The following is a 53,528-nucleotide window of genomic DNA, read 5'->3' as shown; positions in this document are numbered from 1 at the left end:
CCAGAGATTGCCGAGGATGGGTTCGGCGGCACCGAGCCGGCCGATCAGGATCTGCGCGGCAAGGGCTGCCAGCAGGCCGGAGATCATGTAGGCGGCGATCTTGGTGCGGGCGATCGGCACGCCGGCGATGTAAGCGGCCTCCTCATTGCCGCCGACGGCGAGCAGATATTCGCCGAAGGGCGTCTTCTTCAAAACCACCCAGGCGACGATCGCCATACCGGCCACGATGACGACAGCCAGCGGCAGCCCGAATAGCGAGCCGTTGAAGACAGCGCGAAAGCCTGCCGGCAGGCCGAGCACCGGATTGCCGCCGGTATAGATCAGCGCCAGTGCCCGGTACGTGCTAAGCGTTCCCAGTGTGACGATGAAGGGCTGCAGCCCGACAAAAGCGACGAGAAGGCCGTTGACGAGGCCGCAGGCAAGGCCAATGGCGAAGCCGGCGGCGATGGCGAGCGGAAACGGTACGCCGGCGACCATCATCGAGGCCGAGATGACGGCCGAAAGGGCTGCCGTCGGCCCGACAGACAGGTCGATGCCGCCGGAGATGATGACCAGCGTCATGCCCAGCGCCAGGCAGGCATTGATGCTCGACTGTTGCAGGATGTTGATCAGGTTGCGCTCGGCGAAGAAGCCTGGCACCAGTGCCCCGAACACGGCCAAGATCACGACAAGGCCGATCAATGTGCCGGCGTCGCGCATGGAGACCCCGCGCATGAATTCGGCCCGTGGCTGCACCAGAATGGTATCCGACATATCCGTCACCTACTGTCTTGAGTCTGCGGGATGGCGTGCGCCGCGATCGCCTGTTCGCTGATGTCGTCCCTGTGGAGTTCGGCCGCGATCGAGCCGTCGCGCATCACCAGCACGCGGTCGGCGAGCCGGATCACCTCGGGCAGTTCGGAGGAGACGACGATGACACCGTGGCCTTCCCGGGCGAGCTCCTCGATCAGATGATAGATCTCCGCCTTGGCGCCGACATCGATGCCGCGCGTCGGTTCGTCGAACAAAAGGATCCGTGTTCCGGCCGCAAGCCAGCGGCCGATGATCGCCTTCTGCTGGTTGCCACCGCTGAACAGGCGGATCGGCCGATCGAGCAGGAATGGGCGCAGGTTGACGCGGCCCATCTTGTCGATTGCCACCCGTTTCAACCTGGCGTGATCGATGACGCCGCGCGGCGCGAATACGCCCATCGAGGCCAACGCCATGTTGCTGGTGATCGAGCGCAGCGGCACGATGCCCTCGCGCTTGCGCTCCTCCGGCACCAGGCCGATGCCGGCGGCAATCGCATCGCGCGGGCTGGAGAATCGCGTCGCCTTGCCATCAATTGCGATCGTACCGGCGGTGGCGCGGTCGGCGCCGGCCAGCAACCGCAGTAATTCGGTGCGGCCTGAGCCGACAAGGCCGGCAATGCCGAGCACCTCGCCACGATGCAGTTCGAACGACACATCGCGCACCTTCGTTGTCGAGGAGAGCCCGCGCGCGCTCAGCATCACCTCATTCGAGGCGTGAGAGGTATGCCGTTCCTGCGCCAGTTCGCGGCCGACCATCATCGCCACGACCGCCTTTTCCGACAGGCCTTTCAGGTCGACGGAATCGATGACCACGCCGTCACGCATGATGGTGGCGCGCCGGCAGATGCCGAACACCTCGTCCAGCTTGTGCGAGACATAGACGACGGCGACGCCGTCGCGAGCGAGACCGGTGATGACTTGTGCCAGCCGTTCGAACTCGCTCGGCGTCAGGCTCGATGTCGGCTCGTCCATGGCGACGATGCGGGCACGGTCAAGCAGCGCGCGGGCGATCTCGACGATCTGCCGTTGCGCCACCTTCAGGGTTCCGAGGGGAGCGGCCGGGTCGATGGACGGGTCAATGGCTGCAAGAGCCTCGGCAGCGCGGCGCTCCTGTTCCCGCCGGGCGACGAAGATACCGCCGCGCGTCAGCGGTTGGCCGAGGAACATGTTCTGGGCGACGCTGAGGCGCGGCACCTGCTGCAATTCCTGGTGGATCATGGCGACGCCCGCGGCACGCGCGGCGACCGGATTGGCAAGCGTCACCGGCTTTCCGTCGATGAGGACGCTTCCCGCCGTCGGTCTGTAGACGCCCGACAATATGCGGAGCAGCGTCGACTTGCCGGCACCGTTTTCGCCGAGCAGACCGTGGATTTCACCGGCACTGATCGAGAACGACACGTCGTTGAGCGCCCGCACGGCCGGAAACAGCTTGGAAATGCCTTGGAATTGCAGCCGGGGTGACATTGGGTTCAATCTCCGGGCAACGGTGCCGGCCGGGAGCGAACTGCTCTGGCCGGCACCCGCCGATCGGCCTTACTGGCCCGCAGCGGCATCTTCGAGCAGGGCCTTGCGCGCGCCGGGTCCGGAATAGCGGTCGGCATTGTCCTTGGTGATCAGTGCCTGCGGCGTGGCGACGACGCGCGGCAGCTTTTGTCCGGCCACCAGCCGCAGCGCCGTTTCCAGTGCAACCTCACCGGTCAGCACCGGGAAGCTGTCGACCGTGCCGGTCAGTTCGCCGGCGCGGATCGAGGCATAGGCGTCGGAGATGCCGTCAGTGCCGAACACGGCAACCTTGTCCTGCAGGCCGGCAGCCTTGACCGCCTCGACAATGCCCAGCGCCATACCGTCATTGTTGGCATAGAAGCCGATCAGGTCGGGGTGCTGCTGCAGGATGTTGGTGGCCGCATCATAGGAGGTCTGGCGGTCCCAGTTGCCGGGAACACTGGCGACGACCTCGAACTTGCCCCCTTCGGTGATGGTGGACTTGAAGCCATCGGTGCGCTGCACGGCTGCGTAGACGCCGGCCTGGCCTTCGATGATGGCGACCTTGCCGCCATTCGGACGGTTCTTGATGAACCATTTGGCGACACGCACGCCATTGTCGCGCTGGACATTGCCGACATAGTGCTCGGCCTGCGGGATGACCGCATCGTTGACGTTGACCACCGGCACATTGGCGGCCTTGGCCTGCTCCATGATCGGCTGCAGATTGGCGTCGGTCTGCGGCGAGACGAGCAGAACGTTGTAGCCCTGCGTGACCAGGCCTTCGGCAATGGTCAGCTGGCCGAGCTGGTCGCCTTCGCTCTGCGCCGCCTGATAGACGACGGGAATGCCGACCTTGTCGCCGAACGCCTTGTAGCCCTCGCCCAGCGAGCGCCAGTATTCATTGGTCAGCGTCTTGGAGACCGCGCCCGCCTTGGTGCCTTCTGGCAGCTTGGGGAACGCGCCGAACTTGGCCTCGACCTGCGACCAATCGATACGGTCCTTTTCCGTATCGGAATTGAGCGGCGCGAGATCTGTGGAAAACGCCGAGCCGATGGACAGCGCCATCAGCGCGGCGGTAGCGGTGGCAAGCAGAAGTTTCATTGTATTCCTCCCTTGTTGAAAACGGTGGTGGCTCGGATGCCTCAGCGGTCCGGCCCGAGCATGATTTCCTGGATGATGGCCTGCGACGTCACCGCGTCCTGGCTGTCCATGGCGGCGGACAGGCGATTGTCCTGCTCCAGCCGGTCGATGACGCGCAGCATGCGCTTGACGGTGGCGATGTTGACTTCGCATTCGCGCACCGGATCGAGCCCCGTCATGTCGGGGAACGTGTCGAAATAGATGGCACCGGCGTAACCGTCGCGGCGGATCTGCCTGAGCAACTCGATGGTCTGCAGTGTATGCACGGCGCCGACCATCAGGCCGTCATCGCGCTTGGCGTAGCCGTCGTTGAGGTGCACGCCGAGCAGCTTGCTGTGGCGCGCCACCAGAGCTGCGGCAAAGGCCGGCTGCTCGTCGGCATAGAGCACATGGGCGAAATCGAGGGTGACGCCGAGATTGGGCAGGCCGACATCGCGGATTGCCAGCAAGGTCGTCGCAGCGTCCGGCATCAGGCTGTAGGAGCGCGGTTCGTTGGGCTTGTACTCAAGGCTGATCTGGCAGTCGGGGTCATGCGCGGCCACTTCACGAATCCCATCGATTTCGTGTTGCCAGAGCGAGGCATAGTCAGCCTGGAAGGCGTAATCGAAGCCATCCTGGCCGAGCCACAGCGTCATCAGCTTGGCGCCCGCCTCGCGCACGGCGTCGATGCCGGCCTTGGTCAGGTCGATGGCCTCGCGGCGTACCGCCGGGTCCGGATTGGTGAAGGCGCCGAGCTTGAAGGCCGGGTTGGAGTAGTAACGCATGGCGAAGCCATTAATGGAAAGGCCGAGATCGCCGAGTTTTCGGGCGATTTCGGCAGGCTTTGCGCCTACATGGTCGGGGTAATTCAAATCGAGGTCGGTCAGTCCGGCAACCCTGGCGGCGCGCGCCGCCATCTGAAGCAGCGAGGGTCTGCCGACGAGGTCAGGCCATTCGGCCTGCGGTCGCGAGGCAAAGGAATTCAGGCGCGTGGCGAAGCGATTGGCTGTCATGATCGACCCTTCAATAGCTATAACTTCACATAAACTCGAATAGTTGTAAAGTTATTGTTTGCAGGGCGATGAACAAGCCGCAAGGCCGCCGTTGCGGCCGGCTGGGTCACGTAGGCGCAGGGCGTTTCCTGGTCGGCGTCTCAGGCTGGGGAATCGGTCGGGCAGGGGAGTCTTCAACCGGGCAGGGCCGTCCTCACACCGCCGCCTTGCGGAAGCGGGCGACGAAGTCATCGAGTTCGGGCCGTTCCATGTCCGAGATCGCCCAGTAGGAGAAGGCGCCGTCTCTCCAATGCACCAGCGAAAAGCCCCCCCGACGAAAGATCGGTGGGCTTGGCGATGCCGCCACCCTGCTGCGGTTCGGCGACCAGCGTGATCAGATGCTCGCGGTGGCGGTAGACGAGGGCCGGCACCGTGCGGCCTGCTATCACTTCGACCCGGCCGCCGATGAGTGCGTAGCCATCCTGCGCGAGGTCTGGCGCAGGCGGCGATACGCCGATCCGGGCGTCGAGCCATGGCTTGACCGTATGGCGGTCGGACGAAACGATGTCGATCGGACTGGCCGCGAGCAGGCTGCGGCGATGGCCGCTGGCGACCGCCGCGGCGAAACCGTCGGACGCATTGTTGACCATCACCCATTGCGTCGCCCCGCTGGCCAGCACCGCGCTGATCATGATCGACGCGGCTAGTGCGCGCCAGTCGAACGGGCCGAAGGTCCGCGATGGACCTGTCCTGGCGTCCCGTCTCCGGCCGCCCCCGACTGACGCCGCGATCAATCCTGGTTGCGCCGGCAGCGTGTCCCGCTGCGGTTCGGCTTCGTCTTGCACCGGTCGTGCCATGCCTGTCGCACCAAGTGCGGCAATGCGCGCGCGAAAGGCATCGCTGACATCGGGGCGCGGCAAGCGGCCGAGCGCGCCCTGCAAGGCAATGATGCGGGCGTGTTCGGCGGCCAGCGCCGGATCGGCGGCGATGCGCCGCTCCACCGCCAGTGCGGCCGCTGCGTCGAGTTCGCCATCAATGAGGGCGTGGATCATCAGCCGCATGCCCTCGGGATCGTTGGGCAGCCCGTCGTCATGATTGGTCATGGCGCTCTCCCCAGTTCGGACACAAGCAGGCCGCGGGCGCGGGCCAGTCGCGACATCACGGTGCCCATCGGTACCTCCAGCATGGCCGCCACCTCGCGGTAGCTGAGACCGTTGATATCGCGCAGCACCAGCGTCTCGCGAAATGGCTGCGGCAGTGCTGCGATCGCCGCCTCAAGTGCCGCCGTATCGGCCCTGGCGATCAGGCTCGCTTCGGGGCCGTCCTGGTTGGGCAGGCTGGTGCCGTGTGCCGCCGCCATCTCGTCGAGGTCGCCGAGGTCGCCGACGGCCAGCATGCCGCGCGGCCGGTTGCGCGACATCCAGGTGTAGGCGGTGTTGCGCACGATTGTCAGCAGCCATGCGCGGGCATTGCCGCCGGCTGGCGAGGATCCTGCCGTTCACGGTCGCGTGATGGCGTGCACTGACCGCGACCGGCGCATTTTCAGGTGGTGGTCTACCTTGCGTTTCAATCCGGCCAGCGCAAGACACCAGACGAATCCTTGCGGGCAGGCTTCATGGCATTGGCGGGCCGCTCGGCCGCGGTCAAGATGGCGCGCAGCCGTTCGGCGACGATCTCCGCCTCGCCGGGATGAAGATTGCAAGGGTCGAGGAAGAAGTGGCCGCGCTCCACCTCATGGTTGCGCACGATGATCGGCGGCGAGCCCATAGCCAATGCGGAGGCCAGACCGGTCGCCGTGAACCGGCTTTCGGGCAATACAAAGATCTGCAACCGATCCAGCGGGTTGGCGGTGGGGTCGGGGATGATCTGCGCGACGATGCCCGGCAGCCCCTGCAACGCATCCTTCCACAGGTTCAGTGCCGCTTCTTCGCGCCGTCGGATGCCGGCATGGTCGCGCTTTTCCCAGGCTTCCAGTGCGGCCATGGTGCCGGCGATGCTTTCCTTGCCGACCTTCATGGCGCGCGCGACGCCGCGGTTCTGCAGAAAGGCGGCTCGAACCAGATCCTTGCGCCCGGTGACGATGCCACTGGTCGGTCCGCTCAGGAATTTATGTCCGCTGTAGATGACGATGTCGGCGCCGCGCGCAAGAAAGCCGCGCAGATCATATTCGGAGGCCGCATCGACGATCACCGGGACGCCTCTGGCGTGGCAGATCTCGCAGAATTCCTCTAGGGATAACATGCCGTACTGCACGGTGTGGTGGGCGACGACATAGAGTCCTGCCGCCGTGCGATCGTTGATCGCCTCACGCACATGGTAATCCTGCGTAACGCTGACGGTGCCAGCCGGCACGACCTTTGCGCCGGCCAGCCGGACCGACTGATCGATTGGCGCGCCGTAGTTGACGATGTGGCCGAGCTGGACGATGACCTCCGACTTCAGCCCTTCGGTGTCGTCCGGCAGCCGCTCGATGGCGAGCAGGTTGGTTCCCGTCATCGCGCCGGCAATCGCCATGGTGATGCCGCTGGCGCAGCAGGCGGTGATGAAACCGGCCTCGCCGCCGGTGAGGCGCGCAACGATCGTGCCTGCGGCACGCTGCAGATCGTCCATCTCCACCCATTGCGAGGCCATCTCCGCCATGGCGCTGATCGCTTCAGGCACGATGATCGATGCGCCAAGCGCTGTCATCGTGCCGGAGACGTTGATGATCGGGCGAAGGCCGAGCCGTTCGCGGATGGTGGTGTTGGAGCCGTCGGTGGAAGTGGTTTTCATCTCTAAGATTCCATTTCTAACGGGTCAGGCGGCGATCTCGACGACCGCCTCGATCTCGACGGTGATGTTCCCAGGCAAGGAGCCGACGCCGATCGCCGAGCGGGCATGGCCGCCGATGGTGTCGAACACATCGGCGAACAGATCGGAACAGCCATTGACCACCTTCGGGTGGTCGCTGAAGGTTGGTATCGCGTTGACGAAGCCGAGCAGCTTGACGATGCGCACGATCCGGCCAAGATCGCCAGTGGCTGCGTGCATGACGGCCAGCAGGTTAAGGCCGGTGAGACGGGCATGGCCATAGGCCTCTTCGACGGTGACATCATCGCCCACCTTGCCGGTGAACAGCGTGCCGTCGGTCCGCAGCGGCCCCTGGCCGGACAGGAAGATCAGCCGGCCGCTTTCGGCATGGGTGACGAAATTGGCGATCGGGGTCGGCGGCTCCGGCAGCGTCAGGCCCAGCGCGGCGAGCCGGATATAAGGCGTCATGAAAGAAGGCTCCTTGCGACAGCGCTCGCTGTCCCGTTTAGAAATGCGAGGCGCGGAAACGTGCCAGGAAGGTGCGCAGGCGCTCATTGTCAGTGTCCGCCGCCAGGATTTCGGCGGGCGGACCCGCCGCGCTAACGCCGCCGTCAGCCATGAAGACGATGCGGCTCGAGGCATCGCGGGCAAAGGCCATTTCGTGCGTGACCATCACCATTGTCATGCCGTCCTCGGCCAGGCTGCGCACGACCTCGAGCACTTCGCCGACCAGCTCCGGGTCGAGCGCGGAGGTTATCTCGTCGAGAAGCAGGATCTTCGGCCCCATGGCTACGGCGCGAGCGATGCCGACACGCTGCTGCTGGCCGCCGGACAGTTCGGCGGGCAGACTGTCGGCCTTGTGGGCGAGGCCGACCCGGCCGAGCCAGTGTTCGGCGATCGTGCGGGCCTCCGCACTGCTCTTGCCGCGCACCTTGGTTAGACCAAGCATGATGTTGCCGGCGGCTGTCAGATGCGGAAAGAGGTTGAAGCTCTGGAACACCATGCCGGTCTCGGCCCGCATGGCGGCCAGATCGCGTTCGCTGCGGCGCTGGCGGGCTCCGGCTTCGCGAAAGCCGACCTCTTTGCCATCGATGCGAATCGAGCCGCTGTCGTAGCTTTCGAGGAAGTTGACGCAGCGCAGCAGTGTGGTCTTGCCGCTGCCCGAGGGGCCGATGACCGTCACCACTTCGCCGCGCGCCACCTGCAGGCTGACCGAACGCAGAACCTGGACGGTTCCAAAGGCTTTGGAAACGTCGCGGATGTCGAGAAGCGCCGGGGTGTCGTTCGAGCCTGTGGACATTGCTAATCCCGAATGAAGGAGAAACGCCGCTCGAGCCGGCGGCTGGCCAGCGAGAGGGCATAATTGACCGCGAAATAGATGAGCGCGCCGAGGAGGTAGAGCGGCATCGCCTCATAGGTGCGGCCGATGACCTGGTTTATGGCCTGCATCAGATCGGTGATGCCGAGCAGCGACACCAGCGCGCTGCCCTTGACCGCGTCGGTGACGCCATTGATCCAGGGCGGCAGGAAACGCCTGAACGCCTGCGGGAAGATGACGTAGGTGAGGCGCTGGCGAAAGGTCAGTCCAATCGCCATTGCCGCCTCGGACTGTCCCTTCGGAATGGATCCGACCGCACCCCTGAGATATTCGACGACCTGCGCGGTCTTGAACAAGGTCAGCGCGAGCACGGCGGCCCAGAAGGACGGCAGATGAAGCCCGACGGCCGGCAGGCCATAATAGACAAAGAAGATGAGCACCAGGATTGGTATGCCGCGAATGGTATCGCTGAAGATGCGCACCGCCCATTGCAGTGGCATGGGGCCATAGACGAGACCGACGCCCATGATCACGCCAGCGATCAGGGAGAACACCACGACAAGCAAGGATACCCATACTGTCAGGGCAAAGCCCTGGGCGAGGAAAGGCAAGGCATAGGCGATCTGGGTCAGCATGTCAGCGCGCCGCCCTGAACCGGCGTTCGACAAGCCGAAGCGCAAAAAGCAGTATGTAGCCGGTAAGCAGGTACATCGCAGTCACGACGAGATAGACCTCGACGATCCGGAACGTGTTGAAGTTGATCCACTGGGCGCCGTAGGTCAGTTCCGGCACCGAAATGACCGAGGCGACTGAGGTGTCCTTAAACAGCGATATGAAGGTGTTGGACAATGCCGGCAGCGTGATGCGCAGCATCGTCGGAAGGCGGACGTTGAGCAGCCTTTGCCAGGGCGTCAGGCCGATCGCCTTGCCGGCGTCGAGCTGTCCGCGCGGAACCGCCTCGAGCCCGGAACGGAACACCTCGACCAGATATGCGCCGCTGTAGAGCGAGAGCGTGACGACAAATGAGGTCGGCGCGCTGTAGGCGATATCGACCACTGTCGGCAAGCCGTAGAAGACGAGATAGACGAGCAGGATCAGCGGCACGTTGCGGATGAATTCGACATAGGCGGCGATGATGGTGCGCACCACCCGCCCGGCCGAAACGTACCAGACCGCCAGGACTAGGCCGATGACGATGCCGATGGCGATCGAGATGACGGCGAGTTCGAGACTGAGCAGCAGGCCGCTCCACAGCTTGTCGAAATGCCGCCAGATCAGATTGAAGTTGAGGGCGTAGCCCATGCGTCCGCCTCGGTTGCCGCAGGCCTTAGAGCAGTTCACCGTTTCACGGAAACGGCAAACCGCTCTAACTCTTTGTTTTGACGCAATTCCGGACGGAAAACCGTTTCACACTTTTCCTGGAATTGCTCTAGGGAGGCGGAAGGGCGCTGGATACGCCCTTCCGCCCGATGCAGGTCAAATGGCCGGGAAGCCCGGATGGCGCGCAGGCGGCTCCTGTCCGAAATAGTCCTTGAACGCAGCGTCGTAGAGGGCGTTTTCGTGGCCGAACATGGCGATGGTGAAGGTTGAGTTGACGAAGGTCAGCCAGTCAAGGTCGCCTTGCCGCAGTGCGGCGCCATAAAGCATGCTCAGCCAGCTCTTGCCCGCGTCGAAGTATTTGTCCGGATTGCGCGAAGCGAGCCAGCGCACCGTGGACAGATCGACAGCTGCGGCGTCGACGCGTTTCGATTCCAGCGCCTGCAGCACGTTGGCCTGGGTGTCGATCTGCATGACCTGACACTGGGGCAGCACCGAATGCACCTGCGCCTCGGCATCGACATTCTGCAGGATGGAGATGCGCGTTGCGGCGCCGCCGGCAAGCAGCTTGTCGAAAGTCCTGTTCTCGGCGGTCGGCAGGCTCAGCAGGGCAACGCCCTCGACATAGTAAGGCCGGGAAAAATTGACCAGCTGCGAGCGTTGGGCGCTCATCGTCATGAACTGGATGGTGATGTCGACCTTGTTGGTGGTCACGTTGGGGATGCGCTGTGCCGGATCCTGCATGACGAACTCGACCTTGGTCGGATCGTCGAAAAGGCCCTTGGCGAGAATGCGCCCCATGGTGATGTCCATGCCGACCAGTTCGCCGGCATCGTTCTCGAAGTGCCACGGTGCGTTGGTGCTGCCAGTGCCGACGATCAGCTTGCCGCGATCGAGCACGGTGCGCAGCAGGCTGTCGGATGCTGCCTGGGCCGCGGCCTTCTGGGCATCGACGGTTGCCAGCACGCCAGCCGTGGCCAGCCCAGCCATTCCAAGTTTCAGAAAATCACGTCTTCCGGATGTGTCGTTCACGGCGACCTCCTTTCGTGTTGTGTTCCCCTTGTGCACAGGCAAGACACGCGTCCGGTGATTTTGTCTCTTACAAGAGACGAGTGTATCCTGTACAAGACAGATATTAACACCGGGAAGCGACAATGCAAGACGGCAATGCCACCGCGATTTCAGCCGACGAGAAAATTTCGGGCTCCCGTGAAAAGGGACTTAACCGGGTGCTCGAGATTCTGGAGTTTCTTCACACGACCCAGCGGGCGATCGGCATTGGCGACCTTGCCAAAGGGGTGAATGCACCCCGTTCGACGACCTACACGCTGGTGCGGTCGCTGGTCGATGCGGGCCTGCTGGAATTGGAAAGCGACGGCAATCGCGTCTATTTCGGCAAGAAGCTCTATCTCTATGGAATGGACTATGTGCGGGGCAACGACCTCCTCAGACGAGGGCGTCAGGAGGTCGACAATCTATCGCGCGAGACCGGCGAGACGTCCGAACTGTGCATGCTGCAGAGCGGTCGCTACACGATCGTCCACGCGAGCCCAGGCACCAGGCCTTTTCGCATCAGCTCTGCCACCGGCCTGCAGATACCACTGCCCTGGACGGCCTCGGGGCGACTGCTTCTGGCGGGGTTGGACAGGGCTGAAATCGAAGCCATGGTGTCGGACGACGATCTCGTGCTGCCCGACGGTCGCAAACTGCGGCTTGATGATTTTGTCACCGACATCGCAAAGGCGCGAGTCGCCGGCTATTGCGTCACCTCGGGCCTGGTCGATGCCTATACGAAATGCCTTGCCGCGCCGGTCTTTTTGGCGCCGGGCAAGGTCGAGGCGACGATGTGCCTGGTGGTCCCCATCGATACGTCCGAGGAGCGGACCGGCGAGCTCATCGGCCTGCTGCGTGATCGTGCTGCGAGACTTTCGACCGCCGCATAGGCGCTCGAAAGCGTACGCGCCCTTCAGGCAATGATGTCGGGAATGATCTTGTCTTCCAGCGCCATCAGCCGGTCCTTGAGGAACAGCTTCTTCTTCTTCATGCGCTGGATCTGCAGTGGATCGCAGGCCATGGCGATCATCGCGTTGATGGCCGCATCGAAATCGGCATGCTCCTGCTTCAGCCGGGAATATTCGAGCCGGATATCAGCCTGTTCCTGATCGGACATTATCTACCGTCTGCACGTCTGCGGCGCCCAAAAATGGGCCTGATTGGGCGGGGCCGGTGGGATTTTGCAACCGGCGCGCAGCCCATATCACATTTCACATTGTCGTGGAATGCTACCACGGATCATTCGACATCGCTGCCGGAAGGTGACACACTGTCATCATGCCGTCACAGAAGCGAACCTGCGGTGGACGCGCCATGACGGCTGCAATCGAGGAAACCATGAAAGGGAGAACCAATCATGTCTCTTGCATCCCATCTTGATGAGTTGCAGCGGAAACACGGCGACATCGAACGTGAAATCGATGACGCGATGAACCATCCATCGGTCGATGACCTCGAAATCGTGAATCTCAAGCGACGCAAGTTGGCACTCAAGGACGAGATTGAAAAACTCAGAGGGAAACCGACCACGCATTGATGCCCTCCTGACATAGCCGCTCACCGTCCGCGGCTTCTTTTCCCGGCGGGTGCCATCCGCCGGCCTGGGAGGTTTTGATTTCCGGCACTGGGCCATCAGCCTGAGCCGGATTCCCACCCGGCTTAATTTCCGCTTCGGCCGTCGCCGGATTTCGCCAGATCATCGATTGTTTCTGGTCCTTGGCGGCGGGTCGATTCCGGCCAGTGGCGACCTGTCGCCATTGACAAGCCATCTTTGCTCATCCACCTCATGCCCGGACTTTAGCGCATCGCCCGGGGCGCCCTCTGTCGTCCAAGGGGACGTTCGGCGCTCCAGAGACAAAAGGCTGGCCGGCATGACCGGATATTTTTCCTCTCCTTTCCCTCGCCGCACCTCGGTCGGCGTCGATGTCGGCGGCGTGGTCGTCGGCGGCGGAGCGCCCATTGTCGTGCAGTCGATGACCAATACCGATACGGCCGATATCGACCGGACAGTTGCGCAAGTTGCAGCACTTCACCGGGCGGGCTCCGAGATCGTGCGCATCACCGTCGATCGCGACGAGAGCGCCGCCGCGGTGCCGCGCATTCATGAGCGGCTTCAGCGGCTTGGCATCGACGTGCCGATGGTCGGCGATTTCCACTATATCGGCCACAAGCTTTTGGCAGACCATCCGGCCTGCGCCGAAGCGCTGGCCAAATATCGCATCAACCCGGGCAATGTCGGATTCAAGGACAAGAAGGACCGGCAATTCGGGGCGATCGTCGAGATGGCGATCAGACACGACAAGCCGGTGCGCATCGGCGTCAACTGGGGGTCGCTCGATCAGGAACTGCTGACCCGGCTGATGGATGACAACCAGGCCAAGGGGTTTCCGCTGACGGCGCAGGAAGTGACGCGCGAGGCGATCGTGCAATCGGCGATCCTGTCGGCCGAGTTGGCGGAAGAGATCGGGCTTGGCCGCGAGAAAATCATCCTGTCGGCCAAGGTCAGCGGCGTGCAGGACCTGATCGCCGTCTATACCGAGCTAGCCACCCGCTCCAACCATGCGCTGCACCTCGGCCTCACCGAGGCAGGCATGGGCTCGAAAGGCATCGTGGCTTCGTCGGCTGCCATGGGCATCCTGCTCCAGCAAGGCATCGGGGATACCATCCGCATCTCGCTGACGCCGGAGCCGAACGGCGACCGCACACGCGAGGTGCAAGTGTCGCAGGAATTGCTGCAGACCATGGGGTTCAGGCAGTTCGTGCCGATCGTCGCCGCTTGCCCCGGCTGCGGCCGCACGACCTCCACCGTGTTCCAGGAACTCGCCCAGAACATACAGGCGGATCTGCGGAAAAACATGCCGGTGTGGCGCGAAAAATATCCCGGCGTCGAGAACCTCAAGGTCGCCGTGATGGGTTGTATCGTCAACGGCCCGGGCGAATCCAAGCATGCCGACATTGGCATTTCGCTGCCCGGCACCGGCGAGACGCCGACAGCGCCTGTCTTCGTCGACGGCAAGAAGGCGGCGACGTTGCGCGGGCCTTCGATCGCGGCGGATTTCGAGAAAATGGTCGCCGACTATATCGAGCAACGGTTTGGCCGCGGCAAGGCCGCAGCCGAGTGAGCCCATGCCGAAACTCTACTCCGGCGGCCACCTGAAGGCGTCTTCTGCGCTTCCGGTGCTCACGGACCAAATGTCCGCTGCGCGCGTCGCCGGGGCGACCACGAAGCCACCATCACCTGGCTCGCCGGAGCGACTTTCGGCACGGGCTCAGCGCTCGATGCAGCGTTTTCTCGGGGCTACGCTGGTTCTGCTTTGCGCCTTGGGTTGGGCGACGCTGGTTCAGGCGGATCCGCCGCAATCCGCCAAGCAACGGCTGATAGGCAAGGTCTGTAACCTGATCCAGGCGCATGCCGACCAGAATGGTCTGCCCAGGGATTTCTTCGCCCGGCTGATCTGGAAGGAAAGCCGTTTCGATCCCAACGCCGTCAGCCCGGTCGGCGCCGAAGGCATCGCCCAGTTCATGCCGGGCACCGCCAAGATGCGCGGGCTGGCCAATTCCTTCGACATCAACCAGGCGATCCCGGCATCGGCGAAATATCTCGCCGAAATGAAAACCGGCTACGGCAATCTCGGGCTGGCGGCGGCCGCCTACAATGCCGGCGAAAGTCGGGTGTCGCGCTGGCTCAGTTCCGGCGGCTTCCTGCCAATGGAGACCGAGAGCTATGTCTTCGACATCATGGGCGAGCCGGCCGACAAGTTCACCGACCGGGCCTATGCCGGAACGATCGAGCCGCTCGACGCAAAGGCGGACTTTGCCTACGCCTGCCGCAGGCTACCGGTGATCATGTCGCAGACGGTGGCGATGGCGTCGATCAACATAAAACCGTGGGGCATCCAGGTGGCCGGCAACTTCCGCCGCAGTGCAGCGATCAACCAGTGGCTGCGGGTAAGAAGCCGGTTCCCGGCCCTGCTCAGCGGGCATGATCCGGTGGTCAGCCGGGTGCGCACGCCGATCGGCCGGCGCGGCATCTACGCGGTCAGGATCGGTGTCGATGACCGTGCGGCCGCCAATGTCATCTGCCAGAAATTGCAAAGCATCGGCGGGGCGTGCGTGGTGGTGCGCAACAGGTAGCGACAAATGCGACGAATTTATTTCGAGCTCTCGTCGCGCGCCCATTCGACTGAGCAACGGCTCGGCAGTTGGCAGGGAGATCCTTATGTTGCGACATCGCCGGAAATCATCCCAGTCGGCCGGCTGCGTTGATCCTGCAAGCCAGCACCAAGGCCTGCCTCAAGCAATCTTTGCTGCCACCGTCTCGCTGAGCCAGGTGCCGATCTTGGTGCCGAGGCGGTCGGGTGAAACCGGCTTCGGCAGATAGTCGTCCATTCCGGCTTCGATGCACTTGTCGCGATCGCCCTTCAGCGCATGCGCGGTGACGCCGATGATCGGTATGTGGGTGCCCGTCGACATCTCTATCGTCCGGATGGCGCGGGTTGCTTCGTAGCCGTTCATTTCCGGCATCGAGACGTCCATCAGGATCAGCTTGGGGCGCAGCGCCCTGTACATCTCGACCGCCGTGCGGCCGTTGCCGGCGATGCGGTAGCTGAGCCCAAGGCCGTTGAGGATCTGGCCGAATACCAACTGGTTCACGTCGTTGTCCTCGGCAATGAGGATGTCGATCGGTCCATTCGGCGTGGCCGATTCCGGCACCACCGCGACCGGCATCGCCGGGCCGCGGATGACAGTGAAGGCAGGTGGTGCCGCCGAGGGAGCCGGCACGATCGGTTCGCGGACGAACTGCGCCTTGCCGACCTGCGAGCGGGCCCTCTGGACGACCGAGATAACGGTGCCGAGCAGGACCGCGGAGCGGGCCGGCTTGGTCAGGTGCGCGGCGATGCCGAAGTCGATGATCATCTTGCCGAAATCGACTTGGTCGACCGAGGTCAGCAACACCACCGGGATGGAGGACAGCCTGCTGTCCAAGGCGATGGCTCTGGCGACGTCGGCGCCGTTCATGCCCGGCATCTGGTAGTCGAGGATGATGCAGTCGACGGCGGCGCCCAACTGAAAGGCGCGATCGAGGAAGGCCAGGCCTACGGCGCCGCTTTCGGCGGCGGCACAATCGAAGCTCCAGCTTCTGAGCTGCTCGAGCAAGATTTCGCGGTTGACCGGATTGTCGTCGATGACCAGCACGCGCGCGCCGGTGACGTCGACCGGCACGATCTCGTCGCGAGCCCCGGCCTGATGCGCCGGCAGTGGCACCGCGAACCAGAACACCGAGCCGCGGCCGATCTCGCTCTCGACGCCGATCTTGCCTGCCATCAGGTCGACGAGGCGGGCGGCGATGGCGAGGCCAAGGCCGGTCCCCTCGTGGCGGCGGGTCGACGAACCGTCGACCTGGGCGAATTTTTCGAACACGTTCTGCAGTTTCTCGGCTGGTATGCCGATGCCGGTGTCCTCGACACGAACCTTGAGCTGGACCACGTCGTTGACGATCTCGCCGCCGACATCGATCAGCACGTGACCCTTTTCGGTGAACTTCACCGCGTTGCCGAGCAGGTTTGTGACGATCTGCCGAAACCGGCCGGCGTCGCCGACGACATGGGCCGGCAGCCGCGGGTCGACACGCACGATCAATTCGAGGTTCTTTTCGGCGACGCGCGCCGATACCAGCGTCGCCACATCCTCGACCGCCTCGGAGAGACGGAAGGGAGCGGGGTCGAGGGTGAGTTGCCCGGCATTGATCTTCGAGAAATCGAGGATATCGTTGATGATGGTGAGCAGTGCATTGCCGGATTTGACGATGACGTCGGTGAAGGTCTTTTGGCGCGCCGTCAGATCGGTCTTGGCCAGCAGTTCAGCCATACCGAGCACACCGTTCATCGGCGTACGGATTTCATGGCTCATATTGGCCAGGAATTCCGACTTGGCGCGGTCGGCGGCCTCGGCCTTGAACAGGGATTCTGCGGATTCGGCGAAGGCGCGGCGGATTGCCACTTCCATCGGGCGGAAAATCCAGAAGGCGACGATGGCAAGGGCCGCGAACAGGATGGCGCTTGCCCACAGCAGCAGCCTGTCGCTGGAGGCGTCTGCCAGATGGCGTTCATCATCCATTGCGGTGCGGACGCGGACCAGCATGGGCTGGGCGAACAGGTCGTTCTGGTTGCGGATTTCGCGATAGCTCCACTCATCGACTTTCTGCGCCACCGACATCAGGTTGAAGTTGCGCACCATGTCGCGCGGCGACCAGAACAGATCGCCATTGACGGAAGCCGATTGGAGCTCGTTGGCAGTCTTGGTCGACAGCCGCGGCTTGATCGCCGCAAGCTGCGCGGTCAGCGACTCGATCTCGCCGGTCAGGCGTTCCGAATGGCCGCGCGCCGATGAGGTCAGCGCATCGCGTGTCTCCGCCCGCCAGGCGGTGCCGGTCGTCTCGGCAAAGCTGGTCGCGTTGCGCAGGTCGCGGGTGAAGACGACGAGGTTGCTGCTCAGCGCATCGATGTCACGGCGAAAGGAATTGACACGATCAAGCGCAACCACGATTGCCACGGAAGCCAGCGCGAAGATCAGCAACCCTGAAATATAGCGAATCCGGACTGACCGGATGAAGGACGAATATTCCGGCATGCGCAACCCCAACACATACGCACCATTTTAATGGTCGGGATTACGCTTCATTTACATTAAAATTTCGTGTGGATAGCCGAGCCACGCGAACAGCCGGATGGATGACAGCTTTTGACCTGACAATCCTTGCGCAACGAAAGCCTGTTGCGTCTGGACGGATTCAGACGATCCGCTTCAGGTCTTCGTTTTGATGCATGTCGTTCTCGCAAAACCGAGCAGACTTTTGAGCGACATGCATCAGGCTGCCGTCACGACGAGGGCGTGGATGCGGCCACTCACCGGACCTTCCCCGAACCGTTTCCCCATGGCATTTGCAACGTGTCGCGTCGCCTCCTCCAGCGAGCCGCCGCGCGCCTCGATCTCGGCACGCAGAAGTGTGCCCTGGCAATAGGCCGCGGCCGCGTCATGCGGCGACGGAGCGGCACTCACGGCACCCAGAGCCTCGATGCTGACATCGTGGAAGCCTGCCGCATGCACGTCGGCACGGATGGCGTCCGCATTGTGATAGCCGTGCGGCGTCCTGGCCAAGAAGCGAGGCGGATCGGCGGGGAAGAGTGTGCCGAGCGCTCGCGTCACTTCTTCGGCGAACTCGTTCTCTTCGATGGCGCTCCAGACGTTGAACACGAAATGCCCGCCCGGCCGCATCACCCGCCGGGCTTGTCCATAGGCGGCCACCCGATCGGGGAAGAACATCGCGCCAAATTGGCAGACCACGGCGTCGAACCATGCGTTCTCGAAGGGCAGCTCCTGGGCGTCGGCCTGTTGCCAGGTGATACGAGGATCGTCCGCCATGCGTGTGCGCGCGTGGTCGAGCATGGGCTGGTTAAGGTCGGTGGCCACGATGCGTGTCGGCGCCGGCAGCTTTGCTGCGAGCGCGCGTGTCACCACACCGGTGCCCGCCGCCACTTCGAGCACCGATTGAGGTCCGAGCTTCGCCACCCGCTCCGCCAGATCCCGCGCATAGGGCTCGAAGATCAGCGGCACCATTGCCCGGTCGTAGACCTCGGGAATGGAACCTGCGAACAGCGTGTCGGTGGTCGACATGGCATCCCTCCAACTGTATCCGCACCGCGTCGTTGCCGTGTGGATGGCAAAGCCGTACCGATCCTCTGCTTCCGCAGGCTTCCGCTCAAGTTCTATTTCTGGATGGGGGGCGGAGGACGAGCGGCTTTAATCGGCCCGATGTCCTGGTTTGCCCCAAACCTCAGCTGTTCCGAGCCGCCACGAACGTCGCCGCTTCCCTTAGAAGTTGGGCACCGTCGCCATAGGGCTCAAGCAGTGCATGGGCCTGTTCGACGAGGCCGTGAAGCTGGCTGCGTGCCCAATTCGCACCGTGCAGCGCCACCAGCGTCGCCTTGCCGGCGGCGGCGTCCTTGCCGGTCGCCTTGCCCATCTGGCTGGCATCGGCGGTCAGGTCGAGCAAGTCGTCGGCGAGCTGGAAGGCAAGTCCGATCGCGGAGCCGAATTCGGCCAGCCGCTCACAGTCCTCGGCGGGAGCGCCGGCAATGAGTGCGCCGGCCTCGCAGGCAAAGCGGATCAGCGCGCCGGTCTTCATCGCCTGCAGCCGGATGATGCCGGCCTCGTCCGGCGGCGTCTGTTCAGCTTCGAGGTCGAGCTTCTGGCCACCGACCATGCCGCCAGCCCCGGCCCCGCGGGCCAGCGCGAGCACCAGTGCTATCCGCCGCTCCGCCGGCAGAGCGGTCGCCTCGCCGGCGATGATGTCGAAGGCAAGCGTCAGCAAGGCGTCGCCAGCCAGGATAGCGGTGGCCTCGTCGAAGGCCTTGTGCACCGTCGGCTGGCCACGCCGCAGATCATCGTCGTCCATGGCCGGCAGATCGTCGTGGATCAGCGAATAGCAATGCACGCATTCAAGCGCTGCAGCGACGCGCAGTGCCGCCTCGCCGTCAGCGGAAAAAAGTGCCGCACTTTCCATCACCAGGAAAGGGCGCAAGCGCTTGCCACCATTCAGCACGCCGTGGCGCATCGCCGCCATCAAGCGCTCAGGCCGGGCGATCTCGCCCGAAAGCGCGCGGTCGTCGAGCAACCGCCGCAGCAGCACCTCGACGGCGGCTGCCCGTCTGATGAGCGCCATTTCGAACGCCATTTCGTCGTCACTCGTCATGATCGGGACCGGTAGCCGACACTCAGACGTTGCGCAAGAAGCCAAGCGCCATTATGCCGGGGGCAGGGAGAGCACGGGTTGGGCGGCTTGGCGGAACCGATCGTCGATCATGAAACCGAAAAGCTGGACATGGCGACGAGATCGCGAGGCGTGAACCGCCGCAGTCTCAAACGCTGGGTCCGGCGCGGTATCACCGTGGCCGCGGTGCTGGCGCTTATTCCAACGCTGCTGACGGTCCTGTACCTGCCGTCGTTCGTGCATCCGGTCTCGATGCTGATGTTTAAGGACCTGGCGACATTCTCGGGCTATGAGCGCCGCTGGGCGTCGATCGACGACGTGGCGCCGGTGCTGGCCAATTCCGTCATCATGTCGGAGGATGGGCAGTTCTGCTTCCATCGCGGTGTCGATCTCGGCGAATTGCGGGGCGTCGTCGACGACGCGCTGGCTGGCGAAGCAACGCGCGGCGCTTCGACCATCACCATGCAGACGGTGAAGAACCTCTTCCTCTGGTCGCGGCCGCTGGGTTCGGTGCGCAAAGTGTTCGAGCTGCCGCTGGCCGTCTATTTCGACGCAGTGATGTCGAAACGGCGCATCATGGAAATCTATCTCAACATCGCCGAATGGGGGCCGGGCATCTACGGGATCGAGGCCGCGGCACAGCATCATTTTGGCGTTTCGGCAAAACAGCTGTCGCGGCGGCAGGCCGCACTGCTCGCCGTCTCCTTGCCCAATCCGATTGCCCGCAACCCGGCCAAACCCGGACCGGGCCTGAGAAGGCTTGCCAATTTGATCGAGCGGCGCGCCGGCCGCTCCGGCGCCTATGTCGGTTGCCTCCGCTAGCCAACTCAAAAAAATTCGCTCCAGTGCTGGCCAAAACGGCACAGGGCGTGTATAGGCACCCGACTTTCTCAGATTCCGGCCCCGACATGGCCCTTTCACGAGGGCAGGCGGGGCTTTTTGACCATGTAGTGGAGCATATCCATGGCCGTTCCGAAACGAAAAACCTCTCCGTCCAAGCGCGGCATGCGCCGCTCGGCTGACGCACTCAAGGCCCCGACCTATGTCGAGGACAAGAATTCCGGCGAAATGCGCCGTCCGCACCACATCGACCTGAAGACCGGCATGTATCGCGGTCGCCAGGTGTTGACGCCCAAGGAAAGCTGAGACCAGCTTTTTCGAAGTTTTGAATTAAAAAAGGACCGGCCAGTGGCCGGTCCTTTTTTGCGTTTGGCGGCCGGGGAGCGCGCATTGCGAAGCGTGGACGGCAATCGCCGAGATATTCCAGCCGGGGAACCGGCTGACATGCTAATTGCGTGCCGTCTTCGACCGTGTTCGGCGCTGCCACCGAAACATCTTGACGGCGTGCCTGTGGCGCATTCTACAAGGGATTGCCCCCACATGGAGACGCCAGATGTTCGGTGCCATTCCGCTGCTGATCGTGCCTTTCGTGCTCTACAACCTCGGACTTCTGGGAATATTCGGCAGCGGCGACGATCCGTGGGCGAGCGAGGTCTTTTCCTTCAGCATGATGTCGGGCGGAGTGTTCTCGATGACGCTAGGCGACCTGATGGTGCTGCTCGGGCTGATCTTCCTTTTCCTAGAAATGGCGAAGTCGGCGCGCACGACCAATGCCTCGATCATGGACCACCTTCTGTCGACGCTGGTCTTCGTGGCCTTCCTGGTCGAATTCCTGCTGGTGAAGGGCGCCGCCCATTCCGTCTTCTTCACGCTGATGGTCATCGCGCTGTTCGATGTGCTGGCCGGATTCGCGGTGTCGATGCGGTCGGCGAGCCGGGATATCAATTTGAATTAGGCCGCATTGACATTCGGGTAATGCCGGCCTGACCTGAATCTCAACGCAGCCTCGCTTCAATGTCGAAGGATGCTCAGCCCGGATCGGCGGTGAAACCGGCTGTCTCGATGCCGGCGATCGCCGCGGCCTCGTCATTGTCCGACGTGTCGCCGGAAATGCCGACGGCGCCTATGATGGCACCGGCCTCGTCGCGGATCAGTACGCCGCCCACCACCGGCAGCACGCGCCCGCCCGAGACGTCCGAGATGCCGGCGACGAGATGCGGGCGCTCCTTGGCGAAGGCCTCGACTTTGCGCGAGCCCATGCCGATGGCGATCGCGCCATAGGCCTTGCCGGCCGACATTTGCGGGCGCAGAAACGAGGCGCCGTCCTGGCGTTGGAAGGCGACCAGATGTCCGCCGGCATCAAGCACCGAGACGCCGAGCGGCTTGAGCTTGAGATCGGCGCCTTTGGCAAAGGCGGCGTCGATGATTTGCCTGGCTTTTTCGAGCGGCAGTGCGGTCATGGCAGTCTCCAGTTTGAAACGCGTCGATCATTGAACGTCAGCGGGCGAGATAACATCCCCTTTTCGGTTGAAATTGCTTCGCGCAAAAAAGGCGGGAGGGAAGCGGCTTTCACCGACACCATCCGGACAGGCGTAGCGTTTGGGGTTCCGGGTGCGGCTGCTATTTTTTCTTGGCGCGGGCCGGTTTCTTGACGGGCGCCGCAGGCGCATTGGCAAGATCTTCCGCCTCCTTGGCAAGGCGGAGCGCCCGCAGCTTATTGGTCTTGGCCTGGCGGGCGTCGCTCTCGGCGACGTATTCGGCCATCGCCTTCTGGCGCACGGTTACCGCCTCTTCCTGCTTCTTGAAACGCAGGTCGGCGCGCGCGCGGGCAGCATCCCGAGGGTTCTCAACCAAGAGCTTTATCCAATCCCGTGACTGTTAATTTTCCGCCTATTGTAGCAGAGCCGGCTCGAAAACGGGAAAATAAGTTGGTCAAGCGGCCGGGCTGGTGGCGAGCGCCTTGCTTGTAACCGCCGCCTCATAGGCGGCCTGCAAGGTCGCGCGGACAGAAGGACCAGAAGCTGTATCGAGCGGCATGCCGAGATGTTCGTGGCGCAACTCGTCCATGAACTTGTCCCACATCGCCGGTCCGCCCTTTTCCAGCAGTTCGGCACGGATCGAGAGTTCTTCACTGACCGGCAGCCAGACGCGGCCCCAGGCACCGAGATGGGCAAGGATCGGCACCAGCGTGATCGCCATCTCGGTCAGGCTGTAGATCGCCTTCTGCTTGTGCGAGGGGTCGTCGGCCTTGGTCAGCATGCCCAATTCCATCAGGCGCTTCAGCCGGTCGGCGAGTATGTTGGAAGCGATGCCTTCCATCGATCCGTTGAGCAGTTCGCGAAAGTGGCGTCTGCCGCCGAAGATCATGTCGCGAAGGATGATCAAGCTCCAGCGGTCGCCGAACACTTCCAGCGACAGGTTGATCGGGCATCCGGACCGGCGATCCATGCTCATGAGATTTCTTCTCCAAAACCGGTTGCATTATCGTATCAGTTTTATTATCGTGCAACCGATTGCAAAATGCAATCAGTATTGCGAAGAGGGAGACTGCGCCATGACGACGATCGAACGTCCCATAATCATGTCCGAGTCTTTTGGCGATCCGGCAAACCCACCGCTGCTGCTGATCATGGGAGCGATGGCCTCCATGCTCTGGTGGCCGGAAGCATTGTGCCGGAAACTGGCCGATGCCAGCCTGTTCGTGATCCGCTATGACAATCGCGATACCGGCCGTTCGACCAAATACAAGCCGGGCGAGCCGCCCTACACATTCGACGACATGGCGGACGATGCGATGCATGTCCTCGACCAGCACGGCATTGGCAAGGCGCATGTCGCCGGCATGTCGATGGGCGGCATGATCGCACAGCTTGTGGCGCTCAAGCACCCATCCCTCGTCGCGTCGCTGACCGTGATCAGCAGTTCGCCGGTGGGGACAGACACTTCGCATCTGCCGCAGACGAGCGATGCCTATATCAAACATTCGACCGAGGGCGCCAAGGTCGATTGGTCGGATCGTGGCCAGGTCATCGATTTCATCGTCAGGGATGCGAGGGCGATCGCCAGCATCGCGCACCCATTCGATGAGGCCCGGATGCGTGCCTTCGTTGAGCGGGACTACGATCATTCCGGCGGCTTCCTGAGCGCGACCAACCATTTCATGCTTCGGGGCGGTGACGCATGGAAGGGCCGGCTGCACGAGATGACGGCGCCGCTGCTGGTCATCCATGGCACGGCGGATCCGATCTTTCCGATCGAGCATGGCGAGGCGCTGGCCAAGGCTGTGCCCGGCGCGAAAATCATTCGAATCGAAGGCGGCGGCCATGAGCTGCATCCGGACGACTGGACGGAGATATCCGCAGCCATCGTCGCTCACATCCAGGCCAATTAATCGGCGAGTCTTGACGGATGAGTAAATGCTTCATTGTTTACCCTTGGCAAACAGAACAGCGCCAGCCATCGACAAACCACGAGACAGACGAGCAAAAGATGTCCCTCACGCTTCATTTCCATCCGCTGGCCTCCTTCTGCTGGAAACCGTTGATCGCGCTCTATGAGAACGCCACGCCGTTTACGCCTGATATCGTCGATCTTGGCGATGCCGAGTCGCGCGCGGCCTTCCTGAGGATTTCGCCGACCGGCAAGATGCCGGCGCTGCGCGACGATGCGCGCGACCGCACGGTGCTGGAATCGACCATCGTCATCGAATATCTGGCCGCGCACTATCCGGGGCCGGTTGCCCTCGTTCCAGCCGACGTCGACCTGGCGCTGGCAGTCCGCCAGGCCGACCGCTTTTATGATTTTTATGTGCAGGAGCCTATGCAGAAGATCGTCGGCGACCGGTTGCGGCCGCAGGACAAGACCGATCCGTTCGGCGTCGAGCAGGCCCGCGCTCAGCTGCGCAACTCCTACGCCATCATCGAAGAGGACATGCGCTCGAAGAGCTGGGCGATGGGCGACGCCTTCACCATGGCCGATTGCGCGGCCTCCCCCGCGCTGTTCTATGCAAACAAGGTCGAGCCGTTCGGCGACAACTACCCGGCCGTGAAGCGCTATCACGACCGGCTGCTGCAGCGGCCATCGTTCGCCCGGGTGATCGAGGAGGCCCAGCCCTACTTCAAGTTCTTCCCCTATAACAACGGCTGATCGCGATGCTGCACGATCCCGCCCAGCTCGGCTGGATGGTCCAGGCACTCGCCGACCCGGCGCGGCGGAAGATGGTCGATCGGCTGTCGCGCGGGCCTGCTTCGGTCAGCCACCTGCCGCGAGCTGGTCAGTTTTCCCAGAATTGATCGAGCCAGATGTTGAGTTTGAGGAAGCCGGTATTGCTCACGGCATAGACGCGTCTTGTCCCTTCCGGCTTGGCATTGACCAGGCCGGCATCGAGCAGCACTTTCAGATGTTGCGACACGGCTGGACGTGAGACCGGCAAGCCGGCAGCCAGTTCGGTGACGGTTTTGGGGCCGCGGCGAAGTTCTTCCAGAAGATGGCGCCGGTTGGGATCGGCAATCGCCATGAAGGCGTCGGAAAACATCATGCCTTATTTGTGGGGCAAAGCCTTTCGAATCTCAACCGTCTGCTTCTGCTTTTCTTCTGGGATCAAGCCGCAATGCTTCCGGCGTCACCGAACGGTCGGCCGGCTGCGTCTTGAAGGCATCACGATCGCCGATCGGCACCGGGGCGCGGCGGCTGATGCGCAGCAGCGTATAGCCAGCCAGGCAGAGATGCGCGAAGGCGGTCGCCAGGAACAGGCCTTCCGGGCGCATCCAGCCCATCAGGGCCGCTGCCAGCAAGGGCCCGATCATCGTGCCGAAGCCGTAGAGCAGCAACAGGCCGCCCGACACCTTGACGAAATCCTCCGAGCGCGCGTGATCGTTGGCATGCGCCACGGCGATCGAATAGAGCGTATAGGCGAAGGCACCGTAGGCTGCGGTGAAGACGATGACGAAGACGCCGGAGCGTGGCTCGAACAGGAAGATCATGAGCGCGAACAAGGCCGCGCCGAAAGCCGCCCCCGCCAGCACGAAACGCCTGTCGGTCTGGTCGGACAGGCGCCCGGCCGGAAGCTGCATGGCGGCACCGGCAACGACCACAAGGCTCATCATCAGGGCGATCTCGGCGGTGGAAATGCCGATGCGGGCGCCATAGACCGCGCCTAGCGTGCCCCAGGCACCGTTGGCGATGCCGATCAACACGCATGCGACCGCCGAAACCGGCGAGTTGACATAAAGGCCTTTGACGTCGAGCGAGACATCCTGCAGCGGCTTGGGGTGGGAGGCGCTCGAAACCGCGGTCGGAATGAGCGACAGGCAAAACAGGATGCCCGTGATCATGAACAGCGACGCCGATTTCACGTCGCCGCCGGCGACGATCATCTGCCCGCCCATGATCGAGGCATAGGTGACCATCATGTAAAGGCCGAAGACGGTGCCGCGATTCTCGTTGCTGGCCTTCTCGTTCAGCCAGCTTTCGATGACCATGAAGGCGCCGGCCATGGTGAAGCCGGTGAAGGCGCGCAGCAGGATCCAGACATATTCGTCGATGATCAGACCGGTGAGCAGCGCCACGATGGCGCCCGACGCGGCAAAGGCGCCGAAGGCGCGCACGTGGCCCGCGCGGCGCACGATGCGCGGCGCAAAGAAGCAACCGGTGACGAAGCCGCCGGCCCAGGCCGTGCCCATCAGACCGAGCGATGCTGTCGAGAAGCCTTCCAGCTGACCGCGCAGGGGCAGCAACAGCCCATGCAATCCGGACGCCGCCAGCAGGAAGGCGGTGCCGCGAAGCAGTGAGAGGATCGGGCGGTAGGTTGCGAACATTGTTTGATCCGGCTCGTGTTTGACAGGGCGCAGGGTCTGGAGACAGCCGCTTTCGGGCTTTTCGGCGGCGGACTTTCGCCGGCGCTTCTATCCGCGGCGGAACAGCGCCTCGGCAGCCGATTTGGTGGTGTCCTTGGCCTTGAGCTCAGCTTCCAGCCTGGCGATCTCGTCTCGCAGGATGCCGATGCGCTCCGACAATTCACCGACGGAAAGCAGTGACAGGTCCTGCCCGATCTCGTGCGGGCGCGCCTTCTTGGGTTCGTCGTCGAAGATCGCCATCGTCGCTCCTCCCTGATTTGGCCATTTGCCTGATTTGGCAATCAGCATACATAGGGCAGGGGCGTCGATGCAAACAGCCGATCGGATAACGGCGAGGAAAGACGGGAGATCTCATGGCGAGCGGACAGAAAATTCCCGCAAGAATGACGGCCATTGCGATCTCGGAGCCGGGTGGCCCAAGGGTGCTGAAGCCGGAAACGCGCGACGTGCCGCAGCCCGGTCCCGGCGAGATACTGATCAAGGTGCATGCCGCCGGCGTCAACCGGCCCGATATCCAGCAGCGCAAGGGCGCCTATCCGCCGCCGCCCGGCGCGTCGGACCTGCCGGGCCTCGAGGCGTCGGGCGAAGTGGCGGCCGTTGGCGACGACACATCGCGCTGGCGCATTGGTGACCGCGTCTGCGCGCTCACACCTGGTGGCGCCTATGCCGAATATGTCAAGGTTCATGCCGGCAGCGTGCTGCCGCTGCCGGCCGGCTTCACCCACACCGAAGCGGCGGCAGTGCCAGAAAATTATTTTACCGTCTGGCACAATGTGTTCGAGCGTGGCGGTCTGAAGCGCGGCGAGACGCTGCTCGTCCATGGCGGCTCCTCCGGCATAGGCACCACGGCAATCCAGCTTGCCTCGGCCTTCGGCGCCTATGTCATCACCACCGCCGGCAGCAAGGAGAAATGCGATGCCTGCATGAAGCTCGGCGCCGATCGCGCGATCAACTATCGCGAGGAGGACTTCGTCGCCGCGGTGAAAGAGGCGACGGACGGCAAGGGCGCCAATGTCATCCTCGACATGGTCGGCGGCGACTATGTGGCGCGCAACTACGAAGCCGCGGCGGTCGAAGGTCGTATCGTCCAGATTGCCGTGCAGGCCGGCGCGGTGGCGAGCGCCGATTTCTCGAAGATCATGGTCAAACGGCTCGTCCACACCGGCTCGACGCTGAGGCCTCGCACCGTCGAGTTCAAGGCGGCGATCGCGGCGGCACTGGAAGCGCAGGTGTGGCCACTGCTCGGTACGCGCAAGATCGCTCCCGTGATGGACATGATCTTCCCGCTCAGCGAAGCCTGGCGGGCTCATGAGCGCATGGAAGACGGCGAGAATATCGGCAAGATCGTGCTCGACGTCGGCTAGGCCGGGATCACTTGAATCCGGATTTGTCCTGGGCGTGCGCCTCACTGCCTACAAGATGAACAGTTGTTTAATGCTGCAATGCACCATTTGCATCATTGCTATGCAAAATCGGCCATTCAAGTCCTCATCGATGATGCCTATTTGAGCATTATCAAAACGAACACTGATTTGGAGGACTACCATGAACCCGATCCGCGCTTACCGTAACTGGCGTATGTACACCGAGACCGTCCGCGAACTGGATCGCCTCAACGCACGTCAGCTCAGCGACCTCGGCATCAACCGAGGCGACATCGAAAAGATCGCCCGCAGGGCCATCTAACGTCGAGCGTGACCTGCGAAGGTCACGCCTGGCAAGCCAGAGCCGCATCAGACGGGTTTTCCGTCGCGGTTCCGAGCCCGCTGGACGCAGTCCGGCGGGTTTTGTCGTTTTGGGCGCAGTTTCGCTCGCGGCAATGGCGGGAGCGCCATCCAGTCATTGCTTCCAAAAACATTGCGAAACAACAATGGAACGGTTATACAGGCCGCGAATTTCCCATTTTGGTGGCTCTAAACCACCGCCCGCGCGGGAACGCGGGCGAACGAGAAGGATTTTTTAAATGGCCAATACGCTGCTTATGCCCAAGGCGACCGCCGTCTGGCTGGTCGACAACACCGCGCTTTCCTTCGAGCAGATCGCGCAGTTCTGCGGGCTGCATCCGCTCGAGGTCAAGGCGATCGCCGACGGCGAATCGGCGCAAGGCATCAAGGGCATGGACCCGATCATGACCGGCCAGCTGACCCGCGACGAGATCGCGCGCGCCGAGAAAGACCCGAACCAGCGCCTCAAGCTTTCGGACCCCAAGGTGCGGGTGCCCGAATCCAAGCGCAAGGGTCCGCGCTACACGCCGCTTTCGAAGCGCCAGGACCGGCCGAATGCAATTCTCTGGCTGGTGCGCAACCATCCCGAGCTCAAGGACGCGCAGATCTCGCGCCTCGTCGGCACCACCAAGTCGACGATCGAGCAGATCCGCGAGCGCAAGCACTGGAATTCGGCCAATCTGCAGCCGATGGACCCGGTGACGCTGGGCCTTGCGTCGCAGATCGACCTCGACATGGAAGTCAATCGCGCCTCGCGCGGTCGCGAACAGGCGCAGCCGGTCGGTGACACGCTGTTGCCGGCGGCCTTGACCGAGCGGCTGGTGCCGGCTCCCGAGAAACCGAAGGACGAGGATGCCGAACTCGATGCCAACGCCGTGTTCGCCAAGCTCTCGGCGCTGAAGTCGAAGAACACGGACAATGACGACGACGAGTGAGACGTCGCACGCCCAATGGAAAAAGCCCGCTTCGAGCGGGCTTTTTTGTGCCGTTTTCTCAGCTGCGCGCGGCGCGGTCCGGCGCCATGCCGTAATCTTCGCTGCGCTCCACAGCCCGATAGAAGTCGGCAAGCTGCTTGCCGCGCTCCGGTTTGAAGATACGGCCGGCGATGACCACCGAGGCGATGCGGTCGATGCGGAAGGCGCGAAAATCATCGCGCATCTCGCACCAGGCGACCAGCGTCCACACCTTGCCCCAGAACCACAGGCCAAGCGGGCGGATATCGCGGGCGGTTCCGCGGCCGGCCTCGTCCGAATAGTCGATGGTCAGCACCTGGCGCTTTTCGACCGCGCGCTCGATCAGGTCGATCGCTTCGCGCGCGGCATCGCTGACCACCCACATCGGTGTGTGGATCTCGGTGCGGGCGATACGGTCCTTTTCGGCGTCGGGCAGCACGGCGCCGATCTTGACCAGCGCCTCGTCGGCGGCGCGCGCCATGGCAGCGCCGCCAAAGGCGCGCACCATGCGGGCGCCGGCAACCAGCGCGACGATCTCGTCACGCGTGAACATCAGCGGCGGAAGGTCGAAACCCTCCCTCATCATGTAGCCAACGCCGGCCTCGCCGTCGATCGGCACGCCGGTCGACTGCAGGTCGGCAATGTCGCGGTAGATGGTTCGCTCGGAAACCTCGAGCCACGTGCCGAGCTTCTGAGCGGTGACCAGACGGCCACCACGCAGATGCTGCACGATCTGAAAGAGCCTGTCGGCGCGGCGCATCGTTTGCTTCCCCAGCGTTGTTCCCATGCATGGCGTGGCTCCGGGACCGGATCCACTTCCAGATGACATGCATTACGGCTTCAGCCCTTCGCGCTTGCGCTGCGTGGCGACGAATTCCGCGCCGAAGGACAGTTTACTCGTTGTCTACGTCTACGCATCAAGCACGCGCCAGAAAGGGATGCGCAGATGATAGCCTATGGTGACCGGACATGTCACTTCGACGCCATGCTCGATGGCGAGCGGCATGCGCAACGCACGCAGCATCGGCTGACCTTCGACTGCGCCGGCCATCGTGCGCGGCGTCGGTTTCGCGCCGCTGATGCCTGGTGTGTTCAATCTGCCGTTCCAACTCTTCATCGATCGTCCTTTCGACCGCCGATGCGCAGTGTCTGATAGTCGCACCATCGCACGCCCCTCCTGACAGCATACTGTCAGGAGGCTTCAGCATACTCCTTGGCGAACAGCGTTCGCATCTGGGCGAGGTCGCTGCCTCTTTCTGGATAGAGTGCGTTGAGAAAAGCGAGCGCGAAGGTGCCTGGCGCCGAACCGGGCGCGGAAACAATTTTGCCGTCAGCCACGGCATACGGCACATCCTGATAATTGCTGTCGCCGGCATAGCCGGCCTCATGACCGTTGATCCAGTCGCGGCCATTGCTGGTGTGCCTGGCTTTCTCGAACAGGCCGGCACGGGCCAGTGCCAGCGTGCCGGCGCAGATACCGCCGACCACGCCGCCGCGCGACGCAATGGCGGTAAGCAGTTCCGCCGCATCCGGGGGCGCCTTGCCGAACCACAGATCGGAGCCGATGACGGCGATGGCATCGAGATCGGTATTCTCGTCCGCCTCGGCCGAACGGTCAGGCGTCAGCCGAAAGCCGCTGATGCCGGTCACCGGCTTGCCGTCAGGCGCTAGCGATACGGCGCGGGCGCCGAACCATTCGACCGCCGAAGCCGCCAGCAGCCCGTACTCCCAGTCGGCAAAACCTTCGATGAAAAGAAAGCCGATTGTCTTCTGTTCGGGCATAAGCTCGCTCCATCCCTCGCGCGCCAAACCTGCTATTTGGTTTCTTATCTGGGCGTCGCAGCGCCCACATCCAACCGCAGGGTCGAAAAATTCGTCTCAATTGCCGCGAAAGCCACGGTCGGCATACATGTCCGGCCAGCCGATATCCTTGCGAATGTCCGCTGGCAGCGAGTTCATGAGCCGCCGGGTGCGGATCTCGTTGCGCATCGTCCGGATCTTGCCGACATAGTGCTGCATACCGCGCAAAATGGTAAAACCGTTCATGGCTGGTCTCCTCTCTTCTGATGGAGACACTATCGCATACCCCTCCTGACAGCAGTCTGTCAGGAGGATGGCAGGGCATGCGATGATAGTTCGGGCCGCCGCGCTCGCCCGAGGAAAGCATAGCTTTCGCTGCATCGCATTCTGCCCGCGGCAGGGCCACAGCTATCCAATTGTTCACCGAGGCAATTAAATCAAGACGCTATTGTTCATTCTGCGGCGACGGACCGTCCGGATAGGCAGGCCTTCAGCAACGTGGCCGCAGTTCTGATATGAAGCGAGAAAATTCTTCCCCAAAACAGGGAGACGACCATGAGCTTGCAACTGACAGGTATCCACCATCTGACCGCCATCACCGCCAACGCGCCGGGCAATGTTCACTTCTACACGAAGGTGCTGGGTCTGCGGCTGGTCAAGAAGACCGTAAACCAGGACGACACTTCGGCCTACCATCTCTTCTATGCCGATGGCGAAGCCACACCGGGTACCGATCTCACCTTCTTCGACTGGCCGGTTGGACGGGAGCGGCGCGGTACCCACAGCATTGCGCGGACCAGCCTCAGGGTCCGTAGCCAGGAGAGCCTTGCCTGGTGGAAGCAGCACTTGGCAGACGAAGGCATCGTAACAGGAGAGATCGCCGACATCGGTGGCTACCCCAGTCTGGATTTCGAGGACCCGGAGGGCCAGCGCCTGCGGCTCATTAGCGACGGCGGCAAGGGCGACAGCCATCCCTGGGCGCAGAGCCCGGTGCCGGCCGAACACCAGATCCGCGGGCTCGGGCCGATCGTCATCAGCGTTCCTGATGTCACCAACACCGAGGCGGTGGTGACCAGGGTAATGAACATGCGCAAGGCACGCGAGTATGCCTCGCCGGAGGGCCAGGTTCACGTCTTCGAAATGGGCAACGGCGGGCCTGCGGCGGAATTGCATGTTCTGGTGCAGCCGGGCCTAGCGCCGGCACGGCAAGGCGCCGGTGCGGTTCACCATGTCGCCTTCAGGGCGCCGGACCAGGAGACGCTGCATCAATGGACGGCGCGGCTGGCCGAATTCCGGCTGCCTTCGAGCGGCGAGGTCGAACGCTATTACTTCCGCTCGCTCTATTTCCGCGAGCCGAACGGCATCCTGTTCGAGATCGCCACCGACGGGCCGGGCTTCACCGCTGACGAGCCGCTGGAAGCGCTGGGTGAAAGCCTCGCCCTGCCGCCGTTCCTCGAACCGAAGCGCGCCTCGATCGAGGCCGGCCTCAAGCCGCTGAAATAGGCCGCCTCCCGGCCAAGGGCGGGCGCCGCGTTCCGGTTCGGGATCGCGACGCCCATTCTTTCTCAGGCAACGAACGAGGTGCTTTGACAGCCGGCCGCGTTGCTGGTCAAAGGCGGCATGTCGAAACTGCTCGCGCTCGTCATTGTTGGCATCATGGTCATTCAGCTGATCAAGCCGCTCGGCTGGCCGGGACTGAAACGGCGCAGCGACTTCTGGAAGCTGGCGCTGCTGGCAATGGCCGCGATTTCGATAACGGCCGTGCTTGGGCACTGGGCATAGCCCTCGCCTGCCGGGCGGCCGCGTCAACCTTCAGCCGCCAAGCACCGGGTCGACGAGATGCTCGGCCCAGGCGCGGTAGCCTGCTTCCGAGGCGTGAAAGCCGTCTGAGGCAAAGCCGGCCTCGGGATTGGCGATGGGCAGGCGCGACGCCGGCACCGCGCCGCGCTCCAGGCAGAGGCGTTCGCCCATCCGGTTCATGTCGATGGCGCGGATCTCAAGGATCTTGCCGAGCAACGGCGGCATTGCCGGCGCCCGCGTGAACTCCAGCACCGGCGACCATACCACCCGCGCCTCCGGCCATTTGGCACGGAGCGCATAGAGCAGGCCGCCGAATTCCTTCTTGAAGCGCGGCACGGAATGAAAATTCTTGGTGTCGTTGGTGCCGATGGCGAGCACGATGTGCGTCCATGGATCGGCCGACAGGTTGGGCAGGACATGGTCGCGGATCTGGCCCGATGTTGCCGAATTGAACCCGGCGGCTCGCCAGCGCACGGCGCGGCCGGTGTTTTGCGCAATCAGCACGGCGAGTTGTGCGGCAAGCCCGTTTTCCGAATTGCCGATGCCGACCGAAGCGGCGGAGGAATCGCCCAGCACCAGAAGCGAGATCGCCGGCGCTATGCCGGCGATTTCGTGCATGACCGGCCCCTGCGCCGGCAGCATGCGCGTCGTGCGGCGGCGCACGCCGAGGCCTTGCCAGACATATACCGGGTAAGCAAGCCAGGTGAGAAGGGCCGGGAAGCGCATGGCAATACCGTTAACGATCGGGGCAGACTTAGCGCAAGTCTGTGCTCGGTTGAAAGCCTTCAGTCGCAGCAGTTCGGCTTTGCCGCCCGTCCCTCCTGGTATTCGTCATGCAGCCGTACCCAGTCCATCAAACTGTGATACGGGCCGTTTTCGTTGCGGCCCTTCGGCGTCATATCGAGATAGTCATACGTGCCGATCAGTGACTCGCCGCCGCGAGCGCGCGACATGAAGGTGAGGAAGATGTCGCCGGTCTCGTCCCTGTAGAAAACACTGGTGCCGGGAAGCTCCTTCGATGTCCTGGGACGGGTCTCGAAATTGTAGGTGGTATTGCCGGCGGCGATCTGCTTGTCAGTGAAAGAGACCTGCATGTCGAAATTGAAATCCGAGGCATAGGACGACACCCAGTCGAATTTCCAGCCCATGCGCTGCTTGTAGGGCAGAAGTTCCGCCAGCGGCGCGCGGGAGATCACGACCAGAGACACGTCGTGATGTCTCAGATGCTGATTGGCGCCGTCGATATGGTCGGCAAGGAACGAGCAGCCCAGGCAATGATGGCCGCAACCCGGCCCGAACATGAAGTGGTAGACGATCAGCTGGCTGTTGCCGGCAAACAGGTCGGTCAGTTTCTTCGGCCCTTGCTCGGTCTCGAAGACATAGTCCTTCCTGATCTTCAGCCAGGGCAGTTCACGCCGCTCAGCCGCGATCCGCTCGCGAAGCCGCGTCAGTTCCTTCTCGCGCGCCAGATGAGCCTTGTGCGCTTGAAACCAGTCTTCGCGCGAAACAACCTTGCTGCGATGCATGAATCTCTCCCTGTCTGTCATCCCAAGGACGTTCGGGATGGGCGAAAGCCGACATGTCGACTGTTTGGTTGAGCCTTTTTCCGAAACCGGATTCCACTTTTCCGGATCATGCTCCAGCGCGGAAGGGAAATAAGGACGCAGACACTCCACCCCAAGTCGGCACACAAACAAAAACCCGGGCGCATGGCCCGGGCTCGACGGAAGACAGAAGGACTGCAATCAGGCTGCTTGTTCCAGGCTCGCCTTCCATTTTCCAAGCGCCGCCAGATGGTTCATATGGGCGCGATGGGTGAAGGCGGCCTGGCCGGCGGCTACGTTCGACGCTTTGCCGCTCCAGGCTTTCTGGGGCGCGGCTTGCAGCGCGCGACCGTAGGAGAAAGTCAGCTTCCATGGGTGCGGGCCGATGGCGTTGATGGCGTTGAGGTTGGCGGTCGCTTCCTCGTCCGCCTGGCCGCCGGAGAGGAAGGCGATGCCCGGCACGGCTGCCGGCACGGTCTCGCGAAACAGTTTTATGGTTTTTTCCGCGACTTCTTCCGGGCTGCTCACTTTGCCCGATCTCTTGCCGGCCAGCACCATGTTGGGCTTCAGGATGGTGCCTTCGAGGACGACTCGCGCCGCATGGAGCTCGTCATAGAGCTTGATTAGCGTCGCCTTCGAAATGTCATAGCAGGTGTGGATGTCGTGGGCGCCGTCCATCAGCACTTCCGGTTCGACGATCGGCACGATGCCGGCTTCCTGGCAAAGAGCAGCATAGCGCGCGAGTGCGTGGGCGTTAGAGCTGATCGAATTGGCCGAGGGCACGCCCTTGGCCTGGTCGATGTCGATCACCGCGCGCCATTTGGCGAAGCGGGCGCCGAGCTTGTAGTACTCGGCAAGGCGCTCGCGCAGGCCGTCGAGGCCCTCGGTGATGGTGTCGCCGGGAAAGCCGGCCAGAGGCTTGGCGCCGGCGTCGACCTTGATGCCGGGTATGGCGCCAGCAGCCTTGATGATGTCGACCAGCGGCGTGCCGTCGGCGGCTTTCTGGCGGATCGTCTCGTCGTAGAGGATGACGCCGGAAATGTAGCGGGTCATCGCGTCCCGGGCGCGAAACATCATCTCGCGATAGTCGCGGCGGCTATCGGCGGTCGATTCGACGCCGATGACGTCGAAGCGCTTCTTGATGGTGCCGGAACTTTCATCGGCTGCCAGCAGGCCCTTGCCATCGGCGACGATCGCGGCGGCAATGTCTTCGAGACGTTCGCTCATTTTGCTTCTCCTGAAGGGGTTCGTTCCGCGCTTAAGGGAAGTCTACCGCCAAAGGAAGAGCCTCGGAAAGCTCGAATCGATTGAAAGTCTCGGGCGACCTTGCCCGTTCTCTCCATGTGTTGATCGGCTTATCCGTTTCCCGCGTTCCGCGACGCCAAGAGCGTCTAGCGTTTCAGCACATCGACGCCGGGCAGCGGCTTGCCTTCCATCCATTCCAAGAAGGCGCCGCCGGCTGTCGAGACATAGGTGAAGTCGTCGGCGACACCGGCATGGTTGAGGGCCGCCACCGTATCGCCGCCGCCGGCAACGGAGACCAGCTTGCCGGCCCTGGTGCGCTGAGCCGCGTGCTTGGCCGCCGCCACCGTCGCATGGTCGAAGGGTGCGATCTCGAAGGCGCCGAGCGGGCCGTTCCACACCAGCGTCGCGGCGCGGTCGATCCATTCGCCGATGGTCGTTACGGTTTTGGCGCCGACATCGAGGATCATGCCGTCGGCCGGCACGTCCGAAATGGCGACGGTCTCGCAGGCCGCGCCCGCCTTGAATTCCTTGGCCACGACGCCGTCGACCGGCAGGATGATGGCGCAGCTGGCCTCTGCCGCTTCGATCATGATCTGCTTGGCGGTCGTGGCGAGATCATGCTCGCACAGTGATTTGCCGACATCGGTGCCGCGCGAGGCCAGGAAGGTGTTGGCCATGCCGCCACCGATGACCAGTGCGTCGACCTTCTTTACCAGGTTCATCAGCAGGTCGATCTTGGTCGAGACCTTGGCGCCGCCGACGATGGCAACGACGGGACGGACCGGATTGCCCAGGCCCTTCTCCAGCGCTTCGAGCTCGGCCTGCATGGTGCGGCCGGCGAAGGCCGGCAGCAGATGTGCCAGCCCCTCGGTCGACGAATGGGCGCGGTGCGCGGCGGAAAAGGCGTCGTTGACGAAGATGTCGCCATTGGCGGCAAGCTTTTCGGTGAAAGCCGGATCGTTCTTTTCCTCGGCCTTGTAGAAGCGGGTGTTTTCAAGCAGCAGCACATCGCCCTCGCTCATGGCGGCGACGGCGCTTGCCGCGGTACCGCCGACGCAGTCGCTGGCGAAGCCTACGGGGCGGCCGAGCAAGTCGGCCGTCGCCTTGGCGATCGGCTCCAGCGAAAATTCAGGCGAAGGACCATCCTTGGGCCGGCCGAAATGGGCAAGCAGGATGACCTTGGCGCCCTTGCCGGACAGTTCGGCGATGGTCGGTGCAATGCGTTCGATGCGGGTAGCGTCGGTGACCTTGCCTTCGGCGACAGGCACGTTGAGGTCGACGCGCACCAGCACGCGCTTGCCGCTGATGTTGCCGATATCGTCGAGTGTCTTGAAGGCGGCCATGCGGGTTCCTTTCGCGAAAAATCGGGCGACCATACCCCGCGCCAACGATGATGCAAGGCTTAGCCCGGGTTCGAAACGAATTTTTGAAGCCGGCACGATTTCGTGCCGCAGGCGGATGAACGGCAGTGCCGGCAATCGAAGCTGTCAGTTTCCGGGCGCCGCCTTTTCGGGCGCGGGTTCCGGGGTCGGTATCTCGTCCGCCCGCGCCTCGGCCGCTCGCGTCTCGGTAGGCTTGCGCCAGTTGCGGATGAAGGTGGAGAGACGGTCGGCGATTTCGCCGGCGCTGAGGAAAACCGGCACCCGGGCCACCGGCGCGGTCGGTTCGAAGGAAAGGCCGAGGCCAGTGATCTTGCCCTTGTCGTCGACGTCGCGAACGATCAGTTCGATCGGGCCGATCAGCACCCGGTCGGCATATTCGGCATGGCCGCCGAGCCGCGCCGTGACCAGCGCGCCAACGGTCATTTGCTGCTCCACGTCGGTGAGGCCGGGCGCATAGGCTATTTCCAGTTCGGCGGCAGAACGTGCAGGATCGACGGCGAAAGCGCCGAAGAAATCGGCGTCCTCGGGATCGACCACGGCGCGACTGGCGAACAGCTTGTCCAGCAGGCGCGGATAGCGGTCCGGCACGAAGATGTAGACCTGGTCGCCGGCGGCGAGCCGGCCCATGTCCTGGAAGCGCATCGAGCGGCCGTCACGCAGCACCAGCGAAGGCCGTGCCCAGCGCGGGATGCGCTCGCCTCGCGCTACCGGGCTGCCGGGTGCGACGCGATAGGCAAGAAGCTCGTGGTGGGCCGAGCCCGGCAGTTCCAGCTCGACCTTGTCCAGCGGGCCAAGGCGGGCCGGGACGATCAAGCCGAGGCGGCGGGCCAGCGGTCCGACCGTCCAGCCCTGGATGACCAGCGACACCAGCACGATGATGAAGGCGGTATTGAAGATGACGCGGCCGTTTTCCAGGCCGCCGAGCAGCGGGGTGATGGCGAGCAGGATCGACACCGCGCCGCGCAGGCCAACCCAGGAAACGAAGGCGACCTCGGGACGCGGCAGGCGGAACGGGACTAGGCACAGCCAGACCGCGATCGGCCGCGCCACGAACATCAGGAATAGGCCGAGCAGCACTGCCGGCACCATGATGGCCGGGAACTGCGACGGCGTCGCGAACAAACCAAGGATCAGGAACATGATGATCTGCGCCAGCCAGGACATGCCGTCCTGGAAACGCTTGAGGATGGTGACGGCGCGGATGTCGGAATTGCCGGCGATGAGGCCGGCGAGATAGACCGCCAGGAAGCCGGAGCCGCCAATGGCGCCGGCCGCGGCAAAGACCATCAGCGACAAGGTCAGCACGAAGATCGGCAGCAGGCCGTGGTCGAGATTGAGCCGGTCGACGAGGCGCACGATCGCGAGGCCGCCGAGCACGCCGACGACGGCGCCGAGGCCCATGTTGAGAAGGAAGCCGAGGAACAGGCTGGTGACCAGGACATTGGTCTCGGGGTTGGCGTTAGCGGCGATGACCTCGACCAGAGTGATGGTCAGGAAGATGGCAATCGGGTCGTTGGTGCCGGATTCCACCTCGAGCGTCGAACGCACGCGTTCGCGCAGATTGATCTCGCCGGCGCGCAACAGGAAGAACACGGCCGCGGCATCGGTGGAGGCGACGGCGGCGCCGAGCAGGAAGGATTCCAGCCAGGTGAGGTGGAGTAGATAGTGGGCGGCGGCGCCGAACAGGCCGGTGGTGACAAGCACGCCGAAGGTTGCCAGCGACAGCGCTGGACCGGCGGCCTGCCGCAAGGCGTTGAGTGGAGTGCCGAAGCCGGAATCGAACAGGATGACGGCCAGCGCCAGTGAGCCGGCAAAATAAGCGATGCGGGCATTGTCGAACTGGATGCCGAGACCGTCGGTGCCGGTGGCCAGGCCAATGCAGAGAAACAGGAGCAGAAGTGGGGCGCCGAAGCGGAAGGCGATCAGGCTCGAAAAGGCGGCGGCGACGACAAGCGCTGTACCCACCAGCGTGACGAGATAGATCGCGTGCTCCATCCGTGATTTGCCCCTCGAATTCCTCTTTCTCTCGCTTCACGGCAGAGTGGGGCGAAGACATGACCAGTGCAAGGCAGCGGGGTGGTTTTTTGCCTATGCCGCTGATTTTCGGATGTTTTGGTGCCCAGGACAGCAATTGTGAAGGCGCAAGGCGCACTCGTGAAAAACGCCCGGACGAAGCCGGGCGTTTCAAGTCTCGAGAAGATGGGTCCGCTATCAGGCGATGGTCTTGCCGAAGGCGACTGCTGTATCGCCCATGCGGTTGGAGAAACCCCATTCGTTGTCGTACCAGGACAGCACCGAAACGAAGTTGCCGTCCATCACCTTGGTCTGGTCGAGCGCCACGATCGAGGAGCGCGGATCGTGATTGAAGTCGATCGAGACGTTCGGGTGATGGGTGACGCCGAGGATGCCCTTCAGCTTGCCGTTGGAAGCGGCGATCACCGCGTCGTTGATCTCCTGGACGGTGGTCGCACGCTTGGCGATGAACTTGAAGTCGACGACAGAGACGTTCGGGGTCGGCACGCGGATCGAGATGCCGTCAAGCTTGCCCTTGAGGTCGGGCAGCACGAGGCCGATCGCCTTGGCGGCACCGGTCGAGGTCGGTATCTGCGACAAGGCGGCGGCGCGGGCGCGGTAGAGATCCTTGTGCATGGTGTCCAGTGTCGGCTGGTCGCCTGTGTAGGAATGGATGGTCGTCATCATGCCCTTTTCGATGCCGACCGTCTCGTGCAGCACGGCTGCCAGCGGCGCCAGGCAGTTGGTGGTGCAGGACGCATTCGAGATGATGATGTGGTCCTTGGTCAGCTGGTCGTGGTTGATGCCATAGACCACAGTGAGGTCGGCGCCTTCGGCCGGGGCCGAAACGATGACGCGCTTGGCGCCGGCGGTCAGATGCGCGGCTGCCTTGTCGCGGGCGGTGAAAATGCCGGTGCATTCGAGCGCGATGTCGATGCCGAGTTCCTTCCACGGCAACTGCGTCGGATCCTTGATTGCGGTGACCTTGAACGTCTCCTTGCCGACGGTGATCTGGTCGCCGGACACCGAGACTTCATGCGGAAAGCGGCCATGCACGCTGTCGTAGCGCAAGAGGTGCGCGTTGGTCTCGACCGGGCCGAGGTCGTTGACGGCGACGACGTCGATGTCCCTGCGGCCGGATTCATGGATGGCGCGCAGGATGTTGCGGCCGATGCGGCCGAATCCGTTGATGGCAACTCTGACGGTCATTATTCTCTCCCTGGGAGCTGGACGGCAGACGATGGGTCCGCAGTTTCATAGCGGCGGAAGCGGAAAGAATCCAGCCGCAGCGACGTGGATTTAAATCGATTAGGTTGGGCCAGCCCGGCGAAACCGCCTTGCGCGATTTCGCCGGCTTTGAACCAACCTACTTGGCATGCAGGCGGGCTTCCGCCGCGTTGGCCGCAGCTTCGGCGGTGATGCCGAAATGCGGATAAAGCTGTTCGATGCTGCCCGAAGCCCCGAAACCGGTCATGCCGATGAAGATGCCGTCGGAGCCGATCAGATGATCCCAGCCCTGGCGGATGCTGGCTTCAATCGCCATCTTGACCGGCGCGTTGCCGATCGTCGCCTTGCGATAGTCGGCGCTCTGCTGGTCAAACAGCTCGAAGCAAGGCACCGAGACGACGCGTGTGGGATGACCATGCTTTTCAAGCAGGTCGCGGGCACCGAGCGCGATCTCGACCTCGGAGCCGGTGGCGAAGATCGTCACCGCCGCCTCGCCGCTGGCTGCGGCCAGTTCATAGGCGCCCTGGCTGCTCAGGTTCTTGGCAACGAATTCGTTGCGCACCGTCGGCAGGTTCTGGCGGGTCAGCGCCAGCGTCGACGGCGTCTTTTCCGATGCGAGCGCGATCTGCCAGCACTCGGCGGTTTCCACCGCGTCGGCCGGGCGGAAGACATTGTGGTTGGGGATGGCGCGCAATGCGGCCAGATGCTCGACCGGCTGGTGGGTCGGGCCGTCTTCGCCCAGACCGATGGAATCATGGGTCATGACGAAGATCGAGCGGATGCCCATCAGCGACGCCAGCCGCATAGACGGACGGGCATAGTCGGAGAAGCACAGGAAAGTGCCGCCATAGGCGATGAGGCCGCCATGCAGCGTCAGGCCGTTGATCGCGGCCGCCATGCCGTGCTCACGGATGCCGAAGTGGACATAGCGCTGGCCATAATCGTCTGATGTGATGTTCTTGGTCTGGCTGGTTTTGGTGTTGTTGGAGCCGGTCAGGTCGGCGGAACCGCCGATGGTCTCGGGCACGGCGCCGTTGATAATTTCCAGTGCCATCTCGGACGACTTGCGGGTGGCGACCTTCGGCTTGTCGGCCGAGAGCTTCTTCTTGTAATCGGCAATGACGGCGTCGAAATCAGACGGCAGCTTGCCGCTGATGCGGCGCTCGAACTCGGCCTGCAGCTTCGCGTCGGCCTTGGCGAGGCGGCCTTCCCAGTCGGTGCGCGCCTTGACGCCGGCCTTGCCGGCGGTGCGCCAGGCGTCGAGGATGTCGGCCGGGATCTCGAAGGGCGGCGAATCCCAGTTGAAGAACTTGCGCGCGCCGGCGATCTCGTCGGCGCCGAGCGGTGAGCCGTGCGCCTTGTTGGTGCCGGCCTTGGTCGGTGCGCCGAAGCCGATGGTCGTCTTGCAGGCGATCATCGTCGGCTTGTCGGAATGACGGGCGGCTTCGATCGCATAGGCGATGGCTTCGGGGTCGGTGCCGTCGATGTGGCTGGCGTTCCAGCCGGAGGCCTGGAAGCGGGCGACCTGATCGGTGTTGTCGGACAGCGACACCGGACCGTCGATCGAGATGTTATTGTTGTCCCAGAAGACGATCAGCTTGTTGAGCTTGAGGTGCCCGGCAAGCGCGATGGCTTCCTGGGACACGCCTTCCATCAGGCAGCCGTCGCCAGCCAGCACATAGGTGTAGTGATCGACGAGATCGTTGCCGAAGGCGGCGTTCATGATGCGCTCGCCGAGAGCGAAGCCGACCGAATTGGCGAGGCCCTGGCCAAGCGGGCCGGTCGTCGTCTCGATGCCGGTGGCATGGCCGTATTCCGGGTGCCCGGCGGTCTTCGAGCCCAACTGGCGGAAGTGCTTTATCTGGTCGATGGTCATGTCTTCGTAGCCAGTCAGATGCAGCAGCGAATAGAGCAGCATCGAGCCATGGCCGGCCGACAGGATGAAACGATCGCGGTCGGCCCAGTGCGGGGCCTTGGGATCATATTTCAGGAAGCGCGTGAACAGCACCGTGGCGATGTCGGCGCAACCCATCGGCAGGCCGGGATGGCCGGAATTTGCCTTCTCGACTGCATCCATGGAGAGAAAGCGGATCGCATTGGCCATCCGGTCATGTTGTTCACGCGACGTCATGATTCCTCCAGAAGTGGGGGTTTGGGGGCTTGGGAGAGCCCTTGAAAAGGGTGCGCGACACATAGCAGGCGCGCGCTTTTAGTCAACAAATCGGTGCACATTTGCCGGCCTTGTGATGCCGGCGGCGGGTCTACATTAGCGTTAGCAGGGGACAGTCGCGAGAGCTTTGTTGACGTTGCCTTCACCCGGTGCCTAATGTTTCCTGAATAACGCGTTCTGAACGCGAACGATTCGGTGATGGGCAGGGCACAGGAAGAAGGCCATGACCGGGGAAGCCACACTCAAGGAAGTTATCGCCAGGCTGGGAAAGGCCATCGAGGGGCTGGAAAACGCTGTCGCAGCCAAGCTCGAGCATGAGCGCGATTACTCGGAAGCCGAGGCCGAGGTGCAGCGGATGAATGCCGACCGCTCCCGGCTGGCACAGGAACTCGACAATTCCGAAGCGCGTGCCGAACGGCTGGAAGACGCCAACAAGGAAGTCTCGCGACGGCTGGTGACCGCCATGGAAACCATCCGCGCTGTGTTGGACAGGTAGGGGGCTGGACAGGTAGGCTCATGGCTCAAGTCACAGTTTCCATCGACGGCAAACAGTATCGGATGGCCTGCGACGAAGGCCAGGAAGATCATCTGATCGACCTTGCCGAACGTTTCGACCGCTATGTCTCGCATCTGAAGGACTCCTTTGGCGAGATCGGCGACCAGCGGCTGACGGTCATGGCCGGCATCATGGTGATGGACGAACTCTCGGAGCTGCAGAAGCGCGTCAAGGGCATGGAAAGCGAAGTGCTGACCTTGCGCAAGACCCGCGACGACGCCCTGACCAAGGCCGACAAGAACGACAGCGTGCTGACCAATGCGCTTGGCGCGCTGGCGCAGCGGATGGAAGACCTGACGGCGACCTTGGCGGTCAACAAGACCTGAGGCAGCGCGCACTTCGAGTTCAAACCAAAGCTCTCATCCGCTGGCGGTGCCCCCGGCAGCATGAAAATTCTCGCACTTCCGCCGACAAGAGTTTGATATTATCTCGCGGCCGCAATTTTTGCGCTAAGATGGCGATTGCCGGAGCGTGGACATGTGATGGCGGCCATGGTTTGCCGCCTCTTGCTTCTGGCGGAATCTGTTTACAGGGGAGATGTTCCATGAGCCTTCGTATCAACGATATCGCGCCGGATTTCACCGCCGAGACCACGCAAGGGACGATCAAATTCCATGAATGGATCGGTGACGGCTGGGCGATCCTGTTCAGCCACCCGAAGAATTTCACGCCGGTCTGCACGACCGAGCTTGGCACGATGGCCGGGCTTGAGGGTGAGTTCAAGAAGCGCAACGTCAAGATCATCGGCATTTCGGTCGATCCGGTTGCGAGCCACGACAAGTGGCAGGCCGACATCAAGACGGCGACCGGCCAAACGGTGCACTATCCGCTGATCGGCGACAAGGATCTCAAGGTCGCCAAGCTCTATGACATGCTGCCCGCCGGTGCCGGCGAAACGTCGGAGGGCCGCACGCCCGCCGACAACGCCACGGTGCGCTCGGTCTACGTCATCGGACCGGACAAGAAGATCAAGCTGGTGCTGACCTACCCGATGACCACGGGCCGCAACTTCGACGAGATCCTGCGCGCGGTCGATTCCATGCAGCTGACCGCCAAGCATCAGGTGGCGACGCCGGCGAACTGGAAGCAGGGCGAGGACGTCATCATCACCGCCGCCGTTTCCAACGAGGATGCGATCAAGCGTTTCGGCGCTTACGAGACCATCCTGCCCTATCTCAGGAAGACCAAGCAGCCATCCGCCTGATTGCTTCGGAACAGTTTTTGGCGTTCTCGCCGCTGCGAGCGAATTGATACTTGACTGGGTCACCCGAGCGGACAACCATGCTCCTCTCGGGTGCCATCAGAGAAAATCGTTCCTGCTGGCCAAGCGTGGGGAAGCCGAAATTGGACGTAGCTTTGGCCAGGCCGCAGGTCAGCGGCTTCTATGACAAGCCGACAGGGGCCATCCAGTATGTCGTCGCCGACCAGGCGACGAAGCGCTGCGCCATCATCGATCCGATCCTCGATTTCGACGAGAGATCCGGCGCCACGGCAACGACGAATGCCGACGCCCTGCTCGACTTCATCAGCGAGCAGGGGCTGAGCGTCGAATGGATCCTCGACACCCATCCGCATGCCGACCATTTCTCGGCGGCGCACTATCTGAAAGAGAAGACCGGTGCACCGACGGCGATCGGGGACAGGGTTGTCGACGTCCAGAAACTGTGGAAGGCGATCTACAACTGGCCGGATTTTCCCGCCGACGGTTCGCAGTGGGGCAGGCTGTTTGCGGAGGGCGAGACCTTTCAGGTCGGCACGCTTCCGGTCAAGGTGCTGTTCTCACCCGGGCACACGCTGGCCTCGATCACCTATGTGATCGGCGATGCCGCTTTTATCCATGACACGCTGTTCATGCCCGACAGCGGCACGGCGAGAACGGACTTTCCCGGCGGCAGTGCCGCTCGGCTCTGGCGCTCGATCCAGGACATCCTGGCAATGCCGGATGAGACGCGCGTCTTCGTCGGCCATGACTATCAGGCCGGCGGCCGCGAGCCCTTGTGGGAAAGCACGGTGGCGGCGCAGAAGGCGACCAACACCCATCTCGTCGCCGCCCGCAGCGAGGCTGAGTTCGTCGCCCTGCGCGAGGCTCGGGACAGGACGCTGCCGATGCCGAGGCTGATCCTGCATGCGCTGCAGGTCAACATGAATGGCGGACGGCTGCCGGAGCCCGAGGCGAATGGCCGGCGGTACCTGAAGTTTCCGCTGGATGGGCTGTGAGAAGTATTTTTTTGTGCCGGGCGCGGCCGGTGAAACTGCCGATCTCCCCCGCAAGGGGGATCGGATGTCGCCCTGGTTTTCGCCAATCGCCGGCGCAAACGTTAGACACAAAAAAGGCGGCGCCAGTTTCCTGACGCCGCCGTTGTTTCATTGCCGATATCGGCTTTACGCCGCCGGTTGGGCTTCGATGGTGCGCAGCGCCTGGGTCTGACGCTTGGCGGCGGCCTTGACCGCATCCTGCACCTTCTCAAAGGCGCGCACCTCGATCTGGCGCACGCGCTCGCGGCTGATGTCGAACTCGGACGACAGCTCTTCCAGCGTCAGCGGCTCCTCGGCGAGGCGACGGGCCTCGAAGATGCGCCGCTCGCGCTCGTTGAGCACGGCAAGGGCGCCCGACAGCATGCCGCGCCGGTTCTCCAACTCGTCCTGCTCGATCAGCATCTCTTCCTGGCTTTCGTGGTCGTCGACCAGCCAGTCCTGCCATTCGCCGGACTCACCTTCGCTCGCCCGGATCGGGGCATTGAGCGAGGCGTCGCCCGACAGGCGGCGGTTCATCGACACCACTTCGGCTTCGGAAACGTTCAGCCTGGTGGCGATCTCGGCAATCTGGTCGGGCTTCAAGTCGCCGTCGTCGAGCGCCTGGATCTTGCCCTTCACCTTGCGCAGGTTGAAGAACAGGCGCTTCTGGTTGGCGGTCGTGCCCATCTTGACCAGGCTCCACGAGCGCAGGATGTACTCCTGGATCGAGGCCTTGATCCACCACATGGCATAGGTCGCGAGGCGGAAGCCACGCTCCGGTTCGAATTTCTTGACGGCCTGCATCAGGCCGACATTGCCTTCCGAAATCACTTCGCCGATCGGCAGACCGTAGCCGCGATAGCCCATGGCGATCTTGGCGACGAGCCTGAGGTGACTGGTGACGAGCTTGTGCGCAGCGGTGGTGTCCTCATGCTCGGCGTAACGCTTGGCGAGCATGTACTCTTCCTGCGGCTGCAGCATGGGAAAGCGACGGATTTCTTCCAGGTAGCGGCTGAGGCCGCCTTCGCCGGAAACGATACTGGGTAATGATTGGGCCATGATAGCGCCCCCTCTCTATTGGAGTGATGCCCCCGAAACGCGGCGGGCATATGGCGCGAGCACCAAACGGCTCGCTCGCGACGTCAGTGGTTATACAGGAACAAAACCAGAAAAGACAGGCATTTGTTCAACGCGAAACAGTGTGTCACGTTAAAGTGAACAATGTCACTCAAGTTTTCTGGAGCAGGTTCAGAGCGTGCGAAAGCCGCATACGAGTTCCTCCATGTCCCTCGGTATAGGCGCTTCGAACCTCATCGACAGATGGGTACTCGGGTGGCGAAATGCAAGGAGCCAGGCGTGCAAAGCTTGCCGGGGAAAAGCCTTGACCTGACTTTTCAGAGGTTCGGGCAGCCGGTTGGCCTTGGTGCGGAAGGCCTGGCCATAGTCTGGATCGCCGATCACGGGATGGCCGATATGCGCCATGTGGACGCGGATCTGGTGGGTGCGGCCGGTTTCGAGCCGACACTCGACCAGACTTGCCGTGGCGAATTCCTGCTGTGTCTCGCCGAAGCGCTCCTGCACGGCAAAGTGAGTAACCGCATGGCGGGCGTCGTCGCGTCCTTCCGGCACCACGGCACGGCGCACGCGATCGGCGGCGCGGCCGAGCGGCGCATCGACCTTTCCGGTCGGCCTCTGCGGTATGCCCCAAACCAGTGCCAGATAGGCACGTTCGAGATCGCCGGTCAGGCCGTGATCGGCGAAGGCTTCGGACAGCGACTTATGGGCGCGGTCGGTCTTGGCGATCACCATGACGCCGCTGGTCTCCTTGTCGAGGCGGTGCACGATGCCCGGCCGGCGCACACCGCCGATGCCGGAAAGACTGTCGCCACAGTGATGGATCAGCGCATTGACCAGCGTGCCGGTCCAGTTGCCGGCGCCGGGATGCACGACAAGCCCCGCCGGCTTGTTGATGACGATCAGTTCGTCGTCCTCATAGAGCACATCAAGCGCGATGTTTTCGCCTTGCGGCTCCGCCGGTTCCGGCTCTGGCATGACGACCGACACGCTTTCACCCGGCGTCATCTTGCGCTTGGTTTCGTCGACCGGTTTGCCGTCGACGCTGACCGCGCCCTGCCTGATCAGCATCTGCACGCGGCTGCGCGACATGTCCCGGCCGAGGCTTGCCGCCAGCCACTGGTCGAGGCGTTGACCCGCCGCGTCCGCGCCCGCCACCAGCACGGTGGGTGCCGCCTCTATCAATTCAGGGGCCTCTTCGCTATGAGCGCTCATCGAAAACCGTTCCGGAATGTTCTGCTATGGCCATCGCCGAGGAAGACCAGGAAAAGCCGCTCGACCCCGAGGTCGAAAAGGTGCGCAGGAAACTCGTCCGCTTCGTCGGGATCAATCTCGGCCTGCTGTTCCTCGCCCTTATGGTGGTGATCGGCGCCCTTGTCTACAAAGCGCGCAACGCACCGCCGGCGAACCCGCCGCTGGCTGGCGATATCCAGACCCCCGCCGGCGAACCGATCAACGGCGATATCGTGCTGCCGGTTGGTGCCAAGGTGATCAGCCAGTCGCTGTCCGGCAATCGAGTCTCCATCGATGCCGAGCTAGCCGACGGCAGCCGCACGATCTTCGTCTACGACATCACCGAGCGCCGCCTGATCGGGCGCTTTGCGATCCGAAACAAATGAGCGGCAGTAACGATCAGCAAGCCTCAGGCATGACCGGGTTCGCTGAACACCGCCGCGTCGCGACCGTTGCCCTGGTCGTCGCCGATTATGACGCGGCGATTGACTGGTATGTCGAGCGGCTGGGCTTTCTGCTCATCGAGGACATCGATCTCGGCGGCGGCAAGCGCTGGGTCACGGTGGCGCCGGCCAACGGACAAGGTGCCAAGCTGCTGCTGGCCGAGGCTTCCGACGAGGCACAGAGTAGAAGCATCGGCAACCAGACCGGCGGGCGGGTCTTCCTATTCCTCGAAACCGACGATTTTGCCCGCGACCATGCAGCGATGCTGGAGAAGGGCGTCGAATTCCGCGAAGCGCCGCGCGTTGAGGCCTACGGCACGGTGGCCGTTTTCGCCGATCTACACGGCAATCTCTGGGACCTGATCGAGCCGAAACGATAGCGCTGGGACCGGTTTTTCTGCAATGCGCTAAAGCGGCCGAACCCCAGTTGCTTTTTCCAAGCCGTCAGCCTATATCGCCGGTTCTTGAACGCGCCCATCGTCTAGCGGTCAGGACACCGCCCTCTCACGGCGGGAACAGGGGTTCGATTCCCCTTGGGCGTACCAAGGATTTCAATAAATTTTGCAGCATACCGTCGCTCCATCCCGAGCGCCCCACCATGTGGCGGCAACCTTGAAGAGCTCGATGGCATCCGCGGCTCCAGTCTTCATTTCATTTCTCTGGCAAATATTAACGGACTCGCAACCGAGAACCTTAACTGCCCCGCAACTCAAGGGGGGTATATTAGTGCTGCCTTTAGTAGCGCAGGAGATTGAAATGCGGAAAATAATCTACCGTTTCGCCGGGGACGAGTCTGGCGCGACCGCGATCGAGTATGGCCTAATCGCGGCTCTTATCGCGCTGGCGATCATCACCGGCGCCGGCGCGCTGGGCAATTCGCTCAACGGCATGTTCACGAATATCGGCACGACGGTTAACAGCAGCGGTTCGTAAGTCGGGTACACCTTTCCGTTCGACCGCACCGGCTGGATATCCCGATTTCGACCTCCAAATGCGTAGCGTGTAGCGCCAATATCCGGTCGCAGCACGCTACTTTCTGTGCTGGCGACGCCGGGCAAGTCCCGCAGCGGGGCCTGCAAATCTTCCTCACCGCGCAAGTGCTGACGGCTAGCCGGCCCGCATTACCCTTTGCGTCGCCACTTTCGTCGCTTCTGGCGCAGCAGGGCCGATTGCTTTAGCATCGCATCATGGATCCTGGGGCACGGCTCCGCCGACGCCGAGAACGCCGGGTGCCGGGCAGATCCGGACGGGCGGTCGATGCCACGGGGAGAAGGCCAATGCAGAAACTGCAATCGCAGGGCGTTCATCACATCACGCTGGTCGGCGCAGGGCGCCAGACCTCGATTGATTTCTGGGAAGGCGTGCTCGGCATGCCGTTCATCTTCGAGCAGCCCAACCTCGACAAGGCGAGCGAAAGCCATCTCTATTTCGATCCGGGCGACGGCCGGCTGATCACTATCTTCACCGATGAGAGCCGCGTGCCGGAGAAACGGCGCACGCCGACCGATCCGGGTTGCGTCCACCACATCGCCTTTTCGGTGTCGCGCGTCACTTTCCTGCAGGCGGTCGCCCGGCTCGACGCGCGCGCCATCAAGCACAGCGGCGTCAAGGACCGCGGCTTCATGGATTCGATCTATTTCGAGGATCCGCTCGGCCTGCTGATCGAACTGGCCTCCTACCGCTTTGAGCCGCCGGCGGGCTTCACCCATGCCGACGTGCTGATGGAAGCGCACAGACTGCGTGTCGCGCGCGGCGACTACAACATCGCGGAAGTGCACCTCGCCGATGCGATCCAGTCGCTCGTCGAGCGTTCCCGCGCAACCTTGTCGGAAGACCGGGCACCGAAGAACCCATACTGAACAGACCAGAGGGAGGAACATATGGCCAAGACAGCGACGAACAATGCCGGAAAACCCGCGGCCAAAGCAGCCGCCAAGCCGACTGCAAAAGCTGCGGCGAAGCCGGCGGCCAAGACAACTGCCAAGCCCGCCGTCAAGGCGACGGCAAAAGCCGCCCCTAGAGCCAAAGCGAAGCTAGCGAAGAGGCCTGGCGTGAAGCTCAGCATGCTGAAGCCCAGCGTCAACAACATGACGGTTCGGGTATTTGCGCGCGCGGCCGGGCTGGATGCCGCCGAGACCGATGCCTGGGGTCAGACCCGCTCACCGGAATTCATGGCACGAAACCCCGCCCATTTAACGCCGATGATCGAGGACAAGGGCCTCCCCAGGGGCGTGTTGTGGGAAAGCTGCGCGATCATGCAATATCTCTCCAACAAGCACGGGCTGGAGAAATTCTATCCGAAGGCGCCGGCCAAGCGGGCGATGATCGATAGCGCCATGTTCTACCTGGTTGGTACGCTCTACCCGTATGTGGCGCGCGCCACCTATCCGTTTCTCGGTTTTCCGCAATATGCCGGCGAGGTCGGTCACAGCGACGCCCACCCGGACAAGAAATCCGAAGCTCAGAAGGCGGCGATGGCGGCGATCGCCGAGCCGCTGGAAGTCTTTCACAGCTTCTTCAGGGACGGCAAGCCGTTCATCGGCGGCAAGAATCCATCCATCGCCGACATCCGCCTGGCGGCGACACTCGAATTCCTGGCCGTCATCGACTACGTCCTGCCTAAATGGGCGAAGGACTACGTGGCGGCGATCGAGAAGAAGCTCGGCAATGCCTATAGCGAGCCGGCCGGCGACGTGCGCGGTTACATCGCTTATGTGAAGTCGCAGGCCAAGGTCCAAGGTTAGGGATTCGTTAACCAAAGCCCTGTCTACTGCCAGCAATTCACCCCGCGACCACGGATGTACTGGCGCGCCGAGTGGAAGGAAAGGTCGGCGCAACGCCGGCCTTTTTGCTTTCGTGCGCCATCGCGGCGTGATCTAGCCGCGATCAGGCCACACGAGCCTTGTCCGGTGTCGCATTTTTGGCGTCAACTTTTTGCCGACAGATATTGTCATCGCTTGCCTTGGCCCTACCATCCATTTTGGCAGTCCGGCATGGATTGTCGGTCAGGCGTGAGATGAGGGCTGGCGATGAAAAGCGTTGCGAGGTGGGTTGCGGTTGCGGGCGTGATGCTGGCGAGCGCCGTTCATTCGTCAAATGCGGCTGAACTCAACACCATGAACGATGTCGGGACCGCGATCCAGGCATGCTGGACACCACCGGCGGACGCCGGAACCGCCAGCGTGACCTTGAGCTTCAGCTTCAAGCGGGACGGCACGCTGATCGGCCCACCGAGGCCGACGGCCGTCAAGGTGGAAGGCGATGCCAAGGCGAAAAACTCGTTTGTCGACGCCGCAACAACGGCCTTGCAGAACTGTCTGCCGCTGACGCTTTCGCCGAAGCTGGCGCAAGGAATTGCCGGCAAAGTGTTCACGTTGCAGTTCTCTTCTCCCAAGTGAGCCTGCAATCAGCGCACGCCGCTGTGCCGTAGCGGTGCGCACAGTTAATCCCATGCCGGCTTAGTGGTGGCTGCGCCTTGCTTCGGCATGCCGGGCAAGGTCAGGCGTTTCGAAGACATAGTCGTTCCAAGCCGACTCCGGAACCCGGCCGGCCAGATAGCATTCCAGCAACAGGCTTTGCTCGGGGTTGAGAGGCCTTGGCTCCAGCCCCAGCGAGTGAAACAGATTTCTTGTCAGGTCCGAGACCGTGAAGTGGATCGACATCTGCGTTCTCCTTAGGCCATTCAACTCCGAAGACGGGGCAAAGGTTTCAAGACCAACCGGCGGCAACGGCGGTTTATCACGGGCTCCTCGCGCCGCAGGCCTTCGACGATCGTTGCCACCCCTACGCGCTGAGCGAACGCCAGCCTTGAAACCGACCAGATGGCCCCACTCGACACGCGCGAGCCCTACACCGAGGTGCCGGCGGCCATCAGATACCGCGTGAATTTCAAGGCTTGCGACTGTCAAACGCTATTGCAGCGAACCCTGTTGCGATCCGGAACAGAGAGGCGTTCACAGCGTTGTGATCGACATCAGCCAGGAGAAACGCCATGGCCACGTTCAGGGAAATGCGGGTGCTGGAGATCGTCGAAGACGACTCCCTGACCACCGAACAGAAAATCGCTGAACTGCGCGAGATCGAATCCGAGGCGCGCGGGCTGCAGCGGGCGGCCACGGAGAGCCCGATGGACGACGATGATGGCTGGCAGGACGATTTGCGTCAGGTTCGTCTTGCACTCGACAAGCTCGGTGCGAAACAGCCGAAAAAGGGTGCAGCCTCGCTGTGAGGCAGTTCGCCTAAGCTATTTGCCGATCGCTTGTTGTTTGAAAGCGATCTAAAGCGCGTCGCGGTTGAACGGATTCAGGCGACGCGCTTTAGGGCTTGTTTTTATGCATGTCGTTTTCCCAAAACCGAGGTCACTTTTGGGCGACATGCATTAGTCGCAGACCATGCGAGCTCTCTTGCCGGGTTCGCTGACGTTCCTGCATACCAGCGGCTTCGCCGGGGTAGACAGGGAGGCTGACGCGGGCAGGCTCGTCTGGTGCCGTCTCGGCGCGGCATGCGTCATCACTTTGCGGTCGGAAAATCGCCTCGACGGTTGTGGCGCCACCGGAAAGGCACTGTTCTCGACCTCGGAAGGCCCGTAGTCGACATTCGGGGGTGGCCGGTCCCAGAATCGCCGGACATCGAGCGGCCTCGGGATGACGACGGTGCCATCATAACTGCGCGAGCAGCCGCTGCCCAAAAGCAGCGCCAGCCCCATGAAAAAAGGCACGATCCATCCAGACATCAGCATTACCCCTGCTAGCGCTTATATAACGGCTTCAGTCCCGCCGACAACCGGATGGAACAACGCACTCGCGTCGACCAATTTGTCCGACGAATCCGTTATGGTTAGCGGATCGTTAATGCTTATCGGGCACATTCCGCCGACGAACCGCGGAGGAGGGTTCGGCCTTGGGTTGTCGGGGTGGGATTGCATGGCGGAAGCGGACGAAACAACCGGCGCGCGCGGCATGCGTGGACCTCGCAAACCCACAGCGCGTGGCGACGATGCATCATCGCCCGCCACTGGTATGGATTCGGTCGACGTGCTTCGCCAACTGGTCGAAGCCGGTTCGGACTGGGTCTGGGAGATCGATGCCGAACTGCGCTTCTCCTGGCTCTCGCAAAACTACCAGGCAGCCACCGGCCTCGATCCGGCAAACGTGCTTGGCCGCTTTCGCTTCGACTTCCTCAACCAGGTTCTGAACGGCGACCGCAGCGGCGCCGCCCATCTGGAGGATCTGCAGGCGCACCGGCCGTTTCGCGACTTCGTCTATGAACTGAAAGGTGGCAGCGCCGACTGCCGCTGGGTTTTGACATCAGGCTTTCCAAGGTTCGACGGCGAGGGTAAATTCATCGGTTATCGCGGCATCGGCCGCAATGTCACGGCACTGGCCGGTGCCTTCCAAACCCCGTGGCAGGGACCATCGGCGAGCGGCGAACTCGAGCAGCATCTGGTCGATCTCGAGCGGACGATGGACGCCATGCACGTGGGCGTCGTGCTTCTCGACGCCAGGCTCGACACGTTGATCGTCAACAAGGCCTATCGCGACCTTTCCGGGATTCCCGACGGTGCCTTGACCGTTGGCGCTCCGTTCAGCCTGTTGATGGAACTCAACCGCCGCAACGGCATCTACGGCGACATCGACGAACCGCAATGGCGGCGCTACCTCGCCACCCGCATCGAGGAGATTCACGCCGGTTCCGTAGCGCCTCGCGAGTTTTCCCATGCCGACGGCAGGACGATGATGTTCTCGGTGACAGCGCTGTCCGGGGGCAAGCGCCTGTTGACCTACTATGAGGTCACCGAAA

Annotated in this window: 62 protein-coding genes, 1 tRNA gene and 1 pseudogene (2 of these 64 only partly in view); 27 read left to right on the top strand and 37 right to left on the bottom strand. The window is 62.9% G+C overall.

Annotated features, from left to right (window positions below; genetic code table 11):
- The 12 genes and pseudogenes from NKJ01_RS09640 to NKJ01_RS09585 form a co-directional block, all read right to left on the bottom strand.
- Window positions 1-753, bottom strand: partial view of an ABC transporter permease gene (locus tag NKJ01_RS09640; protein WP_352727578.1) — the 5' portion only. It extends 216 nt beyond the left edge of the window; only the first 753 of its 969 coding nucleotides appear in the window; it begins with the start codon at window positions 751-753; the stop codon falls past the left edge of the window.
- 5 nt (window positions 754-758) lie between these two features.
- On the bottom strand, window positions 759-2,255 hold the full coding sequence (locus NKJ01_RS09635; protein WP_352605802.1) for a sugar ABC transporter ATP-binding protein: 1,497 nt from the start codon (window positions 2,253-2,255) through the stop codon (window positions 759-761).
- Between the two features lie 69 nt (window positions 2,256-2,324).
- Window positions 2,325-3,377 carry a sugar ABC transporter substrate-binding protein gene (locus NKJ01_RS09630; RefSeq protein WP_352605804.1) on the bottom strand — a complete coding sequence of 351 codons (1,053 nt, stop codon included), beginning with the start codon at window positions 3,375-3,377 and terminating at the stop codon, window positions 2,325-2,327.
- Between the two features lie 41 nt (window positions 3,378-3,418).
- Complete coding sequence (locus tag NKJ01_RS09625) at window positions 3,419-4,408, bottom strand: sugar phosphate isomerase/epimerase family protein (RefSeq protein WP_352727577.1); 990 nt, start codon at window positions 4,406-4,408, stop codon at window positions 3,419-3,421.
- A 227-nt stretch (window positions 4,409-4,635) separates the two neighbouring features.
- Window positions 4,636-5,490 carry an anti-sigma factor family protein gene (locus tag NKJ01_RS09620; protein ID WP_352727576.1) on the bottom strand — a complete coding sequence of 285 codons (855 nt, stop codon included), beginning with the start codon at window positions 5,488-5,490 and terminating at the stop codon, window positions 4,636-4,638.
- Window positions 5,487-5,846, bottom strand: a pseudogene (locus tag NKJ01_RS09615) (sigma-70 family RNA polymerase sigma factor); the annotation flags it as partial. The pseudogene NKJ01_RS09615 and the gene NKJ01_RS09620, both read right to left, overlap by 4 nt.
- Before the next feature lie 107 nt (window positions 5,847-5,953).
- Entirely contained in the window at window positions 5,954-7,159 is a 1,206-nt protein-coding gene (locus NKJ01_RS09610; protein ID WP_352727575.1) for an aminotransferase class V-fold PLP-dependent enzyme, read from the bottom strand.
- A 24-nt stretch (window positions 7,160-7,183) separates the two neighbouring features.
- Window positions 7,184-7,645 (bottom strand): RidA family protein, encoded by a 462-nt coding sequence (locus tag NKJ01_RS09605; RefSeq protein WP_352605817.1) that lies wholly within the window; start codon window positions 7,643-7,645, stop codon window positions 7,184-7,186.
- 37 nt (window positions 7,646-7,682) lie between these two features.
- Window positions 7,683-8,477 (bottom strand): amino acid ABC transporter ATP-binding protein, encoded by a 795-nt coding sequence (locus NKJ01_RS09600; protein WP_352727574.1) that lies wholly within the window; start codon window positions 8,475-8,477, stop codon window positions 7,683-7,685.
- Window positions 8,478-8,479: 2 nt separating this feature from the next.
- Window positions 8,480-9,130, bottom strand: coding sequence for an amino acid ABC transporter permease (locus NKJ01_RS09595; RefSeq protein ID WP_352727573.1), 651 nt, complete (start codon window positions 9,128-9,130; stop codon window positions 8,480-8,482).
- A 1-nt stretch (window position 9,131) separates the two neighbouring features.
- On the bottom strand, window positions 9,132-9,797 hold the full coding sequence (locus tag NKJ01_RS09590) for an amino acid ABC transporter permease (RefSeq protein WP_023757449.1): 666 nt from the start codon (window positions 9,795-9,797) through the stop codon (window positions 9,132-9,134).
- A 174-nt stretch (window positions 9,798-9,971) separates the two neighbouring features.
- Window positions 9,972-10,844, bottom strand: coding sequence for a transporter substrate-binding protein (locus NKJ01_RS09585; RefSeq protein ID WP_352727572.1), 873 nt, complete (start codon window positions 10,842-10,844; stop codon window positions 9,972-9,974).
- A gap of 122 nt (window positions 10,845-10,966) precedes the next feature.
- On the opposite strand from NKJ01_RS09585, the gene NKJ01_RS09580 reads away from it, so the two are divergent.
- Window positions 10,967-11,755, top strand: coding sequence for an IclR family transcriptional regulator (locus NKJ01_RS09580; protein WP_352727571.1), 789 nt, complete (start codon window positions 10,967-10,969; stop codon window positions 11,753-11,755).
- 23 nt (window positions 11,756-11,778) lie between these two features.
- On the opposite strand, the gene NKJ01_RS09575 is transcribed toward NKJ01_RS09580, so the two are convergent.
- Window positions 11,779-11,982 (bottom strand): YdcH family protein, encoded by a 204-nt coding sequence (locus NKJ01_RS09575; protein ID WP_023757446.1) that lies wholly within the window; start codon window positions 11,980-11,982, stop codon window positions 11,779-11,781.
- 240 nt (window positions 11,983-12,222) lie between these two features.
- Between NKJ01_RS09575 and NKJ01_RS09570 the strand changes: the two genes are divergently transcribed.
- The 3 genes from NKJ01_RS09570 to NKJ01_RS09560 all read left to right on the top strand — a co-directional run bounded on the left by NKJ01_RS09570 (window position 12,223) and on the right by NKJ01_RS09560 (window position 14,999).
- Complete coding sequence (locus tag NKJ01_RS09570) at window positions 12,223-12,402, top strand: YdcH family protein (RefSeq protein WP_013529217.1); 180 nt, start codon at window positions 12,223-12,225, stop codon at window positions 12,400-12,402.
- A 334-nt stretch (window positions 12,403-12,736) separates the two neighbouring features.
- Window positions 12,737-13,987, top strand: a complete 1,251-nt coding sequence (gene ispG, locus NKJ01_RS09565; RefSeq protein ID WP_023757445.1) for a flavodoxin-dependent (E)-4-hydroxy-3-methylbut-2-enyl-diphosphate synthase — start codon at window positions 12,737-12,739, stop codon at window positions 13,985-13,987.
- 157 nt (window positions 13,988-14,144) lie between these two features.
- Window positions 14,145-14,999, top strand: a complete 855-nt coding sequence (locus NKJ01_RS09560) for a lytic transglycosylase domain-containing protein (RefSeq protein WP_023757444.1) — start codon at window positions 14,145-14,147, stop codon at window positions 14,997-14,999.
- A 159-nt stretch (window positions 15,000-15,158) separates the two neighbouring features.
- Here the strand turns inward: NKJ01_RS09560 and NKJ01_RS09555 are convergent, their stop codons facing one another.
- The 3 genes from NKJ01_RS09555 to NKJ01_RS09545 form a co-directional block, all read right to left on the bottom strand.
- Window positions 15,159-17,495 carry a response regulator gene (locus NKJ01_RS09555; RefSeq protein ID WP_352727570.1) on the bottom strand — a complete coding sequence of 779 codons (2,337 nt, stop codon included), beginning with the start codon at window positions 17,493-17,495 and terminating at the stop codon, window positions 15,159-15,161.
- A 237-nt stretch (window positions 17,496-17,732) separates the two neighbouring features.
- A complete protein-coding gene (locus NKJ01_RS09550) occupies window positions 17,733-18,539 on the bottom strand; it encodes a class I SAM-dependent methyltransferase (RefSeq protein WP_352727569.1) in 807 nt (268 codons plus the stop codon).
- A 160-nt stretch (window positions 18,540-18,699) separates the two neighbouring features.
- Window positions 18,700-19,617 carry a polyprenyl synthetase family protein gene (locus NKJ01_RS09545; RefSeq protein ID WP_352727568.1) on the bottom strand — a complete coding sequence of 306 codons (918 nt, stop codon included), beginning with the start codon at window positions 19,615-19,617 and terminating at the stop codon, window positions 18,700-18,702.
- Window positions 19,618-19,695: 78 nt separating this feature from the next.
- Here NKJ01_RS09545 and NKJ01_RS09540 point away from each other — a divergent pair, with 78 nt between their 5' ends.
- From NKJ01_RS09540 to NKJ01_RS09530, 3 genes are all read left to right on the top strand, one after another.
- Window positions 19,696-20,457 carry a biosynthetic peptidoglycan transglycosylase gene (locus NKJ01_RS09540; protein WP_352727567.1) on the top strand — a complete coding sequence of 254 codons (762 nt, stop codon included), beginning with the start codon at window positions 19,696-19,698 and terminating at the stop codon, window positions 20,455-20,457.
- A gap of 141 nt (window positions 20,458-20,598) precedes the next feature.
- Window positions 20,599-20,781 (top strand): 50S ribosomal protein L32, encoded by a 183-nt coding sequence (rpmF, locus tag NKJ01_RS09535; RefSeq protein ID WP_008834724.1) that lies wholly within the window; start codon window positions 20,599-20,601, stop codon window positions 20,779-20,781.
- Window positions 20,782-21,028: 247 nt separating this feature from the next.
- Window positions 21,029-21,430 (top strand): hypothetical protein, encoded by a 402-nt coding sequence (locus NKJ01_RS09530; protein ID WP_023757440.1) that lies wholly within the window; start codon window positions 21,029-21,031, stop codon window positions 21,428-21,430.
- 73 nt (window positions 21,431-21,503) lie between these two features.
- Here the strand turns inward: NKJ01_RS09530 and NKJ01_RS09525 are convergent, their stop codons facing one another.
- The 3 genes from NKJ01_RS09525 to NKJ01_RS09515 form a co-directional block, all read right to left on the bottom strand.
- Window positions 21,504-21,935 carry a GlcG/HbpS family heme-binding protein gene (locus NKJ01_RS09525; protein ID WP_352727566.1) on the bottom strand — a complete coding sequence of 144 codons (432 nt, stop codon included), beginning with the start codon at window positions 21,933-21,935 and terminating at the stop codon, window positions 21,504-21,506.
- Between the two features lie 160 nt (window positions 21,936-22,095).
- Window positions 22,096-22,329 carry a hypothetical protein gene (locus NKJ01_RS09520; protein WP_023757438.1) on the bottom strand — a complete coding sequence of 78 codons (234 nt, stop codon included), beginning with the start codon at window positions 22,327-22,329 and terminating at the stop codon, window positions 22,096-22,098.
- A 78-nt stretch (window positions 22,330-22,407) separates the two neighbouring features.
- Window positions 22,408-22,929, bottom strand: a complete 522-nt coding sequence (locus NKJ01_RS09515; protein WP_352727565.1) for a winged helix-turn-helix transcriptional regulator — start codon at window positions 22,927-22,929, stop codon at window positions 22,408-22,410.
- A 100-nt stretch (window positions 22,930-23,029) separates the two neighbouring features.
- On the opposite strand from NKJ01_RS09515, the gene NKJ01_RS09510 reads away from it, so the two are divergent.
- Together NKJ01_RS09510 and NKJ01_RS09505 are read left to right on the top strand one after the other, a co-directional pair.
- Window positions 23,030-23,866, top strand: a complete 837-nt coding sequence (locus NKJ01_RS09510) for an alpha/beta fold hydrolase (RefSeq protein WP_352727564.1) — start codon at window positions 23,030-23,032, stop codon at window positions 23,864-23,866.
- A gap of 98 nt (window positions 23,867-23,964) precedes the next feature.
- Window positions 23,965-24,621 carry a glutathione S-transferase family protein gene (locus tag NKJ01_RS09505; RefSeq protein WP_352605845.1) on the top strand — a complete coding sequence of 219 codons (657 nt, stop codon included), beginning with the start codon at window positions 23,965-23,967 and terminating at the stop codon, window positions 24,619-24,621.
- 127 nt (window positions 24,622-24,748) lie between these two features.
- Here the strand turns inward: NKJ01_RS09505 and NKJ01_RS09495 are convergent, their stop codons facing one another.
- From NKJ01_RS09495 to NKJ01_RS09485, 3 genes are all read right to left on the bottom strand, one after another.
- Window positions 24,749-25,012, bottom strand: coding sequence for an ArsR/SmtB family transcription factor (locus NKJ01_RS09495; RefSeq protein ID WP_023757434.1), 264 nt, complete (start codon window positions 25,010-25,012; stop codon window positions 24,749-24,751).
- 31 nt (window positions 25,013-25,043) lie between these two features.
- A complete protein-coding gene (locus NKJ01_RS09490; protein ID WP_352727563.1) occupies window positions 25,044-26,291 on the bottom strand; it encodes an MFS transporter in 1,248 nt (415 codons plus the stop codon).
- Window positions 26,292-26,378: 87 nt separating this feature from the next.
- Window positions 26,379-26,570, bottom strand: coding sequence for a DUF1192 domain-containing protein (locus NKJ01_RS09485; RefSeq protein ID WP_023757432.1), 192 nt, complete (start codon window positions 26,568-26,570; stop codon window positions 26,379-26,381).
- A 113-nt stretch (window positions 26,571-26,683) separates the two neighbouring features.
- On the opposite strand from NKJ01_RS09485, the gene NKJ01_RS09480 reads away from it, so the two are divergent.
- The 3 genes from NKJ01_RS09480 to NKJ01_RS09470 all read left to right on the top strand — a co-directional run bounded on the left by NKJ01_RS09480 (window position 26,684) and on the right by NKJ01_RS09470 (window position 28,989).
- Window positions 26,684-27,694 (top strand): NAD(P)H-quinone oxidoreductase, encoded by a 1,011-nt coding sequence (locus NKJ01_RS09480; RefSeq protein WP_352727562.1) that lies wholly within the window; start codon window positions 26,684-26,686, stop codon window positions 27,692-27,694.
- A 181-nt stretch (window positions 27,695-27,875) separates the two neighbouring features.
- A complete protein-coding gene (locus tag NKJ01_RS09475) occupies window positions 27,876-28,016 on the top strand; it encodes a DUF1127 domain-containing protein (RefSeq protein WP_352727561.1) in 141 nt (46 codons plus the stop codon).
- A gap of 277 nt (window positions 28,017-28,293) precedes the next feature.
- Window positions 28,294-28,989 (top strand): DUF1013 domain-containing protein, encoded by a 696-nt coding sequence (locus tag NKJ01_RS09470; RefSeq protein WP_023810957.1) that lies wholly within the window; start codon window positions 28,294-28,296, stop codon window positions 28,987-28,989.
- Between the two features lie 58 nt (window positions 28,990-29,047).
- Here the strand turns inward: NKJ01_RS09470 and NKJ01_RS09465 are convergent, their stop codons facing one another.
- The 4 genes from NKJ01_RS09465 to NKJ01_RS09450 all read right to left on the bottom strand — a co-directional run bounded on the left by NKJ01_RS09465 (window position 29,048) and on the right by NKJ01_RS09450 (window position 31,053).
- Window positions 29,048-29,767, bottom strand: coding sequence for a helix-turn-helix transcriptional regulator (locus tag NKJ01_RS09465; protein ID WP_013529238.1), 720 nt, complete (start codon window positions 29,765-29,767; stop codon window positions 29,048-29,050).
- 150 nt (window positions 29,768-29,917) lie between these two features.
- Complete coding sequence (locus tag NKJ01_RS09460; RefSeq protein WP_352727560.1) at window positions 29,918-30,124, bottom strand: hypothetical protein; 207 nt, start codon at window positions 30,122-30,124, stop codon at window positions 29,918-29,920.
- A gap of 74 nt (window positions 30,125-30,198) precedes the next feature.
- The gene (locus tag NKJ01_RS09455) at window positions 30,199-30,789 is read right to left on the bottom strand and encodes a DJ-1/PfpI family protein (RefSeq protein WP_352727559.1); all 591 of its coding nucleotides are present in this window, start codon (window positions 30,787-30,789) and stop codon (window positions 30,199-30,201) included.
- Between the two features lie 96 nt (window positions 30,790-30,885).
- Window positions 30,886-31,053: a hypothetical protein gene (locus NKJ01_RS09450; protein WP_352632787.1), complete on the bottom strand. Its 168-nt coding sequence runs from the start codon at window positions 31,051-31,053 to the stop codon at window positions 30,886-30,888.
- Between the two features lie 309 nt (window positions 31,054-31,362).
- On the opposite strand from NKJ01_RS09450, the gene NKJ01_RS09445 reads away from it, so the two are divergent.
- Entirely contained in the window at window positions 31,363-32,310 is a 948-nt protein-coding gene (locus tag NKJ01_RS09445; RefSeq protein ID WP_352727558.1) for a ring-cleaving dioxygenase, read from the top strand.
- Between the two features lie 117 nt (window positions 32,311-32,427).
- The gene (locus NKJ01_RS09440; protein WP_023757423.1) at window positions 32,428-32,589 is read left to right on the top strand and encodes a hypothetical protein; all 162 of its coding nucleotides are present in this window, start codon (window positions 32,428-32,430) and stop codon (window positions 32,587-32,589) included.
- A 30-nt stretch (window positions 32,590-32,619) separates the two neighbouring features.
- Here the strand turns inward: NKJ01_RS09440 and NKJ01_RS09435 are convergent, their stop codons facing one another.
- The 7 genes from NKJ01_RS09435 to tkt all read right to left on the bottom strand — a co-directional run bounded on the left by NKJ01_RS09435 (window position 32,620) and on the right by tkt (window position 42,149).
- Window positions 32,620-33,333, bottom strand: a complete 714-nt coding sequence (locus NKJ01_RS09435; RefSeq protein ID WP_352604830.1) for an SGNH/GDSL hydrolase family protein — start codon at window positions 33,331-33,333, stop codon at window positions 32,620-32,622.
- Window positions 33,334-33,392: 59 nt separating this feature from the next.
- Window positions 33,393-34,133, bottom strand: coding sequence for a DUF899 domain-containing protein (locus NKJ01_RS09430; RefSeq protein WP_352727557.1), 741 nt, complete (start codon window positions 34,131-34,133; stop codon window positions 33,393-33,395).
- Window positions 34,134-34,352: 219 nt separating this feature from the next.
- Window positions 34,353-35,378 (bottom strand): class I fructose-bisphosphate aldolase, encoded by a 1,026-nt coding sequence (locus tag NKJ01_RS09425; RefSeq protein WP_352727556.1) that lies wholly within the window; start codon window positions 35,376-35,378, stop codon window positions 34,353-34,355.
- Window positions 35,379-35,542: 164 nt separating this feature from the next.
- The gene (locus NKJ01_RS09420; protein WP_352727555.1) at window positions 35,543-36,739 is read right to left on the bottom strand and encodes a phosphoglycerate kinase; all 1,197 of its coding nucleotides are present in this window, start codon (window positions 36,737-36,739) and stop codon (window positions 35,543-35,545) included.
- 144 nt (window positions 36,740-36,883) lie between these two features.
- Entirely contained in the window at window positions 36,884-38,773 is a 1,890-nt protein-coding gene (locus NKJ01_RS09415) for a potassium/proton antiporter (protein ID WP_352727554.1), read from the bottom strand.
- A gap of 216 nt (window positions 38,774-38,989) precedes the next feature.
- Window positions 38,990-40,000 (bottom strand): type I glyceraldehyde-3-phosphate dehydrogenase, encoded by a 1,011-nt coding sequence (gap, locus tag NKJ01_RS09410; RefSeq protein WP_023757417.1) that lies wholly within the window; start codon window positions 39,998-40,000, stop codon window positions 38,990-38,992.
- 157 nt (window positions 40,001-40,157) lie between these two features.
- Window positions 40,158-42,149 carry a transketolase gene (gene tkt, locus NKJ01_RS09405; RefSeq protein WP_352727553.1) on the bottom strand — a complete coding sequence of 664 codons (1,992 nt, stop codon included), beginning with the start codon at window positions 42,147-42,149 and terminating at the stop codon, window positions 40,158-40,160.
- A gap of 262 nt (window positions 42,150-42,411) precedes the next feature.
- Between tkt and NKJ01_RS09400 the strand changes: the two genes are divergently transcribed.
- The 4 genes from NKJ01_RS09400 (at window position 42,412) to NKJ01_RS09385 (ending at window position 44,961) form a co-directional block, all read left to right on the top strand.
- The gene (locus tag NKJ01_RS09400) at window positions 42,412-42,684 is read left to right on the top strand and encodes a DUF4164 domain-containing protein (protein ID WP_013529251.1); all 273 of its coding nucleotides are present in this window, start codon (window positions 42,412-42,414) and stop codon (window positions 42,682-42,684) included.
- A gap of 20 nt (window positions 42,685-42,704) precedes the next feature.
- A complete protein-coding gene (locus NKJ01_RS09395; protein ID WP_023757415.1) occupies window positions 42,705-43,070 on the top strand; it encodes a cell division protein ZapA in 366 nt (121 codons plus the stop codon).
- Window positions 43,071-43,288: 218 nt separating this feature from the next.
- Window positions 43,289-43,948 (top strand): peroxiredoxin, encoded by a 660-nt coding sequence (locus NKJ01_RS09390; RefSeq protein ID WP_023757414.1) that lies wholly within the window; start codon window positions 43,289-43,291, stop codon window positions 43,946-43,948.
- Window positions 43,949-44,088: 140 nt separating this feature from the next.
- Window positions 44,089-44,961, top strand: a complete 873-nt coding sequence (locus tag NKJ01_RS09385) for an MBL fold metallo-hydrolase (protein ID WP_352604822.1) — start codon at window positions 44,089-44,091, stop codon at window positions 44,959-44,961.
- A 165-nt stretch (window positions 44,962-45,126) separates the two neighbouring features.
- Here the strand turns inward: NKJ01_RS09385 and rpoH are convergent, their stop codons facing one another.
- A complete protein-coding gene (gene rpoH, locus NKJ01_RS09380; protein WP_023757412.1) occupies window positions 45,127-46,038 on the bottom strand; it encodes an RNA polymerase sigma factor RpoH in 912 nt (303 codons plus the stop codon).
- A gap of 189 nt (window positions 46,039-46,227) precedes the next feature.
- Entirely contained in the window at window positions 46,228-47,268 is a 1,041-nt protein-coding gene (locus NKJ01_RS09375; protein ID WP_352604820.1) for an RluA family pseudouridine synthase, read from the bottom strand.
- A 26-nt stretch (window positions 47,269-47,294) separates the two neighbouring features.
- Between NKJ01_RS09375 and NKJ01_RS09370 the strand changes: the two genes are divergently transcribed.
- The 7 genes from NKJ01_RS09370 (at window position 47,295) to tolA (ending at window position 51,127) form a co-directional block, all read left to right on the top strand.
- The gene (locus tag NKJ01_RS09370) at window positions 47,295-47,672 is read left to right on the top strand and encodes a fimbrial protein (RefSeq protein WP_352604818.1); all 378 of its coding nucleotides are present in this window, start codon (window positions 47,295-47,297) and stop codon (window positions 47,670-47,672) included.
- A gap of 29 nt (window positions 47,673-47,701) precedes the next feature.
- Window positions 47,702-48,109, top strand: coding sequence for a VOC family protein (locus tag NKJ01_RS09365; RefSeq protein ID WP_352604816.1), 408 nt, complete (start codon window positions 47,702-47,704; stop codon window positions 48,107-48,109).
- A 90-nt stretch (window positions 48,110-48,199) separates the two neighbouring features.
- Window positions 48,200-48,274, top strand: a tRNA-Glu gene (locus NKJ01_RS09360).
- Between the two features lie 211 nt (window positions 48,275-48,485).
- Complete coding sequence (locus NKJ01_RS09355) at window positions 48,486-48,662, top strand: Flp family type IVb pilin (protein WP_023757409.1); 177 nt, start codon at window positions 48,486-48,488, stop codon at window positions 48,660-48,662.
- A gap of 344 nt (window positions 48,663-49,006) precedes the next feature.
- Window positions 49,007-49,588, top strand: a complete 582-nt coding sequence (locus NKJ01_RS09350; protein ID WP_023757408.1) for a VOC family protein — start codon at window positions 49,007-49,009, stop codon at window positions 49,586-49,588.
- 21 nt (window positions 49,589-49,609) lie between these two features.
- Complete coding sequence (locus tag NKJ01_RS09345) at window positions 49,610-50,473, top strand: glutathione S-transferase family protein (protein ID WP_352727552.1); 864 nt, start codon at window positions 49,610-49,612, stop codon at window positions 50,471-50,473.
- Window positions 50,474-50,758: 285 nt separating this feature from the next.
- Complete coding sequence (gene tolA, locus NKJ01_RS09340; protein WP_352727551.1) at window positions 50,759-51,127, top strand: cell envelope integrity protein TolA; 369 nt, start codon at window positions 50,759-50,761, stop codon at window positions 51,125-51,127.
- 60 nt (window positions 51,128-51,187) lie between these two features.
- Here tolA and NKJ01_RS09335 read toward each other — a convergent pair whose 3' ends face one another.
- Entirely contained in the window at window positions 51,188-51,391 is a 204-nt protein-coding gene (locus NKJ01_RS09335) for a hypothetical protein (RefSeq protein ID WP_352604765.1), read from the bottom strand.
- A 329-nt stretch (window positions 51,392-51,720) separates the two neighbouring features.
- On the opposite strand from NKJ01_RS09335, the gene NKJ01_RS09330 reads away from it, so the two are divergent.
- The gene (locus NKJ01_RS09330; RefSeq protein ID WP_023757403.1) at window positions 51,721-51,957 is read left to right on the top strand and encodes a hypothetical protein; all 237 of its coding nucleotides are present in this window, start codon (window positions 51,721-51,723) and stop codon (window positions 51,955-51,957) included.
- 150 nt (window positions 51,958-52,107) lie between these two features.
- Here NKJ01_RS09330 and NKJ01_RS09325 read toward each other — a convergent pair whose 3' ends face one another.
- On the bottom strand, window positions 52,108-52,461 hold the full coding sequence (locus NKJ01_RS09325) for a hypothetical protein (protein ID WP_023757402.1): 354 nt from the start codon (window positions 52,459-52,461) through the stop codon (window positions 52,108-52,110).
- A 190-nt stretch (window positions 52,462-52,651) separates the two neighbouring features.
- On the opposite strand from NKJ01_RS09325, the gene NKJ01_RS09320 reads away from it, so the two are divergent.
- A protein-coding gene (locus NKJ01_RS09320; protein WP_352727550.1) for a PAS domain-containing protein crosses the window boundary here: on the top strand, window positions 52,652-53,528 show its start. It continues 3,689 nt past the right edge of the window; 877 of the gene's 4,566 nt are visible here — the first part of the coding sequence; its start codon is at window positions 52,652-52,654; its stop codon lies beyond the right edge, outside the window.

Origin of the sequence: Mesorhizobium sp. M0276, from assembly GCF_040321755.1 — a bacterium.
In the GTDB taxonomy this organism is placed as follows: domain Bacteria; phylum Pseudomonadota; class Alphaproteobacteria; order Rhizobiales; family Rhizobiaceae; genus Mesorhizobium.
This window is presented reverse-complemented; position numbering and strand designations above follow the sequence as displayed.

Coding starts and splice junctions, on each gene's coding strand:
- NKJ01_RS09480 (WP_352727562.1), top strand. CDS start 26,684: ATGGCGAGCGGACAGAAAATTCCCGCAAGAATGACGGCCATTGCGATC.
- NKJ01_RS09365 (WP_352604816.1), top strand. CDS start 47,702: ATGACCGGGTTCGCTGAACACCGCCGCGTCGCGACCGTTGCCCTGGTC.
- NKJ01_RS09485 (WP_023757432.1), bottom strand. CDS start 26,570: ATGGCGATCTTCGACGACGAACCCAAGAAGGCGCGCCCGCACGAGATC.
- tkt (WP_352727553.1), bottom strand. CDS start 42,149: ATGACGTCGCGTGAACAACATGACCGGATGGCCAATGCGATCCGCTTT.
- NKJ01_RS09335 (WP_352604765.1), bottom strand. CDS start 51,391: ATGTCGATCCACTTCACGGTCTCGGACCTGACAAGAAATCTGTTTCAC.
- NKJ01_RS09600 (WP_352727574.1), bottom strand. CDS start 8,477: ATGTCCACAGGCTCGAACGACACCCCGGCGCTTCTCGACATCCGCGAC.
- NKJ01_RS09325 (WP_023757402.1), bottom strand. CDS start 52,461: ATGTCTGGATGGATCGTGCCTTTTTTCATGGGGCTGGCGCTGCTTTTG.
- NKJ01_RS09625 (WP_352727577.1), bottom strand. CDS start 4,408: ATGACAGCCAATCGCTTCGCCACGCGCCTGAATTCCTTTGCCTCGCGA.
- NKJ01_RS09430 (WP_352727557.1), bottom strand. CDS start 34,133: ATGCATCGCAGCAAGGTTGTTTCGCGCGAAGACTGGTTTCAAGCGCAC.
- NKJ01_RS09355 (WP_023757409.1), top strand. CDS start 48,486: ATGCGGAAAATAATCTACCGTTTCGCCGGGGACGAGTCTGGCGCGACC.
- NKJ01_RS09560 (WP_023757444.1), top strand. CDS start 14,145: ATGCAGCGTTTTCTCGGGGCTACGCTGGTTCTGCTTTGCGCCTTGGGT.
- NKJ01_RS09510 (WP_352727564.1), top strand. CDS start 23,030: ATGACGACGATCGAACGTCCCATAATCATGTCCGAGTCTTTTGGCGAT.
- NKJ01_RS09590 (WP_023757449.1), bottom strand. CDS start 9,797: ATGGGCTACGCCCTCAACTTCAATCTGATCTGGCGGCATTTCGACAAG.
- NKJ01_RS09635 (WP_352605802.1), bottom strand. CDS start 2,255: ATGTCACCCCGGCTGCAATTCCAAGGCATTTCCAAGCTGTTTCCGGCC.
- NKJ01_RS09530 (WP_023757440.1), top strand. CDS start 21,029: ATGTTCGGTGCCATTCCGCTGCTGATCGTGCCTTTCGTGCTCTACAAC.
- NKJ01_RS09505 (WP_352605845.1), top strand. CDS start 23,965: ATGTCCCTCACGCTTCATTTCCATCCGCTGGCCTCCTTCTGCTGGAAA.
- NKJ01_RS09515 (WP_352727565.1), bottom strand. CDS start 22,929: ATGAGCATGGATCGCCGGTCCGGATGCCCGATCAACCTGTCGCTGGAA.
- NKJ01_RS09420 (WP_352727555.1), bottom strand. CDS start 36,739: ATGGCCGCCTTCAAGACACTCGACGATATCGGCAACATCAGCGGCAAG.
- ispG (WP_023757445.1), top strand. CDS start 12,737: ATGACCGGATATTTTTCCTCTCCTTTCCCTCGCCGCACCTCGGTCGGC.
- rpoH (WP_023757412.1), bottom strand. CDS start 46,038: ATGGCCCAATCATTACCCAGTATCGTTTCCGGCGAAGGCGGCCTCAGC.
- NKJ01_RS09525 (WP_352727566.1), bottom strand. CDS start 21,935: ATGACCGCACTGCCGCTCGAAAAAGCCAGGCAAATCATCGACGCCGCC.
- NKJ01_RS09435 (WP_352604830.1), bottom strand. CDS start 33,333: ATGCGCTTCCCGGCCCTTCTCACCTGGCTTGCTTACCCGGTATATGTC.
- NKJ01_RS09465 (WP_013529238.1), bottom strand. CDS start 29,767: ATGCGCCGCGCCGACAGGCTCTTTCAGATCGTGCAGCATCTGCGTGGT.
- gap (WP_023757417.1), bottom strand. CDS start 40,000: ATGACCGTCAGAGTTGCCATCAACGGATTCGGCCGCATCGGCCGCAAC.
- NKJ01_RS09455 (WP_352727559.1), bottom strand. CDS start 30,789: ATGCCCGAACAGAAGACAATCGGCTTTCTTTTCATCGAAGGTTTTGCC.
- NKJ01_RS09460 (WP_352727560.1), bottom strand. CDS start 30,124: ATGAAGAGTTGGAACGGCAGATTGAACACACCAGGCATCAGCGGCGCG.
- NKJ01_RS09350 (WP_023757408.1), top strand. CDS start 49,007: ATGCAGAAACTGCAATCGCAGGGCGTTCATCACATCACGCTGGTCGGC.
- NKJ01_RS09580 (WP_352727571.1), top strand. CDS start 10,967: ATGCAAGACGGCAATGCCACCGCGATTTCAGCCGACGAGAAAATTTCG.
- NKJ01_RS09370 (WP_352604818.1), top strand. CDS start 47,295: ATGGCCATCGCCGAGGAAGACCAGGAAAAGCCGCTCGACCCCGAGGTC.
- NKJ01_RS09400 (WP_013529251.1), top strand. CDS start 42,412: ATGACCGGGGAAGCCACACTCAAGGAAGTTATCGCCAGGCTGGGAAAG.
- NKJ01_RS09475 (WP_352727561.1), top strand. CDS start 27,876: ATGAACCCGATCCGCGCTTACCGTAACTGGCGTATGTACACCGAGACC.
- NKJ01_RS09610 (WP_352727575.1), bottom strand. CDS start 7,159: ATGAAAACCACTTCCACCGACGGCTCCAACACCACCATCCGCGAACGG.
- NKJ01_RS09345 (WP_352727552.1), top strand. CDS start 49,610: ATGGCCAAGACAGCGACGAACAATGCCGGAAAACCCGCGGCCAAAGCA.
- NKJ01_RS09415 (WP_352727554.1), bottom strand. CDS start 38,773: ATGGAGCACGCGATCTATCTCGTCACGCTGGTGGGTACAGCGCTTGTC.
- NKJ01_RS09545 (WP_352727568.1), bottom strand. CDS start 19,617: ATGACGAGTGACGACGAAATGGCGTTCGAAATGGCGCTCATCAGACGG.
- NKJ01_RS09375 (WP_352604820.1), bottom strand. CDS start 47,268: ATGAGCGCTCATAGCGAAGAGGCCCCTGAATTGATAGAGGCGGCACCC.
- tolA (WP_352727551.1), top strand. CDS start 50,759: ATGAAAAGCGTTGCGAGGTGGGTTGCGGTTGCGGGCGTGATGCTGGCG.
- NKJ01_RS09605 (WP_352605817.1), bottom strand. CDS start 7,645: ATGACGCCTTATATCCGGCTCGCCGCGCTGGGCCTGACGCTGCCGGAG.
- NKJ01_RS09390 (WP_023757414.1), top strand. CDS start 43,289: ATGAGCCTTCGTATCAACGATATCGCGCCGGATTTCACCGCCGAGACC.
- NKJ01_RS09440 (WP_023757423.1), top strand. CDS start 32,428: ATGTCGAAACTGCTCGCGCTCGTCATTGTTGGCATCATGGTCATTCAG.
- NKJ01_RS09395 (WP_023757415.1), top strand. CDS start 42,705: ATGGCTCAAGTCACAGTTTCCATCGACGGCAAACAGTATCGGATGGCC.
- NKJ01_RS09575 (WP_023757446.1), bottom strand. CDS start 11,982: ATGTCCGATCAGGAACAGGCTGATATCCGGCTCGAATATTCCCGGCTG.
- NKJ01_RS09555 (WP_352727570.1), bottom strand. CDS start 17,495: ATGCCGGAATATTCGTCCTTCATCCGGTCAGTCCGGATTCGCTATATT.
- NKJ01_RS09595 (WP_352727573.1), bottom strand. CDS start 9,130: ATGCTGACCCAGATCGCCTATGCCTTGCCTTTCCTCGCCCAGGGCTTT.
- NKJ01_RS09470 (WP_023810957.1), top strand. CDS start 28,294: ATGGCCAATACGCTGCTTATGCCCAAGGCGACCGCCGTCTGGCTGGTC.
- NKJ01_RS09620 (WP_352727576.1), bottom strand. CDS start 5,490: ATGACCAATCATGACGACGGGCTGCCCAACGATCCCGAGGGCATGCGG.
- NKJ01_RS09450 (WP_352632787.1), bottom strand. CDS start 31,053: ATGAACGGTTTTACCATTTTGCGCGGTATGCAGCACTATGTCGGCAAG.
- NKJ01_RS09490 (WP_352727563.1), bottom strand. CDS start 26,291: ATGTTCGCAACCTACCGCCCGATCCTCTCACTGCTTCGCGGCACCGCC.
- NKJ01_RS09630 (WP_352605804.1), bottom strand. CDS start 3,377: ATGAAACTTCTGCTTGCCACCGCTACCGCCGCGCTGATGGCGCTGTCC.
- NKJ01_RS09550 (WP_352727569.1), bottom strand. CDS start 18,539: ATGTCGACCACCGACACGCTGTTCGCAGGTTCCATTCCCGAGGTCTAC.
- rpmF (WP_008834724.1), top strand. CDS start 20,599: ATGGCCGTTCCGAAACGAAAAACCTCTCCGTCCAAGCGCGGCATGCGC.
- NKJ01_RS09495 (WP_023757434.1), bottom strand. CDS start 25,012: ATGATGTTTTCCGACGCCTTCATGGCGATTGCCGATCCCAACCGGCGC.
- NKJ01_RS09570 (WP_013529217.1), top strand. CDS start 12,223: ATGTCTCTTGCATCCCATCTTGATGAGTTGCAGCGGAAACACGGCGAC.
- NKJ01_RS09425 (WP_352727556.1), bottom strand. CDS start 35,378: ATGAGCGAACGTCTCGAAGACATTGCCGCCGCGATCGTCGCCGATGGC.
- NKJ01_RS09330 (WP_023757403.1), top strand. CDS start 51,721: ATGGCCACGTTCAGGGAAATGCGGGTGCTGGAGATCGTCGAAGACGAC.
- NKJ01_RS09445 (WP_352727558.1), top strand. CDS start 31,363: ATGAGCTTGCAACTGACAGGTATCCACCATCTGACCGCCATCACCGCC.